52 protein-coding genes and 2 pseudogenes (2 of these 54 cut by a window edge) are annotated in these 56,628 nt (G+C 60.4%); 26 read left to right on the forward strand and 28 right to left on the reverse strand.

The window, feature by feature from the left end; translation table 11 throughout:
- Window positions 1-1,918, forward strand: the 3' portion of a protein-coding gene (locus ACQZ5K_RS19650; protein ID WP_149622437.1) for a glycoside hydrolase family 127 protein. Its footprint begins 38 nt before the window's first position; only the last 1,918 of its 1,956 coding nucleotides appear in the window; the start codon falls outside the window, past its left edge; the stop codon is at window positions 1,916-1,918.
- A gap of 10 nt (window positions 1,919-1,928) precedes the next feature.
- A complete protein-coding gene (locus ACQZ5K_RS19655; protein ID WP_149622438.1) occupies window positions 1,929-3,011 on the forward strand; it encodes an ABC transporter ATP-binding protein in 1,083 nt (360 codons plus the stop codon).
- Window positions 3,012-3,202: 191 nt separating this feature from the next.
- Here ACQZ5K_RS19655 and ACQZ5K_RS19660 read toward each other — a convergent pair whose 3' ends face one another.
- Window positions 3,203-3,781: an FCD domain-containing protein gene (locus ACQZ5K_RS19660; protein WP_149622439.1), complete on the reverse strand. Its 579-nt coding sequence runs from the start codon at window positions 3,779-3,781 to the stop codon at window positions 3,203-3,205.
- A 509-nt stretch (window positions 3,782-4,290) separates the two neighbouring features.
- Between ACQZ5K_RS19660 and uppQ the strand changes: the two genes are divergently transcribed.
- Entirely contained in the window at window positions 4,291-4,926 is a 636-nt protein-coding gene (gene uppQ / locus ACQZ5K_RS19665) for a polysaccharide biosynthesis GNAT family N-acetyltransferase UppQ (RefSeq protein ID WP_080819305.1), read from the forward strand.
- A 54-nt stretch (window positions 4,927-4,980) separates the two neighbouring features.
- On the opposite strand, the gene ACQZ5K_RS19670 is transcribed toward uppQ, so the two are convergent.
- From ACQZ5K_RS19670 to secA, 5 genes are all read right to left on the reverse strand, one after another.
- The gene (locus ACQZ5K_RS19670) at window positions 4,981-6,252 is read right to left on the reverse strand and encodes a GNAT family N-acetyltransferase (RefSeq protein ID WP_080819304.1); all 1,272 of its coding nucleotides are present in this window, start codon (window positions 6,250-6,252) and stop codon (window positions 4,981-4,983) included.
- 8 nt (window positions 6,253-6,260) lie between these two features.
- A complete protein-coding gene (gene uppV / locus ACQZ5K_RS19675; RefSeq protein WP_448741156.1) occupies window positions 6,261-7,676 on the reverse strand; it encodes a Wzx-type polysaccharide biosynthesis protein UppV in 1,416 nt (471 codons plus the stop codon).
- Between the two features lie 57 nt (window positions 7,677-7,733).
- Window positions 7,734-8,936: a glucans biosynthesis protein MdoC gene (gene mdoC / locus ACQZ5K_RS19680; RefSeq protein WP_448741157.1), complete on the reverse strand. Its 1,203-nt coding sequence runs from the start codon at window positions 8,934-8,936 to the stop codon at window positions 7,734-7,736.
- An 81-nt stretch (window positions 8,937-9,017) separates the two neighbouring features.
- Window positions 9,018-9,911, reverse strand: a complete 894-nt coding sequence (locus ACQZ5K_RS19685; protein ID WP_448741158.1) for a DMT family transporter — start codon at window positions 9,909-9,911, stop codon at window positions 9,018-9,020.
- A gap of 135 nt (window positions 9,912-10,046) precedes the next feature.
- The gene (gene secA / locus ACQZ5K_RS19690) at window positions 10,047-12,764 is read right to left on the reverse strand and encodes a preprotein translocase subunit SecA (RefSeq protein WP_448741159.1); all 2,718 of its coding nucleotides are present in this window, start codon (window positions 12,762-12,764) and stop codon (window positions 10,047-10,049) included.
- A gap of 242 nt (window positions 12,765-13,006) precedes the next feature.
- Here secA and ACQZ5K_RS19695 point away from each other — a divergent pair, with 242 nt between their 5' ends.
- From ACQZ5K_RS19695 to ACQZ5K_RS19720, 6 genes are all read left to right on the forward strand, one after another.
- A complete protein-coding gene (locus ACQZ5K_RS19695) occupies window positions 13,007-13,870 on the forward strand; it encodes a peptidylprolyl isomerase (RefSeq protein WP_035237262.1) in 864 nt (287 codons plus the stop codon).
- Between the two features lie 93 nt (window positions 13,871-13,963).
- The gene (argJ, locus tag ACQZ5K_RS19700; RefSeq protein WP_080854884.1) at window positions 13,964-15,205 is read left to right on the forward strand and encodes a bifunctional glutamate N-acetyltransferase/amino-acid acetyltransferase ArgJ; all 1,242 of its coding nucleotides are present in this window, start codon (window positions 13,964-13,966) and stop codon (window positions 15,203-15,205) included.
- 18 nt (window positions 15,206-15,223) lie between these two features.
- The gene (locus ACQZ5K_RS19705; protein WP_448741160.1) at window positions 15,224-16,000 is read left to right on the forward strand and encodes a GNAT family N-acetyltransferase; all 777 of its coding nucleotides are present in this window, start codon (window positions 15,224-15,226) and stop codon (window positions 15,998-16,000) included.
- Window positions 15,997-16,410, forward strand: a complete 414-nt coding sequence (mutT, locus tag ACQZ5K_RS19710; RefSeq protein WP_003522547.1) for an 8-oxo-dGTP diphosphatase MutT — start codon at window positions 15,997-15,999, stop codon at window positions 16,408-16,410. Before ACQZ5K_RS19705 ends, mutT begins: the two co-directional genes overlap by 4 nt.
- A 172-nt stretch (window positions 16,411-16,582) precedes the next feature.
- Window positions 16,583-16,897 carry a hypothetical protein gene (locus ACQZ5K_RS19715; protein WP_137004874.1) on the forward strand — a complete coding sequence of 105 codons (315 nt, stop codon included), beginning with the start codon at window positions 16,583-16,585 and terminating at the stop codon, window positions 16,895-16,897.
- 70 nt (window positions 16,898-16,967) lie between these two features.
- On the forward strand, window positions 16,968-17,180 hold the full coding sequence (locus ACQZ5K_RS19720) for a Flp family type IVb pilin (protein ID WP_078053424.1): 213 nt from the start codon (window positions 16,968-16,970) through the stop codon (window positions 17,178-17,180).
- A gap of 18 nt (window positions 17,181-17,198) precedes the next feature.
- Here the strand turns inward: ACQZ5K_RS19720 and ACQZ5K_RS19725 are convergent, their stop codons facing one another.
- Window positions 17,199-18,080 (reverse strand): methyltransferase domain-containing protein, encoded by an 882-nt coding sequence (locus ACQZ5K_RS19725; protein ID WP_448741161.1) that lies wholly within the window; start codon window positions 18,078-18,080, stop codon window positions 17,199-17,201.
- A gap of 143 nt (window positions 18,081-18,223) precedes the next feature.
- On the opposite strand from ACQZ5K_RS19725, the pseudogene ACQZ5K_RS19730 reads away from it, so the two are divergent.
- The 4 genes and pseudogenes from ACQZ5K_RS19730 to ACQZ5K_RS19745 all read left to right on the forward strand — a co-directional run bounded on the left by ACQZ5K_RS19730 (window position 18,224) and on the right by ACQZ5K_RS19745 (window position 20,648).
- Window positions 18,224-19,014, forward strand: a pseudogene (locus ACQZ5K_RS19730) (ComF family protein).
- Window positions 19,015-19,074: 60 nt separating this feature from the next.
- Window positions 19,075-19,329, forward strand: a complete 255-nt coding sequence (gene grxC, locus ACQZ5K_RS19735; protein WP_003522552.1) for a glutaredoxin 3 — start codon at window positions 19,075-19,077, stop codon at window positions 19,327-19,329.
- Between the two features lie 33 nt (window positions 19,330-19,362).
- A complete protein-coding gene (locus ACQZ5K_RS19740) occupies window positions 19,363-20,223 on the forward strand; it encodes a carbon-nitrogen hydrolase family protein (protein WP_137453801.1) in 861 nt (286 codons plus the stop codon).
- Window positions 20,220-20,648 carry a DUF1178 family protein gene (locus tag ACQZ5K_RS19745; RefSeq protein ID WP_003522554.1) on the forward strand — a complete coding sequence of 143 codons (429 nt, stop codon included), beginning with the start codon at window positions 20,220-20,222 and terminating at the stop codon, window positions 20,646-20,648. The genes ACQZ5K_RS19740 and ACQZ5K_RS19745 overlap by 4 nt, the downstream gene beginning before the upstream one ends.
- Before the next feature lie 38 nt (window positions 20,649-20,686).
- Here the strand turns inward: ACQZ5K_RS19745 and ubiG are convergent, their stop codons facing one another.
- Entirely contained in the window at window positions 20,687-21,439 is a 753-nt protein-coding gene (gene ubiG, locus ACQZ5K_RS19750) for a bifunctional 2-polyprenyl-6-hydroxyphenol methylase/3-demethylubiquinol 3-O-methyltransferase UbiG (protein ID WP_003522555.1), read from the reverse strand.
- 257 nt (window positions 21,440-21,696) lie between these two features.
- Between ubiG and ACQZ5K_RS19755 the strand changes: the two genes are divergently transcribed.
- Window positions 21,697-22,500 (forward strand): SH3 domain-containing protein, encoded by an 804-nt coding sequence (locus tag ACQZ5K_RS19755; RefSeq protein WP_448741162.1) that lies wholly within the window; start codon window positions 21,697-21,699, stop codon window positions 22,498-22,500.
- A 66-nt stretch (window positions 22,501-22,566) separates the two neighbouring features.
- Here the strand turns inward: ACQZ5K_RS19755 and ACQZ5K_RS19760 are convergent, their stop codons facing one another.
- Window positions 22,567-22,824, reverse strand: coding sequence for a DUF2934 domain-containing protein (locus ACQZ5K_RS19760; RefSeq protein WP_020809610.1), 258 nt, complete (start codon window positions 22,822-22,824; stop codon window positions 22,567-22,569).
- 284 nt (window positions 22,825-23,108) lie between these two features.
- On the opposite strand from ACQZ5K_RS19760, the gene ACQZ5K_RS19765 reads away from it, so the two are divergent.
- Entirely contained in the window at window positions 23,109-24,179 is a 1,071-nt protein-coding gene (locus ACQZ5K_RS19765) for an enoyl-CoA hydratase/isomerase family protein (protein ID WP_448741163.1), read from the forward strand.
- Here the strand turns inward: ACQZ5K_RS19765 and ACQZ5K_RS19770 are convergent.
- The gene (locus ACQZ5K_RS19770; RefSeq protein WP_448741164.1) at window positions 24,176-24,328 is read right to left on the reverse strand and encodes a hypothetical protein; all 153 of its coding nucleotides are present in this window, start codon (window positions 24,326-24,328) and stop codon (window positions 24,176-24,178) included. The two genes, ACQZ5K_RS19765 and ACQZ5K_RS19770, sit on opposite strands and share 4 nt — an antisense overlap.
- A gap of 20 nt (window positions 24,329-24,348) precedes the next feature.
- Here ACQZ5K_RS19770 and cysP point away from each other — a divergent pair, with 20 nt between their 5' ends.
- From cysP to ACQZ5K_RS19790, 4 genes are read left to right on the forward strand one after another with little or no spacing between them, the layout of a single operon-like run.
- Window positions 24,349-25,335, forward strand: a complete 987-nt coding sequence (cysP, locus tag ACQZ5K_RS19775) for a thiosulfate ABC transporter substrate-binding protein CysP (protein ID WP_448741165.1) — start codon at window positions 24,349-24,351, stop codon at window positions 25,333-25,335.
- A 57-nt stretch (window positions 25,336-25,392) separates the two neighbouring features.
- Complete coding sequence (cysT, locus tag ACQZ5K_RS19780) at window positions 25,393-26,232, forward strand: sulfate ABC transporter permease subunit CysT (RefSeq protein WP_078053429.1); 840 nt, start codon at window positions 25,393-25,395, stop codon at window positions 26,230-26,232.
- 3 nt (window positions 26,233-26,235) lie between these two features.
- The gene (cysW, locus tag ACQZ5K_RS19785; RefSeq protein ID WP_137453807.1) at window positions 26,236-27,123 is read left to right on the forward strand and encodes a sulfate ABC transporter permease subunit CysW; all 888 of its coding nucleotides are present in this window, start codon (window positions 26,236-26,238) and stop codon (window positions 27,121-27,123) included.
- Window positions 27,124-27,128: 5 nt separating this feature from the next.
- Window positions 27,129-28,154, forward strand: coding sequence for a sulfate/molybdate ABC transporter ATP-binding protein (locus tag ACQZ5K_RS19790; protein ID WP_448741166.1), 1,026 nt, complete (start codon window positions 27,129-27,131; stop codon window positions 28,152-28,154).
- A gap of 7 nt (window positions 28,155-28,161) precedes the next feature.
- Here ACQZ5K_RS19790 and ACQZ5K_RS19795 read toward each other — a convergent pair whose 3' ends face one another.
- Window positions 28,162-29,259 carry a DNA alkylation repair protein gene (locus ACQZ5K_RS19795; protein ID WP_448741167.1) on the reverse strand — a complete coding sequence of 366 codons (1,098 nt, stop codon included), beginning with the start codon at window positions 29,257-29,259 and terminating at the stop codon, window positions 28,162-28,164.
- A gap of 272 nt (window positions 29,260-29,531) precedes the next feature.
- A complete protein-coding gene (locus ACQZ5K_RS19800; protein WP_448741168.1) occupies window positions 29,532-30,968 on the reverse strand; it encodes an NAD-dependent succinate-semialdehyde dehydrogenase in 1,437 nt (478 codons plus the stop codon).
- A gap of 617 nt (window positions 30,969-31,585) precedes the next feature.
- On the opposite strand from ACQZ5K_RS19800, the gene ACQZ5K_RS19805 reads away from it, so the two are divergent.
- From ACQZ5K_RS19805 to ACQZ5K_RS19820, 4 genes are all read left to right on the forward strand, one after another.
- Window positions 31,586-32,092 carry a putative pterin-binding protein gene (locus tag ACQZ5K_RS19805; protein ID WP_003522565.1) on the forward strand — a complete coding sequence of 169 codons (507 nt, stop codon included), beginning with the start codon at window positions 31,586-31,588 and terminating at the stop codon, window positions 32,090-32,092.
- A gap of 9 nt (window positions 32,093-32,101) precedes the next feature.
- Window positions 32,102-34,036 carry a putative bifunctional diguanylate cyclase/phosphodiesterase gene (locus ACQZ5K_RS19810; RefSeq protein WP_137004863.1) on the forward strand — a complete coding sequence of 645 codons (1,935 nt, stop codon included), beginning with the start codon at window positions 32,102-32,104 and terminating at the stop codon, window positions 34,034-34,036.
- 161 nt (window positions 34,037-34,197) lie between these two features.
- The gene (locus ACQZ5K_RS19815) at window positions 34,198-34,893 is read left to right on the forward strand and encodes an FkbM family methyltransferase (RefSeq protein WP_003522567.1); all 696 of its coding nucleotides are present in this window, start codon (window positions 34,198-34,200) and stop codon (window positions 34,891-34,893) included.
- A 246-nt stretch (window positions 34,894-35,139) separates the two neighbouring features.
- Window positions 35,140-35,976 (forward strand): alpha/beta fold hydrolase, encoded by an 837-nt coding sequence (locus tag ACQZ5K_RS19820; protein WP_448741169.1) that lies wholly within the window; start codon window positions 35,140-35,142, stop codon window positions 35,974-35,976.
- A gap of 55 nt (window positions 35,977-36,031) precedes the next feature.
- On the opposite strand, the gene ACQZ5K_RS19825 is transcribed toward ACQZ5K_RS19820, so the two are convergent.
- The 8 genes and pseudogenes from ACQZ5K_RS19825 to ACQZ5K_RS19860 form a co-directional block, all read right to left on the reverse strand.
- Complete coding sequence (locus ACQZ5K_RS19825) at window positions 36,032-37,414, reverse strand: FGGY-family carbohydrate kinase (protein WP_448741170.1); 1,383 nt, start codon at window positions 37,412-37,414, stop codon at window positions 36,032-36,034.
- Window positions 37,411-37,734, reverse strand: coding sequence for an L-rhamnose mutarotase (gene rhaM / locus ACQZ5K_RS19830; protein WP_448741171.1), 324 nt, complete (start codon window positions 37,732-37,734; stop codon window positions 37,411-37,413). Before rhaM ends, ACQZ5K_RS19825 begins: the two co-directional genes overlap by 4 nt.
- Before the next feature lie 3 nt (window positions 37,735-37,737).
- A complete protein-coding gene (locus ACQZ5K_RS19835; protein WP_448741172.1) occupies window positions 37,738-38,742 on the reverse strand; it encodes an ABC transporter permease in 1,005 nt (334 codons plus the stop codon).
- The gene (locus ACQZ5K_RS19840) at window positions 38,739-39,740 is read right to left on the reverse strand and encodes an ABC transporter permease (protein WP_080820961.1); all 1,002 of its coding nucleotides are present in this window, start codon (window positions 39,738-39,740) and stop codon (window positions 38,739-38,741) included. Before ACQZ5K_RS19840 ends, ACQZ5K_RS19835 begins: the two co-directional genes overlap by 4 nt.
- Before the next feature lie 13 nt (window positions 39,741-39,753).
- The gene (locus ACQZ5K_RS19845) at window positions 39,754-41,289 is read right to left on the reverse strand and encodes a sugar ABC transporter ATP-binding protein (protein ID WP_448741173.1); all 1,536 of its coding nucleotides are present in this window, start codon (window positions 41,287-41,289) and stop codon (window positions 39,754-39,756) included.
- 34 nt (window positions 41,290-41,323) lie between these two features.
- A pseudogene (locus ACQZ5K_RS19850) lies at window positions 41,324-41,481 on the reverse strand (bifunctional diaminohydroxyphosphoribosylaminopyrimidine deaminase/5-amino-6-(5-phosphoribosylamino)uracil reductase RibD); the annotation flags it as partial.
- Window positions 41,482-41,499: 18 nt separating this feature from the next.
- Complete coding sequence (gene rhaS, locus ACQZ5K_RS19855; protein ID WP_448741174.1) at window positions 41,500-42,510, reverse strand: rhamnose ABC transporter substrate-binding protein; 1,011 nt, start codon at window positions 42,508-42,510, stop codon at window positions 41,500-41,502.
- 47 nt (window positions 42,511-42,557) lie between these two features.
- Window positions 42,558-43,388: a DeoR/GlpR family DNA-binding transcription regulator gene (locus ACQZ5K_RS19860; RefSeq protein ID WP_137004855.1), complete on the reverse strand. Its 831-nt coding sequence runs from the start codon at window positions 43,386-43,388 to the stop codon at window positions 42,558-42,560.
- Between the two features lie 200 nt (window positions 43,389-43,588).
- Here ACQZ5K_RS19860 and ACQZ5K_RS19865 point away from each other — a divergent pair, with 200 nt between their 5' ends.
- Window positions 43,589-45,685: a bifunctional rhamnulose-1-phosphate aldolase/short-chain dehydrogenase gene (locus ACQZ5K_RS19865; protein WP_448741175.1), complete on the forward strand. Its 2,097-nt coding sequence runs from the start codon at window positions 43,589-43,591 to the stop codon at window positions 45,683-45,685.
- A gap of 189 nt (window positions 45,686-45,874) precedes the next feature.
- A complete protein-coding gene (gene rhaI, locus ACQZ5K_RS19870) occupies window positions 45,875-47,167 on the forward strand; it encodes an L-rhamnose catabolism isomerase (protein ID WP_448741176.1) in 1,293 nt (430 codons plus the stop codon).
- A gap of 155 nt (window positions 47,168-47,322) precedes the next feature.
- Here the strand turns inward: rhaI and panB are convergent, their stop codons facing one another.
- From panB to ACQZ5K_RS19910, 8 genes are all read right to left on the reverse strand, one after another.
- Window positions 47,323-48,162: a 3-methyl-2-oxobutanoate hydroxymethyltransferase gene (gene panB / locus ACQZ5K_RS19875; protein WP_448741177.1), complete on the reverse strand. Its 840-nt coding sequence runs from the start codon at window positions 48,160-48,162 to the stop codon at window positions 47,323-47,325.
- Window positions 48,159-49,037: a pantoate--beta-alanine ligase gene (gene panC / locus ACQZ5K_RS19880; protein ID WP_448741178.1), complete on the reverse strand. Its 879-nt coding sequence runs from the start codon at window positions 49,035-49,037 to the stop codon at window positions 48,159-48,161. Before panC ends, panB begins: the two co-directional genes overlap by 4 nt.
- Before the next feature lie 150 nt (window positions 49,038-49,187).
- On the reverse strand, window positions 49,188-49,958 hold the full coding sequence (locus ACQZ5K_RS19885) for an enoyl-CoA hydratase-related protein (RefSeq protein ID WP_448741179.1): 771 nt from the start codon (window positions 49,956-49,958) through the stop codon (window positions 49,188-49,190).
- Window positions 49,948-50,874 (reverse strand): hydroxymethylglutaryl-CoA lyase, encoded by a 927-nt coding sequence (locus ACQZ5K_RS19890; RefSeq protein ID WP_448741180.1) that lies wholly within the window; start codon window positions 50,872-50,874, stop codon window positions 49,948-49,950. Before ACQZ5K_RS19890 ends, ACQZ5K_RS19885 begins: the two co-directional genes overlap by 11 nt.
- Window position 50,875: 1 nt before the next feature.
- Entirely contained in the window at window positions 50,876-52,867 is a 1,992-nt protein-coding gene (locus tag ACQZ5K_RS19895; protein WP_448741181.1) for an acetyl/propionyl/methylcrotonyl-CoA carboxylase subunit alpha, read from the reverse strand.
- A 7-nt stretch (window positions 52,868-52,874) separates the two neighbouring features.
- Window positions 52,875-54,476, reverse strand: a complete 1,602-nt coding sequence (locus ACQZ5K_RS19900) for a carboxyl transferase domain-containing protein (protein ID WP_448741182.1) — start codon at window positions 54,474-54,476, stop codon at window positions 52,875-52,877.
- A 9-nt stretch (window positions 54,477-54,485) separates the two neighbouring features.
- Window positions 54,486-55,658 (reverse strand): isovaleryl-CoA dehydrogenase, encoded by a 1,173-nt coding sequence (locus ACQZ5K_RS19905; protein WP_448741183.1) that lies wholly within the window; start codon window positions 55,656-55,658, stop codon window positions 54,486-54,488.
- 81 nt (window positions 55,659-55,739) lie between these two features.
- Window positions 55,740-56,213, reverse strand: coding sequence for an Lrp/AsnC family transcriptional regulator (locus ACQZ5K_RS19910; RefSeq protein WP_035221263.1), 474 nt, complete (start codon window positions 56,211-56,213; stop codon window positions 55,740-55,742).
- A gap of 231 nt (window positions 56,214-56,444) precedes the next feature.
- Between ACQZ5K_RS19910 and ACQZ5K_RS19915 the strand changes: the two genes are divergently transcribed.
- Window positions 56,445-56,628 carry the beginning of an acetyl-CoA C-acyltransferase gene (locus ACQZ5K_RS19915; RefSeq protein ID WP_448741186.1) on the forward strand. Its footprint extends 932 nt past the window's final position, so 184 of the gene's 1,116 nt are visible here — the first part of the coding sequence; the start codon lies at window positions 56,445-56,447; the stop codon falls past the right edge of the window.

Raw genomic sequence — 56,628 nt, forward strand, 5'->3', positions numbered from 1 at the left:
CGCCGTCCCGGATGTCGAGGTGGGAGGCCTCTTTGGCCAGAAACAGGACGCAATATGTCAATCCACCGCCGCCACGCTTCTGGATCGCTGCATTGAAGCGGGCATGCTTCGTCAGATCGATATCGACCAGCCGGGCCCCGGTGTCGTCATTCCTTACCATAGCATGAGCCCGACCATGCCGGCCACCGAGAGCAAGGCGCGGGTATCCACACAGATGTTCTGGGACAGCGATTTCGGCAAGTCGATCGAGACCGCCGCCTATTCGCTTTATCGCAAGCCCAATCCCGAGCTTGAGGCGCGGGTCGATGCCATCATCGATCTTTACGAAAAGCTTCAGCGGCCGGACGGCTATCTCAATTCGTGGTATCAGCGTATCGTCCCCGGCCGGGAATGGACGAACCTGCGCGATACGCATGAACTGTATTGCGCGGGTCATCTGATGGAGGGGGCTGTTGCCTACTTCCAGGCGACAGGAAAGCGAAAGCTGCTCGACATCATGTGCCGCTATGCCGACCACATGATCGCTGTGTTCGGGCGCGGCGAGGGCCAGATCGCCGGCTATTGCGGCCACGAGGAAATCGAACTCGCGCTTGTCAAGCTTGCGCGCGTTACGGGAGAAAGGAAATATCTCGGCCTCTCGAAGTTCTTCATCGACGAGCGCGGCACCCAGCCGCATTACTTTGATATCGAGGCGCGCAAAGACGAACGTGATCCGAAGAACTTCATCTTCGGAACCTATGAATACAACCAATCCCATGTGCCGGTGCGCGAGCAGCGGAAAGTCGTTGGGCACGCGGTGCGGGCCATGTATCTCTATTCCGGTATGGCTGACATCGCCACCGAGTATAACGACGATACGCTGAGCACGGCACTCGACGCGCTTTGGGAGGACCTCACCGCCAAGCAGATGTACATCACGGGCGGGATCGGTCCGGCTGCGGCTAACGAAGGTTTCACCGACTACTACGATTTGCCGAATGACACGGCCTATGCGGAGACCTGCGCGTCTGTCGGGCTTGTTTTCTGGGCGAGCCGGATGCTTGGACGCGGCCCGAACCGGCGTTATGCGGATATCATGGAGCAGGCGCTCTACAACGGCGCCATGTCGGGCCTTTCCATTGACGGCAAAACGTTTTTCTACGAGAACCCGCTGGAAACGACGGGCGGGCATCACCGGTGGAAGTGGCATCACTGCCCCTGCTGCCCGCCGAATATCGCCCGCCTCCTGGCCTCGGTCGGTTCCTACATGTACGCGGTAGCCGATGATGAGGTCGCCGTGCATCTTTATGGCGAAAGCACCTTGCGCTGCACGCTCGCCAACAGTGCAGAACTGACGCTGAAGCAGGCCACCAACTATCCCTGGGAGGGCAGCATCGCGTTCAACGCAGCGCTTGCCGCGCCGGCGCATTTTGCGCTTTCGTTGCGCATTCCGGCATGGGCCGAGGGGGCGACACTCAGCATCAACGGGGACATGCTGGATCTGCGTGCCGTCACCGTCGACGGCTATGCCCGTATCGAACGCGAATGGGCCGACGGTGACAGGGTGGCTCTTTTCCTGCCGCTGTCGCTGCGGCCGCAATACGCCAATCCCAAGATCAGACAGGATGCCGGCCGCGTTGCGTTGATGCGCGGGCCGTTAGTCTATTGCGCCGAAGAAGTCGACAATGGCGGCGATCTGAACACCTTCTTCGTGCCGGCCAAACTATCGCAGGAGAAGACCGAGATGCTGGCGGACCTCGACGGCGCGGTCGCCGTCGATCTCGCCGTCGAGCGGGAAGACGCTTCCGGATGGGGCGATGCACTCTATCGCACGGCGCCGGCCGAGCGCAAACCTGTCTCGCTGCGCCTTGTACCCTATCATCTCTGGGACAACCGCGCGCCGGGCAGCATGCTCGTCTGGCTGCGGGCGATGAAATGAGGTGGCCCCAATGACGAACGATGCACGGGCCACGAGCCTGACGCTGACGGCGGTGCGCAAAAGCTACGGCAGTCTCGATGTCATTCACGGTGTCGATCTGACAATCGGCGAGGGCGAGTTTGTCGTCTTCGTCGGGCCTTCCGGATGCGGGAAATCCACGCTGCTTCGCATGATCGCCGGGCTGGAAGAGGTGACCGACGGCGAAATCGCCATCAAGGGGCGGGACGTCACGGATCTCGATCCTTCGGACCGCGGCATCGCCATGGTTTTCCAGTCCTATGCGCTTTATCCACACATGAGCGTGCGGGACAATCTCGCATTTGGCCTTAAGATGTCGCGGACCGATGCGGCGGAAATCCAGGCTCGAGTCGCGCAGGCTTCCGCAATTCTCAAGATCGAGCATCTTCTGGGCCGGCGGCCGGGTCAGCTTTCCGGCGGGCAGCGGCAGCGCGTGGCGATCGGCAGGGCCATCGTGCGCAAGCCTGACGTCTTTCTGTTCGACGAACCCCTGTCGAATCTGGACGCGGAGCTGCGCGTCTCGATGCGGATCGAAATTGCCCGGCTGCACCGAAACCTGAACAATACGATGATCTATGTGACGCATGACCAGACGGAAGCCATGACGCTTGCCGACCGGATCGTCATCCTGCGGGACGGCCGGATCGAGCAGGTTGGCACGCCGCGGCAGGTCTACGAGGACCCGGCCAATACGTTCGTAGCCGGATTCATCGGCTCGCCCCGCATGAACCTGCTGGAAGGGCAGTGTGCGCAAGGCGGCATTCGCATAGGCGAGGCGCTTCTGCCGTTGCCATCACTTCATGTCGGTCTTGCAGAACAGGCCCCTGTGACCCTCGGCATCCGGCCCGAACACATGCTGATCTCGGAAGACGCCGAAAAGAGCATTCCAGCTGTGGTGGAGTTCACTGAGTATCTCGGCGGCACCTACTATATCTACTGCCGCTTGGCGGGAGGGCAGAGCATTACCATCGAAAGCCAAGGCGACCTGCAGCCCACCAACGGGGAGCGAATAAGGATCGCTTATCCCGCCGCGCGTAGCTTCGTCTTCGACGACAAGGGCCGCCGCGTGAGGTAACGGTAAAAACGCGACGATGAGCTGCTCGCCGGGGCAACAACAGCATTCGATTCGACCTCGATGTTGCACGGCGGCGCAGGTTCGCAAAGGCCCGCTCGAAAGCATAGCGCCCGTCGGAGTGTCTCGACAGTTTATTTTCGTCCGTAGGTGCCGGATCTGGCTTTTCAAATGCTCAAAGCAAGTCTGTAAGGTCAACGGGTCAAAAGACGGTGGAGGACGTTCTTCAAATGGCGGTGGAGCGCCTCGATGGCGCGATATACGTCCCGATCTTTCAGCGCCACGACGACGTCCACATGTTCCTCCGTTGACCGTATCGTGTTGACGGTGTTGACGGCGTCGCGGTTGAGGAGTCTGAGAAGATACATCTTCTGACTAAGTCGTTGATAATAGGCGGTAATTTGCTCGTTGTCGAAAGCCGCCACGAAGCTGCCATGAAAGAGTTCCTGGAGTTCGCGAACCGGCGCAACCAAATCCGAGGACTGCCCGAACCCTCTGACAAGCTCGATGATATCGGCATGCGCCTGCGGCATATCGTTGATCCAGGCCGGAGAAAGGCCTTCGGCAAGCCGACGAAGACCTTCCGATTCCAGTAGTTCGCGGAACTGAAATTTGCCGCCAACGAATTTGACATTGGGATAGAATATCGTCGCCCCGAGACGTTTGCGACAAAAGCTCTGACGGCATTCAAGGGAGGCAGGCGACGGGAGGGTCAATAGCGACTTTCTAGGCGGGAAGAGCTTGGCTGATCGTGAAGGGTCGCACCAGTTCAAGTTACGTTGCCGCTTGCCGTCAAATAACGCCGTCTTTTCGCTTCCGTTCCGCTCCTATCCTGTACCTAGCCGCATTTCGCGTTCATCAGGCGACTTTGAGCCTCATTAGTAAGCTACTGAAAATATGACGTAAATTGGCGGATAAATTTCTGTGGATAGGGTAGACAAACCTCTTTTTGAGTGCGGCGCGTCTACCAATTCCGCCATTGGGGCAACGGTGGTAATGCCACGGCGTCTATCATGGTCAAGGCCATGCGTGCAACCCCAAAGCTGACTTATCCTTTTGAATTGCGCGTGTTTGCGCGCGCGGTTTTCCGTCTTTTCCGGGCCGCCGATCAAAAATGTTGCGGAGGGTGGCTGTGCCGGATCGCGACACCTGCAGTTGCGGCATTAGGGTAATATTAGGCACCTCTAATAAATTAGAATATACGCAATTACTAATTGAATTATGATGTCAGGGTGGAGTTTCCACGCGGGGCGGGAATGGCCAAACTCATAGGGAGGAAATTATGAGGGCTTTTTCTCGCAATTTATTACTGTCCGCCTGCCTGATCCTGCCGATCAACGCCCATGCGCTGGATATCGGGATCGGTGGCGAGAATGGGGTTAACGCCAGTGTTGGCGACAATGGCAGCGGCGGGCTCGGGGTCGATGCCTCCGTTGGCGGCAGCAGTGGCGTTAACGCCAGTGCGGATGTCGGCGGCAGGAGCGGCGGCGGGCTGGGTGCGGATGTCAACGCATCGGTCGGCGGCAGCAATGGGGTCAATGCGGATGTCAATGCATCCGTCGGGGGTTCCAGCGGCGTCAATGCCGGTGTGAACGCTTCCGTTGGCGGTTCGGATGGCATCAATGCTAATGTCGGGGCCAATGTGGGCGGCTCGAGTGGTGTCGGTCTCGGCGTCGGTGTGGGTATCGGCGGCTCCGGTTCGACCGGCACGCCGGGAAATCCGGGCGGCAGCACCACCAATCCCGGTGGCTCGGGCACGGTGTCTCCCGGCGCGATGCGCAATGCCCTGCAAGCCTATAACGATATGTCGCGAACCGAGCAGATCAAGCTCGCCCGCCGTTGTGTCGATATTCTGGGCGGCGGATACGATGCGGCGCTGACGCAACTGTGCAAGATGATCCGGACGGCCTCGCGCTGAAGCAGGCTTTGTCCGTGTCGGAAATTTCGAAGGGCGCCGCTGGCGTCCTTCGGATCAATTGCCCTTGCGGCCGAAGGACAGGATCTTCTGCCGCAGGCTGCGGGCGAGATTGCGGGTGTTGCGGTACATGTCCACCTGCGTGGAAACCTGCCGCACGTCCCGGTCGCTGTTCTGGGCAAGCCCGACGACCAGCGTGCCCATTTCCTGACGCTCCTGCCAGAAGCGGCTCATGATCGGATGATCGGGCACGGCGCAGCTGTCGCTGCGCAGAATATTGGCGTCATCCAGATGCCAGTCGGTGAGTTTCTGCACCAGCAGCTTGCCGGGAGAAAATTGCGCATAGCTCTCGTCGAAAGCGGTCTTCCACGTATAGGCCTCGCCCGCCGTGATGAAGACGACCATTGAGGCGATGGCGCTGCCATTGAGATCGATGGTGTGGATACGCACCGCATCCGCTTCGGCCAGATTGGTGATCGCCTCGCGGGCGAAGGCGGCGCGATAACGGTCGTTGACCAGCGCGGTGCGCTTGCGGCCTTTCCAGCCGCTCGCCTCCAGCGCCAGAAACTCCTCCATGCGGTAACGCACGTCGGCTGGCTGCCGGGTAACGGTATAGGAGAGGGGCCCAAGTTTTTCGAGCTGACGCCACTGCCTGTTCATTTCGCGCAAATGGTGCGGCGCAAGGGCGTTTCGCAGATAGGCCTTGCCGTCGAGAAGGCTTTCCAGCATCGGCCGATAATAATTGCCAGTCGTCGTCACCGGCAGGTTGCGGCTGAGCGCGATGGCTTTGAACATGCGGGCAAACGGCCCTTCCAGCCGGACATCCGGCAGAACCAGAACATTCGGCAGACGCATGTTGCTGTCGGAAAGCGCATCGAAAAGATTGTCGAGGGTTTCGGCAGCGCCTTCCGTGTCGACCAGCGGCGTGCCGAGCGGCCCGAATGGATTGGCCCAGACGCGAATGATGGAGGGACCGATGGAAAAGCCCGGCTTTTCCACGGTAAAGGGCATCAGGAAGCGCATGCGGCTTCTGGCGCCATTCTCATCGCGAATGAGGGCGAAGCGCACGGACTTGTCGTCGATGCGCGGCATGGCGGGGGCGAGGAGCCTTCCGGTGAAGAAGACATTCGCCTCCATGACGCGGTTGGACAGAAAGTCGAGTTCTTCCTGCATGTCATAACCGAGCTGACCCGGGTAGATGCAGAATTCCCGGCCATCGCGGCCCACGCGTCGGCTGCTGTCGGCCACGGGGCGGTCACGCTCCGCCGACGCCATCAGTGCCGCGATGCGCGGGTCCTGAAAATCCGGATTCTTTGGATCGCTGGACATGCTTATCGTTACACCGCCTTCCCAGTGTTTTGACCCGCCCGGGGATCGTTGAAGGCAAAAAGGACGATCCCGAGTGTGCGGCGAATGGCAATATGCAATAGCACAGCTTCTATGCCCATGGCTATCGCCACCGCTGCCGCGGCCCCTGCCAGACCATAGACCGGAATGAGCGCCATGTTGAGTGCAATGTTGCAACCGAAGATAATAATATAAAGGACGACGCACAATTTTTGTTTGCCGGCCATGTTCAGCAATGTTTCCCCCGGGCCGATCAGCGCCTTGGCGAGGAAACCGGCGAAAAGGAAGAGCATCAGCTCATAGCCCTGAACGAAGCCGGGGCCGAACAGCGACAGCAGGAACGGACCGGCCAGAAGCACCACGCTGCCGACGGCGAGCGACGGCCAGAAGGCCCAGCGCGCGGCCTGGCTGGCGAAACCGGCGAGCCCCTGCCTGTCATTGGCCGACATCAGGGTGGCCAGGCGCGGGGCGGCCGCCGCCTGCACCGAGAAAAACACGAATTGCATCAGCACGATGGTCTTTGCGGCGGCAAAATAGATGCCCACCTGATCCGGCGGCAGGTAAAGGCCGACAATCACCACGTCGGAATTGGTCATCAAAAAACCGATGCCGTCGATCAGGAACATCGGGAAGGCGAACCTTATCCAGTGGCGGAAATGCACCCTGCGGGCCGTGCTGCGGAAATGCCGGTTGAGCCTGCGGTTCATGAAGGCGAAATGGAAAAGCGTGGTGACATAGGTGGCAAGAAGGGCCGTGAGCATGGCCGTCGTTGCGGTTTTTTCCGCGCCAAGACCGATTGCCACCAGCATGAGCAGCAGGATCAGCACCGGGCGAACGATATAGGTGGGGCTGAGTGCGGAGACCGCCCAGCCATTGGCGCGTGCGGTGCCGTTCAGCACATCGCCCAGCGCCACCATCGGCAGGGTGAAAAGCGCCAGTGAAACGGGAATGAGATAATAGGAGGCGATGCTTTCGCCGAAGAAATACAGGAAAACGAAACCGAAAATCGCAAGCGCGCTGGCGGAAAGCATGGCGAAAACCCGCGCCGTCGAGGTCAGCCCCATGATCTTGTCATGGGCATCCTCCAGACGATAGCCGGGTAAAAAGCGGATGACGGTCGTGTGGAAACCGAGACAGGAAAGATTGCCGAACAGGATCACCAGAACCCAGACGAAGGCGAACAGGCCATATTCGAATTCGCCCATCAGGCGGGCAAGGATGATCTGGGAAATGAAGGCGATACCGGCGCTGACGATGCGCACTGCAAACGCAACCAGGGCCATGCGCTGCGCGCGGGAGACGTCATCTCCGCCGGAAAGAACAACGGCGACTTTCGCTACCAGCGGCGAAAGCTTCGCGCGCAGGCCTGCGGGTAAGGCTTTTTCCGCCGTGTTGAGGATAGCCATGATCCACACGCCATCATTTCCAGTTGAATAGGCAGGTCGATCATACGCGCTTCATCCTTAACGAAGGGTTTGGGACGCGCCGGCCTGTGTGCCAATATCGTCCGCCACGCGTGGCTTGCGAATGCCGTTGAACAGGAAAAGGGCGAGCGGGCTGAGGCGTATCGCCTGATGCAGCATATAGGCCGTCGCCGTGGTAGCTGCGACGATGATGGTGAATTCCACGACCGGCGGCAGCGCAATGAGGATGAACAGCGTTCCGAAGGCGTAGATCAGCGGATGGTGAAACAGGTAGATGGTGAAGGACGCATCCGTCATGCGTCTGGCAAGCCGGTTCGGCCTGTCGAAATAGCGGCAGGCGAGGTCGATCAACAGACGGCTTGCCGTCACCGCTGCAATTGCCGACACCAGCACCAGCAGGGCCGAATTCGAAAAGGGATATTGCAGGCGCAGGGTCACCGCCGTCGCTATGGCGCCCGCCGCGATGACGCCGGTGAGAAGGCCCGCCTGACGAAAGCGGTGAAAGAGGGCGCGGTCACGATGCAGCAGCGCGCCGATGAGGAAGAATGGCAGGTAACGCGCATAGGGATCGGAAGCGCGTTCATAGAGAAGAAAGAGGCCGCTTCCGCTCTTTGCCGCAAGCAGGCCGGATCCGTAGATCATCAATTCCCACACAACAGGTATGAGGCAGAGCATTGCGAAAAACAGGGTGGTATGCCGCTGCCGCAGGCTGCTGAACCAATCTTTCACATAGGCCAGTGGCGGGCGTTCCGCGAGAAACAGCAGGCCGGCAAGCAGGATCGAATAGAAGATAAGGGCCGGCAGGAACCATAGATGCATGATCCACTGTTCGCTCGGGCGCAGCAGGCCGGGCAGGCTCTCAAGCAGTCGGTCGGCCGGGATATCGCCTTTGGCGACGCCGGCCAGTTGCAGCAGGAAAAGCTGCAAAGGCCCGAGCAGAAGAATGGCGACGATGAAGGGCACGCCGAGGCGCAGGAAACGCTGTCTCAGCCAGCGCATCTTGCCTCTCTTGCCGATGACCATGGTGGAAAAATAGCCCGCCACCAGAAAGAATGCCGGCATGCGGAAGGTGACGAGTGCGGCACCCAGCGCGCTCAGAAGCGGGCTGGTGCCGAAATCCTTGATGTCCCATGGCAGGGCATGGCTGTAGAGGAGGGAGGCGTGATAGGGAATGCCAAGCAGCATGAGGAGCGCCCTTAGCGGGTCCCAGTAGTGCTCGTAGTCTGATTTGCCCGGTTGCATTTTTCCCTCGCGCCGCAGGCGCGATCCCGTGTGATCAGCAATGACCAGCACGACTATTGGTGGAAAACGCTAATAAACCCTTCACGCCCCGGAGGGTGTGGGCGGAGCCTTTTTTCTGGGCATGAGATCGAGGACCAGCGCACAGCCCAGAATGATGACGCCGGCGCCGAAAAGCTGGGGAAGCGAAAGCGGCTCATCCAGCACCAGCGCGCCGACGAGGACCGCAACGACGGTCACGGCGAATTCCACGCTGATCGCCCTGGTTGCGCCGATTGAGGAGACAAGCTTGAAATAGGTGATGTAGGTGAGGCCGCTCATGACCACCGCCTGTACGAGAAGATAACCGTAATCGATGAGGCGCGGTGCTCCGGGCAGGGGCACGGCCAGAAGAAGCGGCAATGTCATCAGCCCGCCCGTGAGAAAGGAGCCGATGGTAATTTCCCACGAACCCACGCCCTTGAGATAGCGGCTGGCATAGTTGCTGCCATAGGCGGCGCAGATGCAGGCGGCGAGAGCGGCGGTACAGCCGATGATGAAGCCGGTCGTGACGGGCACAGCGGGGAAGCCAACAAGCAGCAAGATGCCGCTAAAGCCGATGACGAGGCCGGCAAAGCCCTGTTTCGTGAGGCGTTCAAGCCCCCAGACCTGCGATATGAGCATGGAAAAGAGCGGGATGGTGGCCACCAGAATGGCCGCCATGGCGGTGCCGACCAGCGGCGTCGCATAGGAGAGGCCGATCAACTGTCCCGCGACCGTTGTTGCGCCGACGACGGCGAAGGCGCGCCAGCTCGCGGAAAATGCAAGCTTTCGGCGCGCCGCAATCGCGATCAGAAACAGGGTGATGGCGGTGACCAGCGAGCGGAGCGTGACCGCGCCGATCCAGCCGAAGGCCTCGACGACATGTAAAAGCAGCAGGAAGGACATTCCCCACGCGAGTGCGAGAAAAACATAAGCGGCAAAGTCGCGAGGGGCCATGAAAGCTTTTTCCGGAAGACGATCCGGCTCCCATATTGGAAATTGCCGATATCCGTCAACAGCGATCGAGGGGTGCAACGAAAATCGCCCGCAACCGAAGGTGCGGGCGATGTCGTTTGTCTGTCCGGAACTGCCTCAGGCCTGTTCGTAAACGCCGTGGCAGTGCTTGTATTTCTTGCCGGAGCCGCAGGGGCACATTTCGTTGCGGCCGATGCGACCCCAGGTGGCGGGGTTTTCCGGATCGCGATCCTCGGCCGGCACGAAGGCGGCGGGCGCGGCCTGCTGGCCCAGCGCCATTTCGTCTTCGCCCGTATTGGGGTCGAGATGATGCGCCGTCATTTCCGGCAGTTCGGGCTGCTGCGGTTCCTGCTGCACCAGTTCCACGCGCATCAGCTGGGCGGTAACGGCCTCGCGCAGATTGGCGAGCAGCGCCTGGAACAGTTCGAAGGCTTCCGCCTTGTATTCCTGCAGCGGGTCGCGCTGGGCATAACCGCGGAAACCGACGACCGAGCGGAGATGGTCGAGGTTGACGATATGTTCGCGCCACAGATGGTCGATCGTCTGGAGAATGACCGAGCGTTCCACATAGGTCATGATCTCGGGGCCGAAACGTTCCGCGCGCTCGGCGGCGTATTTGTCGGCGGCCTCGGTGACGCGCTGGAGAATATCGTCCTCGGCGATGCCTTCTTCCTTGGCCCATTCCTCCACCGGCAGGTCGAGGTTGAGGAACTGGGCGATGCCGGCCTTCAGGCCTGCAATATCCCACTGTTCGGCATAGGCATTTTCCGGAATATGCTTGGTGACGAGCGTTTCGATCACTTCATGGCGCATATCGGCTGCGGTTTCGCCGATATTGTCGGCTTCCATCAGCTCGAGACGCTGTTCGAAGATCACCTTGCGCTGGTCGTTCAGCACGTCGTCATATTTCAGAAGGTTCTTGCGGGTCTCGAAGTTGCGGGCTTCGACCTTCTTCTGGGCGCGCTCCAGCGCCTTGTTGATCCACGGATGGACGATTGCCTCGCCTTCCTTCAGGCCGAGCTTCTGCAGCATCGAGTCCATGCGCTCGGAACCGAAGATGCGCATCAGGTCATCCTGAAGCGACAGGTAGAATTTCGAACGGCCCGGGTCGCCCTGACGGCCGGAACGGCCGCGCAGCTGGTTGTCGATGCGTCGGCTTTCGTGGCGTTCGGTGGCGATGACGTAAAGACCGCCGGCGGCAAGCGCCTTTTCCTTCAGAACCTTGATCTCGGCGCGGATCGCCTGTTCCTTGGCGTCATGTTCCGGACCCGGTTCGATGCCTTCGAGCTCGCGCTCAAGCCGCATGTCGACATTGCCGCCGAGCTGGATGTCGGTACCGCGGCCAGCCATGTTGGTGGCGATGGTAACCGCACCCGGAACGCCGGCCTGCGAGACGATATAGGCTTCCTGCTCGTGGTAACGCGCGTTCAGAACCTGGAAATCGGAGAAGCCGGACTGACGCAGGAGATGCGCCAGAAGTTCGGATTTTTCGATGGAGGTCGTGCCCACCAGAACCGGCTGGCCGCGTTCATGCGCCGCCTTGATCTCGGTGATGATCGCCTGGAACTTCTCCTCGCCGGTGCGGTAAACCTCGTCGTCCTCGTCGATACGCTGGATCGGCAGGTTGGTCGGCACCTCGATGACGTCGAGGCCGTAAATATTGCCGAATTCTTCCGCTTCCGTCGCAGCAGTACCGGTCATGCCGGCCAGCTTTTCGTACATGCGGAAATAATTCTGGAAGGTAACGGAGGAAAGCGTCTGGTTTTCCGGCTGGATTTGCACCTTTTCCTTGGCTTCGAGAGCCTGATGCTGACCTTCGGAATAACGACGGCCCGGCATCATGCGGCCGGTGAACTCGTCGATGATGACGATTTCGTCGTTACGGACGATATAGTCCTTGTCGCGGGTGAAGAGCTTGTGGGCCTTCAGCGCATTGTTGATGTGGTGAACGATGGCGACGTTTTCGACGTCGTAAAGCGATTCGCCCTTCAGGAGGCCCGCCTGCCGCAGCAGGTTTTCGAGCTTCTCGGTGCCGTCTTCGGAGAAGTTGGCCGAGCGCTGCTTTTCATCGATTTCGTAATCTTCCGGCGTCAGCAGCGGAATGAAGGCGTCGATGGTGTTGTAAAGGTCGGAACGGTCGTCCAGCGGGCCGGAAATGATGAGCGGTGTGCGCGCCTCGTCGACCAGGATCGAGTCGACTTCGTCGACGATCGCGTAGTTGTGGCCGCGCTGAACCATCTGGGCGCGGTCATATTTCATGTTGTCGCGCAGATAATCGAAGCCGAGTTCGTTATTCGTGGCGTAGGTGATGTCGCAGGCATAGGCCTCGCGGCGCTGGTCGTCGTCCAGCCCGTGGACGATGACGCCGGTCGTCAGGCCGAGGAAGCCGTAGAGCCTGCTCATCGTGGCCGCGTCGCGCTTGGCGAGGTAGTCGTTGACGGTGACGACATGCACGCCCTTGCCGGCAAGGGCGTTGAGGTAGACCGCAAGGGTCGCCACCAGCGTCTTGCCTTCACCGGTCTTCATTTCGGCGATGGCGCCTCCATGCAGAATCATGCCGCCGGTCAGCTGCACGTCGAAGGGGCGCATATGCAGAACGCGGCGCGACGCTTCACGGGCAACGGCGAAAGCCGGGATCAGCAGGTCGTCCAGCGTTTTGCCATCGGCAAGCTGCTGGCGGAACTCAGCGGTCTTGGCCGCCAGCGCCTCATTGGAGAGCGCCTTGGTGGCTTCTTCCAGCGCATTGATGGCTGCGATCTTGCTTTTATAGGAGCGGACGCGGCGGTCATTTGCCGAACCGAACAACTTGCGGGCTATTCCGCCGAGACTGACCATCTTACTGGCCCTTTCTGAAATTCCGTTTTGCCGGGCGCTTTTCTCCGTCACGCCGATTTCAGCATAAATGACGGACTTCGCCCTTCAACGTATCTGGACGCGAGGTTGCGTGACAGATAAGAGGGGGGGCAAATGATGTCAACGGTTCTGCCCGTTACAGAATGGCCACAATCCGGTGTTTGGAAGTTTTTTCAGAGCCGGAAACCATGTCTGGAGCCGGCATTGTCCCCGAAAGGTTCAAAATGTTGCGCTATAATAAAATTGCGGCTGCGGTGATTGTGGCCACGCTCGGCCTCCAGCTTCCGGCTTTCGCACAGGAAGACAAGGTTGTCGCCAAGGTCGGCGATCTGGAAATCCACCAGTCCGAACTCGACCTCGCCATGAGCAACCTCGACCCGCAGCTCGCGCAGCTTCCCGATGAGCAGAAGAAGGTTGCAGCCCTTTCCGGCGCGATCGACGTCAAGCTTCTGGTGAAGAACGCCAGCGCCGAAGGTCTGGAAAAGACTGAAGATTTCAAGAAGCGCATGGAATTCATCCAGGACCGTGAGCTGCACAACGCCTATTTCCGCAAGCATGTGGTCGATGCCGTTACCGCTGACGAAGTAAAGGCCCGCTACGACAAGGAAGTCGCAGCCCTGCCGCAGGAAGAGGAAATCAAGGCCGCGCACATTCTCGTCGCCAGCGAGGACGAAGCGAAAGACATCATCAAGCAGCTTGATTCGGGCAAGGATTTTGCCGCCCTCGCCAAGGAAAAGTCGACCGATTCCAACAAGGATGACGGCGGCGATCTCGGCTGGTTCGGCAAGGGCCGCATGGTGCCGGAATTCGAAGAAGCCGCTTTCGGCCTCGAAAAGGGCGCCTACACCAAGGCTCCGGTGAAGACCCAGTTCGGCTTCCACGTCATCAAACTCGAAGACAAGCGCATCGCGCCGCCGCCGGCTTTCGAACAGGTCGAGCCGCAGGTTCGTCAGCTTGTCATGCGTGACAAGTACGTTGCCCTCATCGAGAAGGCCAAGGCTGACCAGAAGATCGAAATCATGGATGAGACGCTGAAGAAGGGCTACGACGAAGCCACGAAGGAGCAGCAGGCTCAGCCGCAGCAGTAAGAATTACCCTTGTTATGGGGCGGCTTTAAAGGCCGCCCCGTTTCATCTCTGGCATTTCCATACTTCCCATTTCCAGAATTTCAGGCGCTTCCCATGTCCGTTGCCGTTTCTCCGCTCGCTCCGAAATCCTATCCCGACATGCCTGCGCTGCGCGGCGTTCGCATGGCGACGGCCGCCGCCGGCATCAAGTACAAGAACCGCACCGACGTTCTGCTGATGGTGTTCGACAAGCCGGCAAGCGTCGCCGGTGTCTTCACCAAATCGAAATGCCCTTCCGCCCCGGTCGATTTCTGCCGCGCCAATCTGGGCGGCGGCGTGGCGCGCGCCGTGGTGGTCAATTCCGGCAATGCCAATGCCTTTACCGGCGTCAAGGGCAAGGCCGCGACCGAACTGACGGCGAAATCCGCCGCTGCCGCCGTTGGCTGCTCCGAAAGCGAGGTGTTTCTGGCATCGACAGGCGTGATCGGTGAGCCGCTGGATGCGACGAAATTTGCCGGCGTTCTCGGCGACATGAATGTCAGGGCGGAAGCCGATTTCTGGCAGGAAGCCGCCAAGGCGATCATGACGACCGACACCTATCCCAAGGTTTCGACCCGCACCGCCGAGATCGGCGGCGTGATCGTGACGATCAACGGCATTTCCAAGGGTGCCGGCATGATTGCGCCCGACATGGCGACGATGCTCTCTTTCGTGGTGACGGATGCGGATATCGAGCCCGCCGCCCTGCAGTCGCTGCTGTCTGCCGGTGTTGGCCCGACATTCAATTCCGTGACGGTCGATAGCGACACTTCCACCTCCGATACGTTGATGCTGTTTGCGACAGGTGCTGCCGCCGAAGACGGCCAGGTGAAGGTAACGAGCGCCGATGACGAGCGCCTTGCCGGCTTCCGCACCGCGCTGAACGATCTACTGAAGGACCTCGCCTTGCAGGTGGTTCGTGACGGCGAAGGCGCGCGCAAGATGGTGGAAGTCACCGTAACAGGCGCGGAAAACGATGCCGCCGCCAAGAAGATTGCCCTCTCCATCGCCAATTCGCCGCTGGTGAAGACCGCGGTTGCGGGCGAAGACGCCAATTGGGGCCGCGTTGTCATGGCTGTCGGCAAGTCGGGCGAAATGGCCGACCGCGACCGCCTCGCCATCTGGTTCGGCGGCGTGCGCGTGGCCGTCAACGGCGAGCGTGACCCGGATTATTCGGAGGCGGAAACCAGCGCGGTGATGCGTCTCGAAGACATTCCGGTGAAGGTGGATATCGGTCTCGGTCAGGGAACGGCCACCGTCTGGACCTGTGACCTGACGAAAGAATATGTTGCGATCAACGGCGACTACCGGAGCTGACCGTTGGAGCCGAAGAGAATGCAGGACAATAAAGCCGTCAATCTGCCGCTGGTTCGCCGTCTGGAAGCCGTCAGCTTCCGGGCATGGCCTGCCTCGTCGGTGATTTATGACGGTAGCTGGCAAATCCGCCTGACGGGTTCGCACCCCTCCAAGCGCATCAACTGCGTGGTGCCGCTCGATCCGTCCGATTACGGGAACAGCGCGGTGCGGCTGGAAAAGGCACGCAAGCGGTTCGAAGATTTCGGCAGACCGCTGGTGGTGCGCGAAACGACGCTGATGCCGCCGCAGCTGAGAGAATTTCTCTCGAATGACGATTGGTCCGTTTTCGAAGAAGTCACGGTCATGACGGCCGATCTCTCCGGAATGGAACTGCCCGAAACGCTGGTCAGTCTGCCGAGCCACGATATCGGCCGTTTTATCGAGGCGAGCATCAAGGTCAGCGATGGCGACCCGGCGCTCCGTCCGGCGATTGCGGAAATCGTCAGCTCCATCAAGCCGGCGCTCGGCCTCTTCATCAATGAGGAAGTGGAAGGCAATCCGCTCGCGACGGTGATCTGCGTGCAGGATAACGATCTCGCCGGCATTCTCTCGCTCGGCGTTATAAAATCGCAGCGTAAAAAGGGCCTCGGCACGCAGATTTTGTCGTCGGCACTGCGCTGGGCGAGAATCAGCGGCGCAAAAACCGCCTGGCTGCAGGTGGTTTCCACCAATGCGCCTGCCATCGCCCTTTATGAGAAGTTCGGCTTCTCTGAGGCCTATCGTTATCGTTACTGGCGCAAGGGAGCCGGCGAATGAGCGAGGCAGGCAAAAAAATCCTGCTGGTCGCGGCCTGCGCCCTTCTCGATCAGGATGGCCGCATTCTTCTGGCGCAGCGCCCGGAAGGCAAGTCGCTTGCGGGCCTGTGGGAATTTCCGGGCGGCAAGGTGGAGCATGGCGAGACTCCGGAGGAAACCCTTGTCCGTGAACTGGACGAGGAGCTGGGCATCAAAACCAAGGTCGCCTGCCTCGCGCCGCTGACATTTGCCAGCCACACCTATGAGACCTTTCACCTCCTGATGCCGCTTTACGTGTGCCGCCGTTATGAGGGCATTGCGCATGGCCGGGAAGGGCAGGCGATTAAATGGGTGAAGCCGCAGGCCCTGCGCGATTACCCCATGCCGCCGGCCGATGAGCCGCTCATACCCTTTCTGCAGGATCTGCTATAAAATCGGGAAGCCCCCCGAGGTCCTCGCATATTATCCCGTCACAGCTTCGTGAAAATGCCCCGTTTGCAGCGCTTTGCCGTTCCAAAACGGGGCTGTGTTAAGAGATCGTTCAGCACCCTCTGGCAGATTGTTAAGCTAAAGAAGCGGTAAACTGCGCGAGACGAGGTTGGTCATGAACGAGGATTTCTGGAAGACGGTGGAAGGTCGTCACTTGTATTCCGACAAATCCCGTCGCACCGGCGTGCTCAATGTGGCGCTGCTTTTCGGCACGGCGGTTATCGCGCTCTCGCTCATCGTCACTCCCATGCTTGCCGGAAAATCCTCCACGCGGGTGGCGCAGTTTCCTGACAATTACGACATGATCAGCACGGGCTCCATCAAGAAGACCGATGTGGGCAAGACCTATTCCATCCGTCGCAGCATCACCCAGCCGATGCCGGAAATGCCCTGCGTGGTCACGGGTTATAGCAACGAGGGCGGTTGCTGATCGTTTACCATCAAAGGTAACGGATTCCTCACATCGCCGACCTAGGATAGAGTTGATTTCAACAGGGCGGATGCCGGTTGTCGCAACGCACCGGATGGCGGATGGGGAATATCCTGTGCTGCATTTTTTTATCAATTTTTGCAAAAGCGAAGACGGTGCGACAGCGGTTGAATACGGCTTGATCGCCGGGCTGATTTCCGCCGCCCTCATCGCTGGCGCAGGCAGCATAAGCAGCAATATCAATGCCGTGTTTCAGTTCATCGTAGACACTTTGGCAAGTTGAAGCCTTTCGGCTGATCGCTCAGGACAGCTTCACCTCGGTTGTCTTTAAGGCATCGGCAAGCCGCACCTTGGCGGAGCCGGGTTTCAGCGGTTTCTGCTGGCTTTCGTGCGGCGCCCAGCCTGATACATAGATGATGGAAAATGTCGCCCTTATCCGCCCGTCAGGATCGGAATATCGCTCGGCGTAAAGCTCCGCCGCGCGCAGGAAAAAGGCGCGGTTGAGCGGTTTTCTGCTGCGGCTTGCCAGCGGATTGGCCATGCCCATGGCGCGCAGGTCGCGCATCAGCGGGAAAATCGAATCGTAACGCACGGTGTAGCTTTCCGCATCGGTCACGGGGAGCGCAAACCCGGCGCGCTGCAAAAGCGCGCCGACATCACGCACATCGGCGAAGGGAATGACGCGCGGGCTGGCGCCTCCGGTCAGCTCCGCCTCGGCGGTGAGCAGCACGTCGCGCAGTTCCTGCAGGGTGCCGCTGCCGGGAATGGCGCCGAGAAACAGGCCGTCCGGTTTCAATGCCCGCCGGATCTGGATCAGCGCGCCGGGCGTATCGTTGGTCAGATGCAGGGCAAGCGGTGAAACGATGAGGTTGGCGGAGGCCTCCTCGAGCGGCAGATGCTCCATGGAAGCCGCCTCGGGAATATTCGCATCCGTCGCAAAAGAGCTCTCGGTTTCGATACGGCGAATGGTATCCACCTTGCCGGTTTCCGTCAGCCGCCGGGCGGTGACGCCGGTGCCGCCGTGAAGTTCGATTGCGGTCTCGAACTGTCGCTCGACGATGGCAAGCCTGTCGGCCAGCTCTTCGGCCGCCATATCGAGAAGAAACAGGGCCTTGTCGTCGCGCCGGTTCCACGCCCGGCGACGGTTTTGTTCGATCAGGGCCTGGTCAAAGAGAATATCCATCGTCTTGCCTGCTCGGCCTCAAACGCCTTCAGGATCGGCGGGCCGTATCGTTGGTCTCATGCCGCTGGGGGCATCGTTTTCCCGGTGTCGGGAGGGAACTATCGCTCCCGCAAAGGCACCCGTTCGGCGGTAAAGTCAACCTCATGGGCGCTGGTGAAAGTCTGTTTTCGGGTTTGCGGTCGAAGTCTGCGGCCGTGCCGGCGGCGGCGGGAGACATGTGGCGTGCGGTCTTTCGTATGGTCTACTCGCCAACCTGCGCGGGCTGCACCCGCATGACCGGCGACGAGGGCGCCTTATGCGCGGATTGCTGGCGCGATGTGGCCTTTATCGATCGCCCTTTTTGCGAGGTTCTGGGCATTCCCTTCGCGCGGGATCACGGAGACGGTTTCGTGAGCGCGCAGGCGATTGCCGAACCACCGCCTTTTGACCGGCTGCGCGCCGTCGCAAGCCATGAGGAACCGCCCGCAAGCTGGTGCACCGGCTGAAATATCAGGACCGGACCGATCTCGCCCGCCTGATGGCGCTGTGGATGCTGAGGGCAAGCGACGGAACGGTGGATGCCTGCGATTGCATCTTGCCCGTTCCATTGCATCGCAACCGTTTCCTGCGCCGCCGCTTCAATCAATCCGCCGAGCTGGCGCGGCATCTGGCCAGGGCCTCCGGCAAGCCCTTGCTTGCCGGCACGCTGCTGCGCGTGAAGCCGACAGAGCGGCAGGTGGGGCTTTCCGCGCTCGCCCGGCGGGACAATGTGCGCGGCGCTTTCGCGCTCGCGCCCGGCCGGGAAACCGATGTTCATGGCAGGCGCGTGGTGCTGGTGGACGACGTCTACACCACCGGCGCGACGGTGGGTGCGGCAAGCCGCGCCCTGCGCAGGGCCGGTGCCACGGATGTGACGGTTTTGACCTTTGCAATGGCCATTTCCGGGCCTATATGAAACCTGAATGACATGAGTTTATCGTGCGTTTTACCGCACGTTTGCGAGGGCTTTGAAAACATGGCACCGGTGACGATCTATACGCGGGATTTTTGTGGTTATTGCGCGCGCGCCAAGGCGCTGCTGGACAGCAAGGGCGTGGATTATGCCGAATATAACGCCACGACGACACCGGAATACCGGCAGGAAATGATCGAAAAATCGGGCGGAACGACGTTCCCGCAGATCTTCATCAACGGCCAGCATGTGGGCGGTTGCGACGATCTGCACGCGCTGGAGCGCGCCGGTAAACTGGACGCTCTGCTGGCCGCCTGATCGGCCGCGATTCTCGCGGGTATGGAGGATGTGATGAGTTTCAAGGCTGCCGCCATTCAGATGCGCTCCGGCGTCGATCCGGCAAGAAACGCCGCCGATATGGAACGGCTGGTGCGTGCGGCTGCGGCCGAGGGCGCCGTTTATGTGCAGACCCCGGAAATGACGGGCGCGATCCAGAAGGACAGGCAGGCGCTGCGCGCGCAACTGCGGGATGACGATGGCGATATCATCGTTGCGACGGCCGCCCGTCTTGCCCGCGAACTCGGAATTCATGTCCATATCGGTTCCACGGCCATTGCCCGCCCGGATGGCAAGATCGCCAATCGCGGTTTTCTCTTCGCGCCGGATGGTTCGCGCATCTGCAGCTATGACAAGATCCACATGTTCGATGTCGATCTCGACAATGGTGAAAGCTGGCGTGAAAGTGCTGCCTATCAACCCGGCGAAGTGGCGCGCATCGCCGAACTTCCGCTGGCGAAATTCGGCTTCGCAATCTGCTACGACGTCCGTTTCCCGCAGCTTTTCCGCGCGGAAGCACTGGCAGGTGCGGAGGTTCTGACCGTTCCGGCGGCTTTCACCCGACAGACGGGGGAGGCGCACTGGGAAATCCTGCTGCGTGCCCGCGCCATCGAAAACGGCGCTTTTGTCATCGCCGCCGCGCAGGCCGGCGTGCATGAGGACGGGCGGGAGACCTTTGGCCATTCCATCATCATCGACCCGTGGGGCAAGGTTCTGGCCGTTGCCGGCGGCGCCGGAGAGGAAATCATCTTCGCCGACATCGACACGTCACTCGTTGCGGCTGCGCGTGGCAAGATTCCCAATCTGCGCAATGCCCGCGAGTTCGGTCTGGACACGGTTATTCCCCTGAAACCTGCCGGAGGTGAAGCGGCGTGATCCGTTATGCGCTGGCCTGTGAAAAGGGCCATGAGTTCGAAGGCTGGTTTGCCGGCAGCGACGATTTCGACGATCAGTTGCAGCGCGGTTTCCTGTCCTGTCCGGTCTGCAATTCCGTGCAGGTCTCCAAGCTGTTGATGGCGCCTTCGGTTTCCACCGCCCGCAAGAAAGACGAACGCCAGACGCTCGCCATGGATACCGCCCGAAAAGAGGCCCTTGCGAAAATCCGCGAGGCCGTTGCCAATATCCGCGCCAATGCGGAAGATGTCGGCGATAAATTTCCCGAAGAAGCCCGCAAGATCCACTACGGCGAAGCGGATGAGCGCGGTATCATCGGCAATGCCTCGGCGCAGGACGCCAAGGCCCTGCTGGACGAGGGTATCGAGATCGCGCCGCTGCCGGTGCTGCCCGACGACGTCAACTGAATTTCTTTAGAACGACATCGCGCAAATAGCGTCCGGGTTTACCCCTGCGCCGGCCGCTTCGCCAGCATCATGTAGTTGACATCCATATCCGGCGAAAGATTCCAGCGATCCTGCAGCACGTTGTAGAAGACGCCGGTGCGGTGGATGATATCCATGCCGCTCGCCACCAGCGGCCGCTCGAGCTCTTCCGGGCGAACGAGCTTTTCATATTGGTGCGTGCCGCGCGGCAGCCAGCGCAACACGTTTTCGGCGGCAAAGATCGCCAGTGCCCGGGCTTTGAGCGTGCGGTTGATGGTGGCGGCGAACATCAGGCCGCCGGGGCGCACCATTTTCGCGCAGGTGGTGACGAAGAGATCGACATTGGCCACATGCTCGACCACTTCCATGTTGAGGATGACGTCGAAGGTTTCGCCGGCTTCCTGCAACTGCTCGGCGGTCACGGCGCGGTAATCGACGCTGACCCCGCTTTCGCGGGCATGGGTGGAGGCGATGCCGATATTCTTTTCCGAGGGATCGGCGCCCACCACATCCGCGCCCATGCGTGCAACGGGTTCGGAGAGAAGGCCGCCGCCGCAGCCGATATCCAGTATGCGCAGCCCTTCCAGCGGGCGGTGCGCCTTCGGGTCGCGGCCGAAATTCTCGCAGATGCGGTTGCGGATATATTCGAGCCGCACGGGATTGAACTTGTGCAGCGGGCGGAACTTGCCGGTCGGGCTCCACCACTCCGCAGCCATCGCGGAGAAGCGATCCACTTCGCTCTGGTCGACGGTCGTCTGTGCGGTTTCGCTCATGGTTCTGCTCCATATTGCTGTTGCATTGAAGTCGGATGATTGCCCCCCGAAGTCAAGACCGGCGGTCCATTCCTGCGGCGATTTATCGGGCGCTGATTGCCGCAGGTGGAACTGATTGGATGCCTCATTTGTTTCATGCTGCGTTCATGCAGAACCGCGTATTTTCCGGTCGTGGCAGTATGCCGAACGCATACTCGTCCATCGAACATGGTGGATGCCGACAAGGGCAAAGCGGGCCTTTGCTTGAGGAGAAAGAAGTGAAGAAAAAACTGTTTGGCGCAATTGCGCTGGTGGCCATGCTCGCCGCGCCGGCACTTGCCGAAGCTGCGACGCGGGGTTTCGCCACCGCGAATGTGAATATGCGCTCCGGCCCGAGCACGGCCTATCCGGCCGTCGTGGTTATCCCGAATGGCGCGCCGCTTACCGTGCACGGCTGCCTTTCCGATACGCCGTGGTGCGATGTTTCCTTCGTGGGCGGTCGCGGCTGGGTGGCCGGGCGTTATATCGCCACGACCTACCGGCAGAACCGGGTTTATGTCGAACCGCGTTATTACCGCGATCTCGGCGTGCCGGTGATCACCTTCGAAGTCGGCCGTTATTGGGACCGCTATTATCGTGACCGCGACTTCTACCGCGAGCGCGACCGCTGGCGCCGTCCGCCGCCGTCCGGCGGGTACTGGAACGCCCCGCCTCCGAGCGCCGGAGGGGATCGTCCGCGTCCGCGTGACGAGTGGCGTGACGGACGCCGGGACGACTGGCGTGATGGTCGCCGCGACGAGTGGCGTGATCCCCGTCAGGGGGGCCCGAATGACGGACGCTGGGAACGTCGCTACGGCGACTGGAACCAGGGTGACAGAAATCAGGACAGGCCGCGTCGCGACGACGACCGCCGCCGCTTCGAAGATGAAAGCCGCGACCGCAATCGCGATGGCCAGCAGAACCAGGATGAAGGCCAGCGTCGCCCAGAGCGTCGCCAGTGGGATGACCCACGCCGTGCGCCTGCTTCGGAAAATTTCCGCGATGGCTGCCGGATCGGCGATCCGGGTTGTGACCCGCGCTAAACAGACAAAGCCCGGCATGATTGTCGGGCTTTTTCATTTATGGCTTCAGCTTGGCTTTACGAGCCGTTATTTCGCGGCGGCAGCCTTGCGGGCACGGGCCTTGGGTTTTGCCGGGGCTTCCGCATCCGGTGCGGCTTCTGCAGCGGCGGCCTTGGGAGCGGCCTTTTTGCGCGTTGCAGGTTTCGTCGCTTCCGATGTCTTCAGCAGCGAAAATTCATGCTTGGCCTGTTCCCAATGGTGCGCGTCGCGCCCATGGGGGTGGCCCTCTTTTTCCCAGAGTGTGTATGCCCGTTTACTGATCCATTCGTGTTCCGAAACCTGCATGCTCGTCTCCCGTTGCTGTTTACAGCGCCTATGAGAAGGCGACATTCCGCTTTGGTCCGGCACACGCTCGACAGGAATCAATGCCGGCATTTCCAGAACCCATTACATGCCATGATTTTCCGGGCGTCAAGCAAACATGCTGCATTGCGAAAACGGATTTCTGGCATTTTCTGCCCGTTAAAGCGGTTTGAGCGAAAGACGTTCCCGCAGAACAAGATCAACGTTGCGTGATCGCGCCAGGGCCGCCAAGATGGCCGGACGAATGGGCAGCAGAGGAGGCGGTCTTGGAACAGAGAACGGAAGCGGATGCGCAGGTCATCGTCGAAAAACGGGGAGGGGCAGGCGTCATTCGCCTCAACCGCCCGAAGGCCATCAACAGCCTGACCTTGCCGATGGTGCGCGACCTGTTTCAGGCGCTTCAGCGTTTCGAAGAGGATGCCGGCGTTTCCTGTGTGGTCCTTACAGGGGAAGGCGACAGGGGGCTTTGCGCCGGTGGCGATGTCCGCATCATTCACGATCTCGGCAAGGCGGGCGACCCGCAGGTGCTTGATTTCTGGCGGGAAGAATTTCCGCTCAACTATCGCATCGCCCGCTTCGGCAAACCCTACATCGCGCTGATGGACGGCATCATCATGGGCGGCGGTGTCGGTATTTCAGCCCATGGCAGCCACCGCATCGTCACGGAACGCACAAAACTCGCCATGCCGGAAACCGGCATCGGTTACTTCCCGGATGTCGGCGGCTCCTGGCTTTTGCCACGGGCGCCGGGCGAATGCGGCACCTGGCTGGGGTTGACGGGCAATGCCGTTACCGCTGCCGATGCCATCTATGCCGGTTTTGCCGACTATCTTGTTCCTTCGGACCGTCTCGACGGGTTGGTCCAAGACCTGTCGCAAGCGGCGGATACGGACAGCATCGAGACGGCAATTGCGGCGCACGCCGTCGAGGCCGGTGAAGGCGTTTTATCCATAAATCGGGATATCATCGACGCGACATTCCGTTTCGACACGGTCGAGGAGATTTTCGAGGCACTTTCGGCGCGCCACGATGCGTTTTCGCGCGAGACCCTCGAGGTCCTGCAAAAACGCTCCCCCACCAGTCTGAAACTGACCCTGAAACTGCTGCGTCTCGGCCGGGAAAGCGCGAGCCTCATCGAATGCCTGGAGCGGGAATTTGCCGCCGGTACGGAAATATTGCGCCAGCATGATTTTTACGAAGGCGTGCGTGCGGCGCTGGTCGACAAGGACCGCAATCCCCGCTGGCAACCGGCACGGCTGGAGGAGGTGAGGGAGGAGGACATTGCGCCTTATCTTGCCGCGCATTCCGGCAATCTGTTTCCAGATCATCGTCTTTAGGTCGGCGCAAAAGAAATCCGGCTTCCTGCCGTATATGAAATCATCGCCTGTGGAGCGGACATTCTTTGGGCGAAATTTCCAATCTGCGCGCCCGGAAAGCATGGCTGTTTCTCGCGGGCGTTGCCGCCGCCCGCTATCTTGAGCACCATTCGAATTGCCGGGGGTATTCATGAAACGTCTTCTCATTATCGGTACTGCCATTGTCGCTCTTTTTGCAGGTGCGGCGCAGGCGCAGTCTCCGACCACCATTCTCAACGCATCCTACGATGTCGCCCGCGAAGTTTTTGCGGCCGAGAACGAGGCGTTCATCAAGCTGCATCCGGGCGTCACCGTCGATCAGTCGCATGCCGGCACCTCCAAGCAGGCGCGCGCCATCGTCGAGGGTCTGGAAGCCGATGTCGTCACCTTCAATCAGGTCACCGATGTCGATTTTCTGGTGAAGCAGGGCTTCGTTTCCGCCGACTGGAAGAAGGATTTTGCGAACGACGCATCGCCCTTCTACTCCTTCCCGTCGTTCCTCGTGCGCGCCGGCAATCCCAAGGGTATCAAGGACTGGGACGATCTTGCCCGCGACGATGTGAAGATCGTTTTCCCCAATCCGAAGACCTCGGGTAACGCCCGTTACACCTATCTCGCCGCCACTGCTTACGCCAAGGAGAAGTTCAACGGCGACGACGCGAAGGTTCAGGCATTCGTCAAGAAAATCTTCGACAATACGCCGGTGTTCGACACGGGAGGCCGCGCCGCCACCACCACCTTCGTTGAGCGTGAAATCGGCGACGTGCTTATCACCTTCGAAGCCGAGACCCGCGGCATCGCCAAGCAATATGGCGCAGACAAGGTGGAAGGCGTCGTGCCCTCCGTCAGCCTGCTGGCCGAATTTCCGGTGGCCGTGGTGGACAAGGTGGTCGACAAGCGCGGCTCGCGCGATCTGGCGAAGAGCTACCTCGATTTCCTCTATACCGAGGAAGGCCAGCGCATCGCCGCCGAATTCGGCCACCGTGTCCACAATGAAAAGGTTGTCGGCGAATTCAAGGACAAGTTCCCGGCGATTCGCCTCGTCAACGTCGATGATGTCTTCGGCGGCTGGGACAAAATCCAGAAAGAGCATTTTGCATCCGGCGCGACGCTTGATACGCTTTACGGCAGCCGTTAATCACAGCGATACGCAACAGGTAAAAGACCCGGCGGGAAACCGCCGGGTCGCTTTTTGATGAATGGGGGGCGGGGTTTGAAGCGGAATGTTCTGCCGGGGCTGAAATTGTCCCTTGGCGTTACCCTGACTTACGTTGCCATCATCGTGCTTCTGCCGCTCTCGGCGCTGGTGTTCAAGGCGGCAAGCCTCGGCCCTGCCGAATATTGGTCGATCATCTCCTCGCCGCGCGCCGTGGCCAGTTATCGTGTTACCGTGCTCTGCGCGCTCGCCGCCACGTTGTTCAACGTCATCTTCGGGCTGGCGCTGGCCTGGGTGCTGACGCGTTACCGCTTTCCCGGCTGGCGCATTGTCGACGCTATTGTCGATCTGCCTTTTGCGCTTCCGACCGCCGTTGCCGGCATTGCGCTGACGACACTGTTCGCAGGTAATGGCTGGTTCGGCTCGGTGCTTTCGCAATTCGGCATCAAGGTGGCCTATACGCCGCTTGGCATCATGGTGGCGATGGCCTTTACCAGCCTGCCCTTCATCGTGCGTACCGTGCAGCCGGTGCTGGAAGACCTCGATCCGGCGCTTGAGGAAGCGGCGCAGTCGCTCGGCGGTTCCGATCTCGAAATTTTCCGCAAGATTATCCTGCCGCTGTTGACGCCGGCGTTGCTCGCCGGTCTGTCGCTCTCCTTCGCCCGCAGCCTCGGCGAATTCGGGGCGATCATCTTCATCGCCGGCAATCAGCCGTTTTCGACGGAAATTACGGCGCTGCTGATCTTCATCCGGCTGGAGGAATATGATTATCAGGCGGCGGCCGCCATCGCCTCCGTGCTGCTCATCACCGCCTTCGTGATGCTGGCGGTGACCAATTATCTGCAGGCGCGCGCGCTTCGTTATACGGTGAGGGGCTGAGAGATGAGCACCGTTTCTTCACATCGCAAACCGCCACGCGTGGGTGACGCGCCTCTCGTTCGCCGCAGCCTGATTTCTTTTGTGCTGGTCATCGGCGCCCTGTTGGTCCTGGCGCCGCTTATCATCATCGGCGTCGAGGCGTTTTCGCAGGGCTGGAAGGCCTATACGGCCACCATCACCCATCCCGATACCCGCCACGCCATCATGCTGACGGTGCTGACGGCGCTGATTGCCGTGCCGGTGAATACGGCCTTCGGTGTTGCGGCCGCCTGGGCGATCACCAAGTTCGATTTCCCCGGCCGGCGCTTCCTGCTGGTGCTGATCGAGATACCCTTTTCCATCTCGCCCATCGTCGCGGGTGTCGCCTATCTCTTCGTTTATGGGCTGCAGGGGCTGTTCGGCCCGTTCCTCGATGCGCATGACATCAAGATACTTTTTGCGCTGCCTGGCATCGTCATCGCCTCGATGTTCGTCACGGCACCTTTTGTGGCGCGGGAACTTATCCCGCTGATGCAGGCGCAGGGCCGCGATCTGGAAGAGGCGGCGACCTCGCTTGGCGCCTCCGGCTGGCGCACTTTCTTTTCGGTCACCTTGCCGAATATCAAATGGGCGCTGCTTTACGGCGTCGTGCTGTGCAACGCCCGCGTGATGGGTGAATTCGGCGCGGTATCGGTCGTATCGGGCAATATTCGCGGCCAGACCAATACGCTACCGCTGCATATCGAGCTGCTTTACCACGATTACCAGACGGCCGGCGCCTTCGCGTCAGCATCCATCCTCGCCTTGCTCGCCGTCGTCACCATCATCGCCAAGGTGGCGCTGGAACGGCGCGGCGCCGGACGCGGGGCCAAGAAGACCAACGGCGATGCCGCCATCGCCACGGAGACCTGATTCCCATGAAAATCCGCCTCGAAAATGTGGTGAAGACCTTCGATACCTTCCGCGCCGTGCGCGATGTTTCGCTGGATATCGAAAGCGGCGAACTTCTGGCGCTGCTCGGTCCCTCAGGTTCTGGCAAGACCACGATTTTGCGCATGGTCGCCGGTCTCGAATATAGCGATGGCGGCCGTATCTTTTTCGGCGACGAGGACGCCACCAATATTCCGGTGCGGGATCGTGGCGTCGGTTTCGTATTCCAGCACTACGCGCTCTTTCCGCATATGACCCTGCATCAAAACATCGCTTTCGGCATGAAGGTTTCGAAGGTGAAGCGGGACAAGGCGGCAATCGATGCCCGCGTCGAAGAGCTTCTGCGGCTGGTGAAGCTCGATGGCCTGGGCGGCCGTTTCCCGGCGCAGATTTCCGGCGGCCAGCGGCAGCGCGTGGCGCTGGCGCGTGCGCTTTCGGTCGATCCGAAGGTGCTTCTGCTCGATGAGCCCTTCGGGGCGCTGGACGCCAATGTGCGCCGCGACCTGCGCCGCTGGCTGCGCGAGATTCACGATTCGCTCGGCATCACCACGATTTTCGTGACGCATGACCAGGAAGAGGCGCTCGATCTTGCCGACCGTGTGGTCATTCTCAATCAGGGCGAGATCGTACAGCAGGGCACGCCGAAGGAGGTCTGCCGCCAGCCGAACAGCGCCTTCGTCATGCGCTTTCTGGGCGATGCCAACCGGGTGTCCGGCGTGGCGCGCGGCGGCAAGGTCTATGTCGGCGATAACGAGCTGCCTTTCTCCTATGCTCAAGGCGATGGCGCGGTGGACATCTATGCCCGCCCCGGCGATCTGGAGTGGGAAGATCTGCATGAGGGCATTCCGGCCTCTGTGGCGCGGGTTCTCGACCGCGCAGGCGAGCGCCGGGTGATCGCCAGCACCGATGGCGGCGACCTTCTGGAATTCGACGTGCCGCCGGAAAACGACGTCGCCGCCGGTGACCGCGGTTCCGTCATCATCCGCCGGGCGAAGATTTTCCCGGCGGTGTGAGGCGCTATCAGCCCAGAAGCTCGAAGGCGCTTTCTGCCACAAGCTTGCCGTTGATCGTCAGGTCGACCCTGTGAAGGCCGGGATAGTGTTTGCGGGTCGTGAAATCTCGTATGGCGCGGCTGATCGACAGCGCGCATGTCTCGCCGGGCTGAAGTTCGATCTCTTTCCACTTGAAGACTTTCGCGGAGGCGTCGCCGCTCTTCTTCACGTAGTGCACGGCGTAGTCGATCACCAGTTTCTGCGGCCATTTCGCCGTCGAGGTGAAAGAGGCTGCAATCCGCACCGGATTGCCGAGAACGACCTTGTTCGGCGTAACCTGAAACGCCGCAAGGGAAATTTCCGCTTCCTCATGCGCGCCGAGATGGGCAAGTGCGGCGGCATCGCCCTTCTTGATCAATGTGCGCAGGGCCTGCCGCGTGATCCAGCGTGTATGCGGATTGTCCTTCGGCCATGTATCGATCAGCGCCAGCACGAAAGCGGGATTGTCCTTGGTAATGTCGTTCAGATGGTTGGCGACGGATTTGCGTACATAAAGCGCCTCGTCCGCTTTCATCGTGTCGAGGATCGCGGCGACCGGCGAGGGATCGTCGATCAGGGGTTTGAGCTGGAACGACCATGGCAGACGCGGCCGGCAGCCTTCGCTCGCCAGCCGCCGCACATGTTCGTTCTCGTGCCGCGACCATGTTTCCATCACGGCGAGGGTTCGGGCCATATCCTTTTGCAAGAAATGCCGGATGGCGAATTCCGAGGAGCCGAAGCGGGTGAAATAATGCAGCGCTTCCATGGAAAGATCGAAATCATCAAGGCCGTAAAGCGCCACATATTCCGGCAGCGAAATGGAGGCGAAACCGTTGCCGATGCCCGGCGCTGCGGCGGTCAGGATTTCGATGTTGCGGGCATAGTCGCCGGGAAGCGTCGCATGCAGGCTCGTCGCCACTTGCCGCATGCGCTGCATGATGCCCAGCGCTTCAAGGTTTTCGGTGGCGAGCGCCATGAAGGCAGAAACGTCAAATGGCGGATGAACGGCCTTGGTTTCATCGGCGATATGCCGCAGTTTCTCGCGGTTGAAGATTTCCTTCAGTGCCGGTGCCGCCGCGTCGCTCATATCGCCCTCAAAGTTCACTTTTTGTTCTTTTAGGGGATGATGCAGACGAAAGCAAGCAGGACCGGAGCAGCGAAAAAACGCTGTGGCCGATTTTGCCTGTTCTCAGATCAATAAGGCCTCTCTTCCGTCATGCCGGACTAGATCCGGCATCCAGCCGACGCGCGTCTGCGCGGCGAATAGAGTCTTTTCAGCCCAAGGACTTGGGCTGGCTGGACCCCGGCTCGAGGCCGGGGTGACGAAGGTGCGGATGCTCCGGGTTCGCCAAAAAAGCGTCAGCTCATCTGGCTGACGAATTTGGTCTCCAGATAGGCCTGAACGGCTTCCGAGCCGCCTTCCGTACCATAACCGGAATCCTTGATGCCGCCGAAGGGGACTTCGGGAAGGGCAAGGCCGTTATGGTTGATGGTCAGCATGCCTGCTTCGACCTGATGGCTAAGGGCATGCGCGGTCTTGACCGAACCGGTGAAGGCGTAGGAGGCAAGGCCGAAGGGGAGACGGTTCGCTTCGGTGACAGCCTCATCGAAGGTCGAGAAGCGGTTGATGATCGCGACCGGGCCGAAAGGCTCGTCGTTCATGATCTTTGCTGCTGTCGGCACGTTGGCGAGGACCGTCGGCTCGAAGAAATTGCCCTTGTTGCCGATGCGGCGGCCGCCGGTCTTCAATTCTGCGCCATGGGAAACGGCGTCGTTGATGAGGCCTTCCAGCGCCGGAATGCGGCGCTCATTGGCGAGCGGCCCCATGATGACGCCGTCTTCCAGCCCGTTGCCGACCTTGATGGCCTTCGTCGCTTCCACGAAACCTTCAAGGAAACGGTCGGCCACGCCATCCTGCACGAGGAAGCGGGTGGGGGCGACACAGACCTGGCCGGCATTGCGGAACTTGGCAAGCGAGGTGACTTCGATTGCCTTGTCGATATCGGCGTCGTCAAAGATCATCACAGGCGCATGGCCGCCAAGCTCCATCGTGGCGCGCTTCATGTGCTTGCCGGCAAGTGCGGCCAGATGCTTGCCGATGGGGGTGGAGCCGGTGAAGGAAATCTTGCGGATGACCGGATGCGGGATCAGATATTCCGAAATCTCGGATGGAACGCCGTAAACGAGGCCGATGACGCCCGCTGGCACGCCCGCATCCACGAAGGCGCGGATCAGTTCGGCCGGCGATGCGGGTGTTTCCTCCGGCGCCTTGACGATGATAGAGCAGCCGGTGGCAAGCGCTGCGGAAAGCTTGCGGACAATCTGGTTGATCGGGAAGTTCCACGGCGTAAACGCCGCGACGGGACCGACCGGCAACTTGATGGCAAGCTGCGAAACGCCGGTTGCGCGCGCCGGAATGACCTGCCCATAGGTGCGGCGGGCTTCTTCGGCGAACCAGTCGATGGTGTCGGCAGCGCCCATGACCTCGGTGCCCGATTGCGCCAGCGGCTTGCCCTGCTCGCGGGTCATGATATAGGCGATCTTGTCCTTGCGCTCGCGCAGGAGATCGGCCGCCCTGCGCATGATCTTCGAGCGCTCGAAGGGCGAGGTGTCGCGCCACACCCTGAAACCGCGCTCGGCGGCGGCAAGCGCCAGATCGAGGTCTTCCTTCTCGGCATGCGCAATCGCGCCGATGATCTCGTCGGTTGCCGGATCAGACACGGCGATCGTCTTGCCGGAAACGGCGTCTCGCCATTCGCCATCAATGAGAAGTTTGATGTCGGGATAGGTGTGCATAGGGGCTACCTTCATGATGCGGCCGATACGGCGAAATGCCGTCCGGCCCGGAGACGTGAACAGAATTTTCCTGGCCGGACGATATCCGGCATCGCGGCTTTCGCTGCGCGGAACATGTGTCTGGATATTTCCGACGGGGGCTTCTGGAATTGTCGGAAACGGAAACGACAGCCTTTATATTAAGGTCCGGGCGGTATGTTTCAACCGTGCGCCCCGGCAATCGCCATGATTTTTCCGTGACGCAGAATTTGCCATTCGTCATTTCAATCCGGCACGCGGCCTGGGCGGTGCGTATCCGGCTGCCCCAGCCGAATCAGATGAAGCTTCGCGACGACGGAAAGGCTGTCGCCACAATTCGGCCTTTGTCGCACCCGACGAATTATCGGTAGGGGTCTCCGGAGCTTGTCGCTTGTGTCATAATGGGACGCGTGACCTGAAAAAATACAATAAGACGGAAAACTTATCCAAACGGTTTACTCAAAACCTAGAGAAAATACGGATAAAATCTCAGTGAGGATATAACATCCATTCCTGATATATATTGCTAGCGTCGGTTCCCTTAACCTTCAAAGGTTGGCGAAAACCCTCGACCTGAACGTTATCGATGGAGAAAAAGTATGAGTTTCGCCCGGGTACTTCTCAGTGCGTTCTTGTCGCTCGCGTGGCTTTCCTGTGCCGAAGCCGGCGAAATTGCCAAACCGCAAGGAAAACCAATATTAACCATATCCGGAAACATCGCCAATACGAATGGTGAGGGCGCCGCGGTTTTTGATCGTGACATGCTGGAAGCGCTCGGCATGGTGACGGTGGAGACGACGACGCCCTGGCATGATGGCCGCGTCCGTTTCGATGGTGTTTCGCTGGCAAAATTGATGGATGTCGTCGGCGCAAAGGGCACCAGCGTCACGGCGGTCGCTCTCAACGATTATGTCAGCACGATACCGATTGAAGATTTTAAGAAATTTAACGTTATTCTGGCGATCAAGCTGGATGGCAATTACATGACAGTTCGCGAAAAAGGCCCGTTGTTCGTCATCTATCCCTATGACAGCGATCCGGAGCTGCAGAAGCAGACGTATTATTCGCGGTCCGCATGGCAAGTTGCCAAACTGATAGTGGAATAAAGGTGCCGTTTGCGAAAACTTGTGGCGGTGATCATCTGTTGCTTCGTCCTGGCAACGGGCTATATCGCTTTCGTCATTGCCGAGCGGCAGACCGCTCTGCAGAAATTTGCCCGCTACAATGATTCCTGGGCCGTCAGCCAGACCGTAGCCGAATATCTGCGCCTCCAGAACAAACTGGCCGTGTTTGCGCTCAATCCCGGCAAGATCGACCGGGATGAGCTGCAACTGCGTCTGGATATCATGCTGAGCCGCCTTGAGCTTTTGAAGCAGGGCAATCTCGGGGCCTTCATCAATGAAAAACAGCAGTGGCGGGATCTCGTAACCCGCCTCGATGCCGTTCTGGCCCGTCTGGAGCAGCAGGTGAACAACCTCAATCCGGCCGAGGTCCCGGATCTGCTGGCGACGATGAGCGCGCTCGATGCGCCGATGACGACGCTCGCCTCCTCTTCCGTCGCTTATGACGTCAATCTGATCGATACGGCCCATGAGGATGTGCGCAAGCTGCATATCGTTTATACTGCGCTGGCGGGCGGCCTCATCCTGTGCGGTATCGCGCTTGTCATATTGCTGCTTCGCCAGAACGATCTTCTGAACCGTGCCCAGAAAAGCATGCGCGGCCTGACCGACGATCTGCGTGCCGCGACGCTGGAATTGCAGGCGAAGAATGTCCGGCTCGAACACGACGCCTATCATGACGCGCTGACGGGACTGCCGAACCGCGCGCTGTTCCGGCAGGAATTGATAGAGAGGTTGCGCCGATCCTTCGGCGGGACGGGAACGACGGCCATCCTCCTGCTCGATCTCGACGGGTTCAAGGACGTCAACGATACGCTCGGCCATGATGCCGGCGATGCGCTGCTTCAGGCCGTGGCGCAGCGCCTGTCGGCCATCGGCGGCGATTATGACATGGTCTGCCGCCTGGGCGGCGACGAATTTGCCGTCGTCTCCGACGATCTGAACGAGGATGCCGCCCGCCGTCTTGCCACGAAGCTCATCGACCAGATCAGCCGCACCTACCAGCTGGGGGAGCAGGAGGTCAAAATCGGCACCTGCATCGGCATCGCCATATCGCATGGTGCAGTGGATGCGGATGAATTGTTCAAGCGCGCGGATCTGGCGCTTTACGAGGCGAAAGCCATCGGCCCCGGTCGGGCGAGCGTTTTCAAGGTCCGCATGCAGAAGCAGCTGACCGAGAAGAAATCCTTCGAGGCCGACCTGCAAACCGCGTTGCAGAACGACGAGATGGAAGTCTATTACCAGCCGCAGGTCGCGACGCAGACCCGCAAGCTCTGCGGCTTCGAGGCGCTGCTGCGCTGGAAACATCCGGTGCGCGGCGATGTGCCGCCCAGCGTGTTCATTCCCGTTGCGGAAAGAACGGGTCTCATCCATTCGCTCGGAAAATGGGTGATGGAGACCGCCTGCCGCGAGGCGATGGGCTGGGACGAGGACATGAAGGTGGCGGTCAATCTGTCGCCGGTTCAGTTCCACAGCACCAGCCTCATCCAGAACGTCATGGGTGCGCTTGAGAAAAGCGGGCTGGAACCCAGCCGGCTCGAGCTTGAAATCACCGAATCGATCCTTCTCAACAAGAGCGACCAGACGATCAACACGCTGTCGCGCCTGAAGGCCGTCGGCATCAAGATCGCCATGGACGATTTCGGGACAGGTTATTCATCGCTCGCCAATCTGCGCGGCGTGCCCTTCGACAAGATCAAGATCGACCGCTCGTTCCTGCGCGATATCACCAGCGACCGCGACGCGCTGGCGATCGTTGAATTCGTGGTCGGCGTCGGCCGCAGTCTGCGGATGACGACGATTGCGGAAGGTATCGAGACGGAAGAGCAATATGAATGCGTCAGGCGTCTGGGCTGCGATCAGGTTCAGGGATATCTGATCAGCAGACCGTTGCCGGCCAAGGAGCTTGTGGCCTGGAGCTCTGTCTGAGACGCGCCTGTTTTGGCGGCGGCCGTATCTTGAATTTTTACCACGTCATAGTGTTGCTTGCGAAAACCGATACCGGTTGCCGCAACGATGCTGTAGAGCATTCCCGGTCGATATGGGATCGTTACGACGAAGCGCCCGGGTTTTGCGAAAAGGCTTGAGACATGGAAATACTGGACGTGCATGGAGTTGCCCTTCCCCTCTCTTCCGATGAGGTGTCACCGGTCATCTGGCAGGCGCTGACCGACGGCAGCTATGAGGCGAAAGAGGCCCGCAGCGTCCTGAAAGCCATCAAGCCCGGCGATCGCGTGCTGGAGCTGGGCTCCGGTATCGGGATCATCACCTCGATCATCGCCGGCATCGAGGATGTTTCCGTCTGGGCCTTTGAGGCCAACCCCTCCACCGCGGCGCTGGCAGAGCGGGTGATCAAGGCCAATTGCCGCGGCAATGTCGTGTTTTCGCAGGGGCTTCTCACCGCCGATGAGCCGAGCTCCTATCCTTTTTACGTCCGCAGGGATCTCTGGATGTCGTCCATGGACGAAAATCAGGGGCCCTATGAAAAACGCATCGAAATTTCTTCCGCCAATATCGATGAATTTATCGCCAGCCGGGGCATCACCGCGCTCGTGATGGATATCGAGGGTGCGGAACGCGATCTGCTCGGCAGGGCCGATCTGACCGGCGTGGAGCGGATATTCGTGGAACTGCACGACCATCTTTACGGTCTCGCCGGGGTTCGCGATATCATGCAGGCACTGACCGCCAAGGGATATGCCTATGATCCGCGCGGTTCACGCGGGCCATGTGTCCTGTTCTCGAAGGACGAGAGCCCGAGGGAATACGATCCCGAGGTGGACTGAGGCCGCGCCGAATTCACGGAACCGTACTCCGCTCATCCCCGTTCTCACATTTGCATGCGGGCGCGGAGCGGGTTGACACGTGTGCCGCAGTGGTATGCGGGTCGAGAAGATAATTTCATAAACAGCAATTCATTGCCAATTATTGTTGCAATTGTTGCAACCGTTATCCTGCGTCATCATCCCTCCATCAAACCGGCGCACACAGGCTGTGCCGCAGATGCCAACGCAACCGAAGGAGTAACGATCATGGGCTTTGTTAAGACGACAGACGGCACCGAAATCTTCTACAAGGACTGGGGCCCGAAGGATGCCCAGCCGATCATGTTCCACCATGGCTGGCCGCTCTCGTCCGATGACTGGGATGCGCAGATGCTGTTCTTCGTTTCCAAGGGGTTTCGCGTCGTCGCCCATGACCGCCGTGGCCATGGCCGTTCCGCCCAGGTCGCCGACGGTCATGACATGGATCACTACGCCGCCGACGCCTTTGCTGTCGTTGAGGCCCTCGATCTGAAGAATGCCGTCCATATCGGCCACTCCACCGGTGGCGGCGAAGTCGCCCGTTATGTCGCAAAACATGGCGAACCCGCCGGCCGTGTCGCCAAGGCGGTTCTCGTTTCCGCCGTGCCGCCGCTGATGCTCAAGACCGAGGCCAATCCGGAAGGTCTGCCGATGGAGGTTTTTGACGGCTTCCGCTCGTCGCTCGCCGCCAACCGCGGCCAGTTCTTCCGCGATGTGCCGGCTGGCCCGTTCTATGGTTTCAACCGCGATGGCGCGACCGTGCATGAAGGCGTTATCCAGAACTGGTGGCGGCAGGGCATGATGGGCGGCGCAAAGGCCCATTATGACGGCATCAAGGCCTTCTCGGAAACCGACCAGACCGAAGACCTGAAGAATATCAGCGTTCCGACGCTGGTGCTGCATGGCGAAGACGACCAGATCGTGCCGATTGCCGACTCCGCGCTGAAATCGGTGAAGCTTTTGAAAAACGGCACGCTGAAGACCTATCCCGGCTTCTCGCACGGTATGCTCACCGTCAATGCCGATGTGCTGAACGCCGATCTTCTGGCCTTCATCAAGGGCTGATCCTTCTGCAAAATCAAAATGCGGCCGAGCGTTCGGCCGCATTTTGCGTTTCGCATCAGGCCATGTGGCCTCGCCAGGCATTGCGGTAAGAAGCGAGACCGGGAATGTCGTGTGGCGTGAAATGGCGCTCGCGACCGGGAAGCGGCTTGATGCCGGTGAGCAGGGCCGCACCGGCGCTGGTGCCCGTGGATCCTTCTACCGCCGTTACTTCGGTCTCTGCAAAGCCGGCCAGTGCCTTCAGATAAAGGGTGTTGCTGGCGAAGGGGCCTTCCACAAGGATCGGACCTTTCCGCCCGATGAGCGAGAGGCTGCAGTCGGTCATCAGGGCAAGATAAAGCGACGTCGCTACGTGCCGTTCCGCCGCCGTGGCATTTTCATCGCCAATCCAGCGCGCCGCCTTGTCCGGAAAGGGGCCGGAGCCGCTGACGACGCTCGGCAACAGCATCGTGCCGTTGGCAACCACGCCGCCGAGGGCCGCGTCTGTCGCTTCGTCTTCCGCTGTCCCGAATTGCTGCGCCAGCATTTCATATTCCCTGCCGCCCATGAAGCGCGACGAGGGAACGGGACGGCCGAAAGCATCGACATTCAGGAGTGTGTCACGGGTGGGATCGAGTGCGCCCGTCGCGCCGCCGATGGCGAAATTCACCACCCAGGTGCCGGTGGAGACCACCGAAAAATCACCGTCCCGGCGCAGAAGATGCGGCAGGAGGGATGCGTTGGAATCGTGGATGCCACAATAGACCGGCATATGCGGTGAAAGACCGGTTTCCAGCGCCAGCGACGGGCGGATTGTTCCCAGCACATCGAAAGCGGAGCGGACCGGCGCCATCAAATGTTCGATATCGAGACGCGCGACGAGCGAGGAGAAACTTTTCCGCCGCGGGTTCCAGAGATCCGTATGGCAGCCGAGCGAGGTCGTTTCCGTGGCCTGAATGCCCGTCAGCCGTCCCGCCCAATATTGCGCATAGGTGACGATGCTGCGCACTCTGGAGAAATCGTCCGGAAAGGCCGTTTTCTGGAAATGGATTTGCGCGCCAAGGTTCAGCCCGGCGGGAAGCTGCGGTGAGCCGGTCTCGGCAAAATCGGGCCTGATGCCGCGATAGGCTGCCTCAATGGCGGCGGGATAGCCGTGTTCGTAGTCGAGCACCGGCATGGCGAGATCGCCATTGCCATCGAGAAGTGCTGCCGAAGCGCCATGGGTGGTAATGGAAATCGCATCGAAACCGGGCTTCTGGCCGAAACGCTGAAGCGCGGAGAGAATGAAACGCCAGAGCATTTCCACATCGTAATGCGGATAAATTCCGTCGCGAAGGACGGGGTTCGCCTGTTTCTCAGCGGCAGTCTCTTCGCCGCTGCCGGTGTCGATGACGACGACCTTGGCGTTGGTCTTGCCGATATCGATGACCGCAACGCGGCCCGGTTTGACGCTCTCGCTCATGGCAGATGGAACACCGTTACCAGATCTTTCGCGACCGGCGAATGATCGGCATTGCTTTCCATGATATCTGCCATATGCGCCCACCACTTCTTCATCACGGGGTGGTCGGGCAGCGCCGCCATGCCGTGGTTCTTGGGGCGCGTCAGCAAGCCGAACAGTATGTTGGTTTCCGGGTCGAGATGGATGGAGTAATCGCTCACGCCCGCCTCGCGCAGCAGCGCCACCAGTTCCGGCCATATCTCGTCATGGCGCTTTTTATATTCGGCCTCTTTTCCGGCAAAGAGTTTCATCTTGAAGGCGTGTTTTTCAAGTTCCGGCATGGCTTAACTTCTCATGGCGCGAAGGCGGCGGACGACGATGGGGATGGCGATGGTGACGATCAAAAGCAGGCCGACGAAGATCGACATGACGATACCAGGCACGTTCAGCAGCCCAAGACCAAAAGTGACAAGGCCCATGACGAAGGCGGCGATGACGACACCGGCAATGGTGCCGGAGCCGCCGAGAATGGAGACACCGCCCAGCACCACCATGGTCACCACCTCAAGCTCCCACCCCTGAGCGATCGACGGGCGGGTGGAGCCGAGACGGGAGGTGAGGCAGACGGCGGCGATGCCGCTCATCAGGCCGGTGAGCAGGAAGAGGATGAACTTCACCCGCTCGACGGGAATGCCGGAGAAGCGGGCCGCGAAGGGATTGGTGCCGATGACATAGACTTGCCGGCCGAAATTGGTGGCGTGCAGCAGAATGGCGAAGAGGACGGCCATGACGATGAACAGCACGAATTCGAAGGATATGACGGAGATCACGTAACCCTGGCCGAAATAGGCGAAGTCGGCCGGATATTTGCCATAGGCCTGATCGCCCAGCACAATGTAGGAGATGCCGCGAAACAGGCTCATCGTGCCGATGGTGACGACGATGGACGGCAGTTTCAGCCCGGCGACCAGAAAGCCGTTGAAAGCCCCGCATAAAAGCCCGGCGCCGATGCCGATGGCGACAAGGCCGGGCGTGCCGACGCCCATCTGCACCGCCGCACCCATGGCGGTGGAGGCAAGCGCAATGATGGCGGCGACGGATAGATCGATTTCACCGGCAATGATCAGCAGTGCCATGGCAAAGGCGATGATCGCCTTTTCGGTGAAGTTGAAGGTTGCGTCGGAGAGGTTCCAGGCATTGAGGAAATAGGGTGAGGCGAGCGAATTGGCGATGAAGATCAGGATCGCAACGCCAAGCAGAAGCACTTCCCAGCTGGCCATGACACGGCGCAGCGGCGTACCGAGCTTGTCGGGGATGATGCGGGGTGTCTGTGTCGGTTGCGAGGTCATGCTGCGGCCTCCTTGGCCTGATCGGCTGCCGCCCGGTCGCGCAGGATGATGCGGCCTTTTCGAGCTTCGGCGCGGGCGTTGAAGACGACGGCAAGCACGATCACCACGCCTGATATCGCCATCTGTGCGAATGGCGAGATGCCGATGACGGGCAGGGCGTTCTTGATGACGCCGAGGAACAGCGCGCCAAGCACGGCGCCGGCCACCGAGCCGATGCCACCGGCAATCGAGATGCCGCCAATCACATTGGCCGCCACGCTGTCCAGTTCGAAACCGGCGGCGATATCGACATAGGCAACCGCATAACGCGATACCCAGAGATAGCTGGCGAGACCGGCCAGAGCGCCTGACAGCACGAAGGCGAAGAAGCGCGTGCGGCCGACATCGATGCCCGCATACACGGCTGCACTCGGATTACCACCCGATGCATAGGCCGAGCGGCCGAAGGAGGTGCGGCTGAGCACCAGCCAGGCCCCGGCGATGATGAGGATCGCCACCCATGAAAGAACCGGCATGCCGAGGATCACGGTGCGCGGTACATTGAGGAAGGTCGGCGAAAGCTGGTGTGCATTCACCCAGCCGCCGCCCGACAGCACGAAGGCCATGCCGCGATAGATGGTGAGCGTGCCGAGCGTGACGACGATGGGCGGAATGCCGAGCCACCAGACCAGAACGCCGTTGAGCGAGCCGAGAAACGCACCGATGCCGACCGCCATGGCGATGAGAAGCGGCAAGGGAATACCCGGAAAGGCGGCATTGGTCATCGCCACGGCCATGCCGGTAAAGGCGAGATTGGCGGCGACGGAGAGATCAATGGATTTGGTGAGAATGACCGCCATCTGGCCAAGCGCCAGAATGATGAGGATGGACGTGTCGTTGAAGATATTGACGAGATTGCCGGGCCGGCTGAAACCGGGCGCGCGCAGCGCAAAACCGGCGATCATGACAATGATGATGCCCGCCAGCAGCCATTCGCGATTTTTGAGTAGACGTTGCATGTGGTTGCCCCTCTCAGGCATTGCCGGTGGCGGCGCGCACCAGCTTTTCCGGAGAAAAATCGGCGCGTTCGAACTGGCCAGCCATCAGGCCTTCGCGCATGACGATGGCACGGTCGGACATGCCGAGGATTTCTGGAAGTTCGGATGAAATCATGATGATGGAAAGCCCTTCCGCCGCAAGCTCGCTGATGAAGCCATGCACGGCGGCCTTGGAGCCGATATCGATGCCCTTGGTCGGCTCGTCGAGGATGATGACCTTGGGCTGGGTGGCGAGCCACTTGCCGATCACCACCTTCTGCTGGTTGCCGCCTGAAAGCGTGCCGACCGGCACGGAGAGTGCGGCGGCGCGAAGGTCCAGCCGCGAGGCATATTTGCGCGCCAGCGCGAATTCATTGGCGGAGGCGAGAAACCCTTTGCGCGAGGTGCGCGTGAGAGAGGGCAGCGACATGTTCTGGTAGATCGGCATGTCCAGCGCCAGCCCGTGGCGGCCGCGCTCCTCCGGTACATAAACGATGCCGGCACGGATCGCGTCTTCCGGCGAACGAATGGTGAGCCACTGGCCGTTCAGTGTCACCTCACCAGAGGCCGGGCGGGTGATGCCGAACAGCGACTGGCAGAGTTCGGAGCGCCCCGCGCCGATCAGCCCGTAAAGGCCGAGAATCTCGCCCTTGCGCAGCTCGAGCGAAATATCGCGGAATTCCGTCTGGTGCGAATAATCGCGAACCAACAACACCGTTGGCCCCAGCGTGACGGCTTGCTTGGGGAAGGCGTTCGTCACGTCGCGACCGACCATCAGGCGCACGATCTCATCCTGTGGCGTGGTGGCGAGTGTGCCGGCTCCGACCATTTTCCCGTCGCGGAACACGGCGTAATTCTCCGCGATTTCATAGACTTCATCGAACTTGTGGCTGATGAAGAGGATCGCCTTGCCCTGCCGCTTCAGGTTCTCGACGATGCGGAAGAGATCATCGATCTCTTTGCGGGAAAGCGCAGCCGTCGGTTCGTCCATAATCACGATGCGCGCCTCGACCGACAACGCACGGGCGATGGCCACCAGATGGCGCTGGGCGATCGAGAGATCTTTCAGCCGGATGGAAGGATCAATGGTGCTTTCCAGTTGCTCCAGCAGAACCCTGGCGCGCTCATTGATGGTCTTCCAGTCGATGAGGCCGAAACGACCTTTGGGCGCATGGCCGAGGAAGATGTTTTCGCCGACCGAAAGTTCGTCGAACAGAACGGTTTCCTGATGAATGGCGGTGACACCGGCATCGATGGCATCTTGCGCACCGTGAAAGGTCACAGCCTTGCCATCCAGCAGGATTTCGCCCTCGTTCGGGCGGTAGATGCCGGTGAGGATTTTGACGAGCGTGGATTTGCCCGCGCCATTCTCGCCGATCAGCGCGGTGACCTTGCCGGGATAAAGCGCGATATCGACGCCATCCAGCGCTTTCACGCCGGGGAAAATCTGGCTGATGCCGCGCATTTCCAGAATGGGCGTGGCGCTGGAAGTCGCTGGGATGTCTATGGTTTGGGTTTCAGCACGCATCATTCCGTCTTACCGGTCAGTTTTGATTGAAGCGGCGAGGGGCACCCCCCTCTGCCCTGCCGGGCATCTCCCCCTCAAGGGGGGAGATCGGCAAGCGGATAGCACCCTGCCTTATGGATCGAGCGGGTGCGGCATATCGATCTCCCCCCTTGAGGGGGAGATGCCCGGCAGGGCAGAGGGGGGTAGCCTCCGCACCGCCGGATATTATCAAGATCAGAAAATCTTCGAGAACTGATCGATATTCTTCGCGTCATAGATGAACGGATCAGCCATGGCCGCTTCGCTGTTTTCGCCAACCTTGATCTTGCCCATGCGGCCGGCTTCGATTTCCGAGCCCGGCTTGCCGTCGGCTTCGCCCTTCACAAGGCGATAGGCGATCTGGGTGGCGGAGTAGCCGAGGTCGATCGGGTTCCAGATGGCGAATTCCTTGGTGGCGCCTGATTTGATGGCGCCGGCCATTTCAGACGGCAGGCCAAGGCCCGTCACATAGACCTGACCGATCTTGCCCGCATCCTTCACCGCCTGCGAGGCGGCGAGAACGCCAACCGTCGTCGGCGCGACGATGACCTTCACATTCGGCTGCGAGGAGAGCAGGCCCTGGGCTTCGCGGTAGCTCTTGTCGGCCAGATCGTCGCCGTAGACCGTGGTGACGAGGTTGAGGCCGGGGAAATCCTTCAGCTGCTTTTTCATCTCGTCGATCCAGATATTCTGGTTCGTGGAGGTGGTGGTAGCCGAAAGAATGGCGAAATCGCCCTTGCCGCCTTCCAGATGCGATGCGGCGAGCTGCAGGCACATCTTGCCGATCAGCGCGTTGGACGAGGGGTTGAGCTGGAGAATGCGGCCTTCCGGCGCAACACCGGAATCCCAGGAGATGACCTTGATGCCGCGCTGGGCCGCCTTTTTCAGCGCCGGAACCACGGCATCCGGGTCATTGGCGGAAATGGCGATGGCATCGACGCCCTGCGCGATCAGCGAATTGATGACTTCGATCTGGCCTTCGGCCGTGGTGCTGGTCGGGCCGGTATAGATGATCTCGACGCCGCTGAGGTCCTTTGCGGCCTCCTGCGCGCCCTTGTTGGCGGCTTCGAAAAAGCCGTTGCCGAGCGATTTGACCACCAGTGCGATCTTTACATCGGCGGCCTGGGCAACGCCGCCCAGCCCTGCGACGGAGAGCGCCGCGCTGAGCGCAAGAGCGCTCGTCAATGTTCTGCGTGTAAGTCTCATGTCCCTTTTCCTCCCGTTTTGAACCTTTTTCCTCCCTCCGGTGCTCCTCAGGCGACCGAAGAAGAATCCTCTTCATCCGGTGGGGCGGTTGTCTTGCCATCCCTCACCGCGCCGACGACCAGTAGTTCGACGCCGGCATCTTCCACCATCCTCGCCGCCTCGTCGGAAATCCCGTCATCGGTAATGATGGTCGAGACATTTTCGAGCGGGCATAAAATGAGGCTGGAACGTTTTCTGAATTTCGAAGAATCGACCATCACGATCAGCTCTTCCGCCTGTCGCATCAGCTTCTGCTCGCTCTGGATAACCAGCGCGTCGGATTCCATGATGCCGAGCGCACCCACGCCCTGCGCACCGAGAAAAATCCGCCGCGCATAAAAATTGCGAATCGCATCATTCTCGAAAGGCGACAGGATAAGGCTCTGGTCGCGATAGATCGCGCCGCCCGGCACGCTGACACTGCATTTGGAATGTTTGACCAGATGCTCTGCAATCGCGAAGGAATTGGTCATCACCTGCAGGCGGCGTGCCGCCATGTAATGCACCATCTGGAATGTCGTCGTGCCGCCATTCAGGATGATTGCGTCGCCATCATTGCAGAGATCGACCGCTTTGCGCGCAATTGCGCGTTTCTTGTCGATATTGACCGATTCGGAAACACGGAAAGGGCGGGCGGCAAGATTGCCGAGCTGCGGCGGATGCACCGCTTCCGCTCCGCCGCGCACGCGCCGCAACTTGCCCTGAACGTGCAAAGACGCGATATCCCGGCGGATCGTCGCTTCCGACGCATCCGTGAGTTCAGCAATATCCTGCACCGTCACGACAGCTTTTTCCTGTGTGGCGCTCAAGATGATGCGATGGCGTTCGCGTTCGTGCATGGGGTCCTCCTGACCGTGATTATTCGCAATCTCTTTACGTTGTCAATCAAGAGCGATCAAATTAATCAATATCGCGCTGCAACATGAAAATTTATGATCGTTTTTGATTGACATTATGCTTTTGGATGCGCGATATCTGCCATCAAAGGAGGCGGGCCGGTATCGGCTCCGCGAATGCAGACAGATATTGGGAGGAAGACATGACGGGAAAATCCCGCCTTCTCGAAAGCCGTTGGGACGATGCCTATGCCAGAACGCTCGATGAGCCGGGCAAGCTGCTTTATCGCTCCAATCTGCTCGGTGCCGACAAGCGCATCACCAATTATGGCGGCGGCAACACATCGGCGAAGGTGCTTGAGACCGATCCGCTGACGGGCGAGAAGGTCCGCGTCATGTGGGTGAAGGGCTCCGGCGGCGATGTCGGCACCATCAAGCTCGATGGTTTTGCAACGCTTTATCTCGAGAAACTGGAAGCGCTGAAGGGCATTTACAAGGGCGTTGCGGATGAAGACCGCATGGTCGGCTTCCTGCCGCATTGCACCTTCAACCTCAATCCGCGCGCGGCTTCCATCGATACGCCACTGCACGGTTTCGTGCCTTACGATCATGTCGACCATATGCATCCCGATGCGATCATCGCCATCGCCGCCTCGAAGAATTCGAAAGAACTGACGCAGCAGATTTTCGGCGATGATATCGGTTGGCTGCCCTGGCGTCGCCCCGGTTTCCAGCTCGGTCTCGATCTCGAAGCTTTCGTCAAGGCCAACCCGAAGGCCAAGGGCGTCGTGCTGGAAAGCCATGGTCTCTTCACATGGGATAATGACGCCAAGGCGTGTTACGAGCTGACGCTTGCCATCATCAACAAGGCGATCGAATGGTTTGCGGCAAAGACCGAAGGCAAGACGATTTTTGGCGGCGCGGTGGCGAAGAGCCTGCCCATTGCCGAACGCCGCGCCATTGCCGCCCGGTTGATGCCGGAAATCCGTGGCCGCATCGGCCGTGAGGAACGCAAGCTCGGCCATTTCGACGATCAGGACGCGGTTCTCGAATTCGTCAACTCGAAAGACCTGAAGCCGCTTGGGAACCTCGGCACATCCTGCCCGGATCACTTCCTGCGCACGAAAATCCGCCCGCTCATCCTTGATCTCGATACGGCGAATCCGGATGTGGACGCGCTGACGGCGGGTCTCGACAAGGCGCTTGAAGCTTACCGCGCCGATTATACCCGCTACTACGAGGCCTGCCGCCACGACAATTCGCCGAAGATGCGCGATCCAAATCCGGTGATTTTCCTGATCCCCGGCGTTGGCATGTTGTCCTTCGCCAAGGACAAGGCGACGGCGCGCATTGCCGGCGAATTTTACGTCAACGCCATCAACGTCATGCGTGGTGCTTCCACCGTGTCCGAATATCAGGGTCTTCCCGAACAGGAAGCCTTCGATATCGAATATTGGCTGCTGGAAGAAGCAAAGCTTCAGCGGATGCCGAAGCCGAAGAGCCTTGCCGGCCGGGTGGCATTTGTCACCGGCGGTGCTGGCGGTATCGGCCGGGCAACGGCGGAAAGGCTGGCGGGCGAGGGCGCCTGCGTTGTGCTGGCCGATATCGACGAGGCGGCCCTGGAAGCCGCCAAGGGCGATCTCGTCAAGCGTTACAGCGCTGACGCGGTGCGCAGCGTGAAGCTGGATGTGACGAAAGAGGATGCCGTCATTGCGGCCTTCGCGGAAGCGAGCGTGGAATTCGGCGGCGTGGATATTCTCGTTTCCAATGCCGGTATTGCCTCTTCCGCACCCGTGGAAGATACGACGCTTGCCATGTGGAACAAGAATATCGACATTCTCGCCACCGGCTATTTCCTCGTTTCGCGGGAAGCGTTCCGGCTGCTGCGGCGTCAGAATCTTGGCGGCAACGTGGTATTCGTTGCATCCAAGAATGGCCTTGCTTCCTCGCCCAATGCGTCCGCCTATTGCACGGCGAAAGCTGCGGAAATTCATCTCGCCCGTTGCCTTGCGCTTGAGGGGGCGGAAGCGGGTATCCGCGTTAACACCGTCAATCCCGATGCCGTGTTGCGTGGTTCGAAAATCTGGAATGGTGAGTGGCGTGAGCAGCGCGCGGCTTCATCCAAGATCGAGGTGACCGATCTGGAGGAGCATTACCGCAAGCGCTCAATGCTGAAGCTCAACGTCTTCCCGGAAGACATCGCCGAGGCGATCTATTTCCTGGCCTCCGACGCTTCCGCCAAGTCGACCGGCAACATCATTAATGTTGATGCCGGTAACGCGCAGAGTTTTACGCGATAAGGCGTTTGGCGCGTTCTTATTTCCGTCATTCCGGCCTTGAGCCGGAATCCAGCCAGCCCAAGTCCTTGGGCCGAAGGAACTTATTCCGCCGCGCAGACGCGCGTCGACTGGATACCGGCTCAAGGCCGGTATGACGGAGATGAGGTCGATAAGCTAAGCATGCACTGGACCGATTCCCGGGAGGAAAAGATGACCGAGACGAAAATCGCCGCCGATGTGATTGCGGCTGAAAACGAGAAGCGCGCCGGCGCACAGAAAGACGACTATCAGGCGCTGGGCAACCAGCTTGCGCGCCGTAACATCGATATCGATTCCGTTACGGCCAAGGTGGCGGAGTTTTTCGTCGCTGTGCCCTCCTGGGGCGTTGGCACCGGCGGCACCCGTTTTGCCCGCTTTCCGGGCACAGGGGAGCCGCGCGGCATTTTCGACAAGCTGGATGATTGCGCCGTCATCAACCAGCTGACGCGCGCTACACCAAACGTCTCCCTGCATATTCCGTGGGACAAGGAAGACCCGAAGCGGCTGAAGGCCCATGCCGATGCGCTGGGTCTCGGCTTCGACGCCATGAATTCCAACACGTTTTCGGATGCGCCGGGCCAGAGCCATTCCTACAAATATGGTTCGCTCAGCCACACGGATGCCGCCACGCGCCGTCAGGCCGTCGAGCACAACATCGAATGTATCGAGATCGGCAATGCCATCGGCTCAAAAGCGCTGACGGTGTGGGTGGGCGATGGTTCGAACTTTCCCGGTCAGAGCAATTTCACCAGAAGTTTCGAGCGTTATCTCGCCGCCATGGCCGATATCTACAAGGCGTTGCCGGATGACTGGCGCATCTTTTCCGAACACAAGATGTATGAGCCGGCCTTTTATTCTACCGTCGTGCAGGACTGGGGCACCAATTACCTCATCGCCAATACGCTCGGCGAAAAGGCCTTCTGCCTCGTCGATCTCGGCCATCATGCGCCCAATACCAATATCGAAATGATCGTCGCCCGGCTCATCCAGTTCGGCAAGCTCGGCGGTTTCCATTTTAACGACAGCAAATATGGCGATGACGATCTGGATGCCGGTTCAATCGAGCCATACCGCCTGTTCCTCGTCTTCAACGAGCTGGTGGATGCCGAACATCGCGGCGTGAAGGGTTTCCATCCCGCTCATATGATCGACCAGTCGCACAATGTGACGGACCCGATAGAAAGCCTGATCTCCAGCGCCAACGAAATCCGCCGCGCCTATGCGCAGGCGCTGCTGGTGGATCGCGCGGCTCTCGACGGTTACCAGCAGGACAATGATGCGCTGATGGCTTCCGATATGCTGAAGCGGGCCTATCGCACCGATGTCGAACCGATTCTTGCGCAGGCCCGGCAATTGGCGGGCGGCGCTATCGATCCGGTGGCGACTTATCGTGCGAGCGGCTATCGCAAGCAGGTGGCGGCGAAGCGCCCGGCTTCGGTTGGCGGCAGCGGCGGCATTGTATAGGGGCGTTGTTTTTTGGGGGGACGTCCCCCACACCCGTCACCCCGGACTTGATCCGGGGTCCAGTGCGATCAAGTCATTGATCGCGCAAGAGTCTTTCACGGCGCAGACGCGCCGTGGCTGGATGCCGGATCGAGTCCGGCATGACGGAAATAGTGTCACTTCCCCGAAGGCGATTGCCGGCGCACTTGAAATGTATGTTCCGGCCCGGGAAACGCCCCCGAGCGAACTTCATCGGCATAGGCTGCCGCTGCTTCGGAGACCGTTGGGCCAAGATCGGCGAACCGCTTGACGAATTTTGGTTTGAAATCGGTGAAGAGGCCGAGCATGTCGTCGGAAACGAGCACCTGCCCGTCGCAGGCCGGCGATGCGCCGATGCCAACCGTGGGCGCGGCGAGTTTTTCGGTCAGTTCGCGGGCGAGCGGCTCGACGGTGCCTTCCACGACAATGGCGAAGGCGCCGGCCTGATCCACCGCAATCGCGTCGCGCCAGATTTTTTGCGTTTCCGCGTCCGAATGTCCGAGCGAGCGGAAGCCGCCGGCGGTGTGAACCAGCTGCGGCATGAGCCCGACATGGCCGAACACCGGAATGCCGCGCGCCACCAGAAAAGCGATAGTCTCCGCCATTTCCTCGCCGCCTTCCAGCTTCACACCGTCGCAGCCGGTTTCCTGCATCAGCCGCACGGCATTGCGGAACGCCTGTTCCTTGGATTCCTGATAGGTTCCGAAGGGAAGATCGATGATGACGCAGGCTCGATTGACGCCGCGCATTACCGCGCGGCCATGGGCGATCATCATATCCAGCGTGACGCCGACCGTGGTATCCATGCCGTAAAGCACCATGCCGAGGGAATCGCCGACCAGGAGCAGATCGCAATGCGGATCGAGCAGGCGGGCAATCGGCGTGGTATAGGCGGTCAGGCAGACGATGCGCGCCTCGCCTTTCATCTGCCGGATGGAGGCCGTCGTCAGCCGCTTGTGTTTTCCATGGGCGCTCATTCGGCCGCCTCCCGTTGATTGATCCTGTCGCGCCCGATGACGCGGTTGTCGAGGAGCCGCGTGCTGCCGAGCCTGACGAACAGCGCCACCAGCACAGGTCCCGCCTGCAATGAAGCAACGGGGGTGAGCGTATCGGGATCGCGCACCGCAACGACTTCCGGTGAGGCCAGCGGCTCGGCGGCGATGAATTTTTCTATCGCGGCTTCGAATGCGGCGGGGTCGTCGAAGCCCTCGCCATAAAGCCGTTCCGCCTCATCAAGTGCCTGCGGCACGATCACGGCGGCGGCACGTTCCGCGTGGCTCAGATAGACATTGCGTGAAGAACAGGCGAGCCCATCCGCCTCACGCACCGTGGCGACGGGAACGACCCTGACCGGCTGGGCGAGGTCCTCGACCATGCGGCGTATCAGCGTCACCTGCTGATAATCCTTCTCTCCGAAATAGGCGGCATCCGGCTGGACGAGGTTAAAAAGCTTGGTCACGACGGTCGCAACACCGGCGAAATGCCTCGGCCGCACCGCGCCTTCCAACTGGCTGCCCAGTTCGGGCACATCCACCACGGTCTGCATCGGGCGCGGATACATCTCGGAGACTTCCGGTGCGAAAAGAATGTCGATGCCCGCCTCTTCCAGCAATGCGCTGTCGCGGGCGAGATCGCGGGGGTAACGGGCCAGATCCTCATTCGCACCGAATTGCAGCGGGTTGACGAAGATCGAAACCACCGTCACGTCGTTTTCCGCCCTGGATTGGGCAACAAGCGTCAGATGGCCGATATGGAGAAAGCCCATGGTCGGCACGAAGCCGATGGTTTTGTCCGCACGGCGAAAGGCGGCGGTGGCATCCCGCAATTCGGCGACGGTTTTTACAAGCTGCATGGGTCTCCTCCGGCTTCCCCAATCGCTGCCCGGCGAAAGGTGCTGGATAGAACTCGATTTGCCGAACGGGGTCAACGGACGCACCGGGATTATATCGATTAACCCTATGACGACTTTCGAGAAAACCGGTGCTCGGACAGATGGCGGCGATCACTCCACCCAGAGCGGTTTCCTTTTTTCGGCAAAGGCCAATCGCCCCTCCCGCGCCTCGTCGCTGCCGCTGATCGTGGCGATGACGTTTTCGGCAAAGGCGAGCCGCTCGCTGGATGGCATATCGCGCATCGTCAGCAACGCCGCTTTTCCGGCCGCGATGGCGCCCGGCGCATTCTGCCGCAACCGTGCTAGAACATCCTCGACCACGCCATCGAGTTCCGCCGACGGGACAACCCGATTGACGAGGCCAAGGCGCTCCGCATCAGCGGCGTTTATCGCAGCGCCGAGATAGGCCATTTCCTGAAGCTGGCTAAGGGGAATCTTTGCCAGAAGCTTCGCCGCCACCATGGCCGGGAAAAGCCCGACGCGGACTTCCGGCAGGCCGAATTCGGCATTGTCGGCGGCATAGGCGAGATCGCAGGCGGCGACGAGGCCAAGCCCGCCGGCCAGAACCCGGCCGTTGATGCGGGCGATGACGGGCCTGTCGCAGCCCTCGATGGCACGCATCACATCGGCGATAGGGTTGGTTCCATCCCGCGAGAGGAACATGCCGCCAGCGCTTTCCTTCAGATCGGCTCCGGAGCAGAAGCTGCGGTCTCCCGCGGCCGTTATCACCACGGCGCGCAGGGCGTGGTTGCCAGATGCCGTGCGGATGGCCGTCGTCAGCGCGTCCGTCATCGCGGCATTCAGGGCATTGTGCACCTCCGGCCGGTTGAGCGTCAGCCAGAGAACGTCCCTGCGCCTTTCGCTCAGCAGTTCATCCGCCATGCGCGTCACCCTCCTGTCTTGCTGCAAGCAGCGCCTTGCCGGCGCGGGCCGCATTCGGTCTGCCGAGATGCCGGCTGATCCAGTCTCCGGTTTTCGCCACCGTCATCAGGTCGATACCGGTTTTAATGCCAAGCCCGTGCAGCAGATAAACGACGTCTTCGGTGGCGACATTGCCGCTGGCGCCCGGCGCAAAGGGGCAGCCGCCCAGCCCGGCCACCGAACTGTCGAAGACGGAGATACCTTCATCCAGCGAGGCCAGCACGTTGGCGACGCCCTGCCCATAGGTATCATGGAAATGCATGGCGAGTTTTTCACGCGGGATGCGGGCAGACACCCGCTTGATGAGATTGCGAATCTGGTCCGCCGTGCCGACGCCGATCGTATCGCCGAGCGAAATTTCGTAACAGCCAAGCGCGATGAGCGCTTCGGCCATCGCCGCCACCTCATCTTGTGCAACCGTACCGTCATAGGGGCAGCCGGCTATGCAGGAGACGTAACCGCGCATGAGGATGTTCCGGCCGGCCGCGGCTGATGCGACATCGCGCAGGCGCTCGAGGCTTTCGGCGCGCGAGCAGCCGATATTGTGCTGGCTGAACCCTTCGGATGCGGAGACGAAAACGGCGATTTCCGTCACGCCGGCTTCAAGGGCGGCCTCGAAACCTTTCATATTGGGAACGAGCGCCGGATAGGCGGTGCCGGGTCGCCTTTCGAGGCCCTGGAACACCTCTTTCGAACCCGCCATTTGCGGCATTTTTTTGGGTGAGACGAAAGCACCCGCTTCCACCGCCGTCAATCCGGCTGCGGCCAGCCGTTCGATCAGCTCGATCTTGATGGCGGCTGGAACCTCGGCGCTTTCGTTCTGCAAGCCATCACGCGCGCCCACTTCGACGATTTTTACCTTTCGCGGCCAACTCATCTCAGCCGCCCTCCGGCTCGAAATCCACCAGCACCGCACCGGCCGCGACCATATCGCCCTCGTTGCAATTGATGGCCGTGACGGTGCCTTTCGCCGGCGCGCGGATCGTGTGCTCCATTTTCATCGCCTCCATCACCACAAGGGCCTCGCCGGCCTCAACCGCGGCACCGTTGCTGCTCAGCAAGGCGCGGATGACGCCGGGCATGGGTGCTTCCAGACCGCCGGTATGGGGAGCGGAATCCGCGACATCGACAGGATCCGGCTGGCTGATGCGATAATGTTCGCCACCCAGAAAAAGCGCGTAACGGCCATCCTCTGCAAAGAAATGGCCCTGTCTTTTCTTATCTTCCACGGTCGCACGGAATTTACCGTCCTCGAAAAGGTTGCCATGGGCGCTGATCGCCCGTCCGTCGATCTCCAGCGAAAAGCCGTCCGCCGCGTGCGTGACGCCGACGCCAAGCGGCTGGTTGTCAAACACGAAATACAGCGTTTCCCTTGCCGGCGCGTTGAGGCGGAAGGCGGCCGTCGTGTTCCATGGGCTATGGGGATCGGCCTGGGAACCCGGCTTTCCGTTTTTTTGCCGCGCAAGCAGCAGGCCAAGCGCGGCCATGGCTATCTCGTTCCTGTCCGTTGCTGCCGGAGCAAACAGCGCCGCTTCATTACGGGCGATGAAGCCGGTATCGAGATCGGCGTTCGCGAAGGCCGCCAGTTCCGCAAGCCGCGTCAGAAAGGCGGCATTGCTGGTGACGCCGCAGATCGCCAGATTTTCGAGCGCCAACCGCAGACGTCGCACCGCCGAGGGGCGATCTCGGTCCCAGACGATCAGCTTGGCGATCATCGGATCGTAATGCACGGTGATGGCGTCGCCGGCGCGGATGCCGCTGTCGATCCTGACGTGAGGGCCCTGATCGGGAAAAACGAGATGGTTGATGGTGCCGATCGACGGCAGGAAATCATGCGCCGGGTCTTCGGCATAAATCCGCGCCTCGATGGCATGGCCGTTTATGCTGAGACCGGTCCAGTCTTCCGGCAGGGCCTCTCCGTTGGCGACGCGTATCTGCCATTCGACCAAGTCGAGACCGGTAATATATTCCGTGACCGGATGTTCGACCTGAAGCCTCGTATTCATTTCCATGAAATAGAAGTCGCCGGAAGGGTCGAGCAGGAATTCCACCGTTCCCGCGCCGCGATAATCGATGGCGCGGGCGGCGGCGACCGCCGCTTCATACATGCGCTGCCGAAGCGCATCGGGCAGGCCGGGGGCAGGGGCTTCCTCTATGACCTTCTGGTGCCGGCGCTGGATCGAGCAGTCGCGCTCGAAAAGCGAAACGCAATTGCCGTGGCCGTCGGCAAAGACCTGCACTTCCACATGGCGCGGGCGTTCAAGGTATTTTTCGATCAGCATGCGGTCGTTGCCGAAGGCGGCCAGCGCTTCGCGTTTTGCGCCCGCAAGCTCCGCCGCAAATTCGCGCTTTTTCCGTACGATGCGCATACCCTTGCCGCCGCCGCCGGCCGAGGCCTTGAGCAGAACGGGATAACCTATGGCGTCCGCTTCGTTGCCCAACCGTTCCTGCGCCTGATCCTTACCGTGATAGCCGGGAACGACCGGAACGCCGGCTTTTGCCATCAGCGCCTTCGCCTCGCTTTTCCCACCCATGGCGCGGATTGCCGCTGCAGGCGGGCCAATGAAAACGAGATCGGCGGCGGCGCAGGCTTCGGCGAAACCGGCATTTTCCGAAAGGAAACCGTAACCCGGATGAATGGCTTGCGCGCCGCGGGCTTTTGCGGCGGCGATGATTTTTTCGCCGTCGAGATAGGAGGCTCGCGCAGGGGCAGGGCCGATGGCGATGGCCTCGTCGGCAAGCGCCACATGCATGGCGTCACGGTCGGCGTGCGAATAAACGGCGACCGTGCGGATACCCATCTTGGCGGCGGTGCGGATGATGCGGCAGGCGATTTCGCCCCTGTTGGCGATCAGTATTTTCGAGAACATGGTCGCCTCACATCCTGAATATGCCGAAACGGGTGGGCTCAATCGGTGCATTGAGCGCGGCGGAGAGGCCAAGCCCAAGCACGAGGCGTGTATCCTTCGGGTCTATGATGCCATCGTCCCACAGCCTTGCACTGGCGTAATAGGGATGGCCTTCTCGTTCGTATTTTTCCCGGATCGGCTGTTTGAACGCCTCTTCGCCTTCCTTCGACCAGTGGCGGCCATCGGCCTCGATGCCGTCGCGGCGGATTTGCGCCAGAACGGACGCCGCCTGTTCGCCGCCCATCACCGAAATGCGGGCATTGGGCCACATCCATAAAAAGCGTGGGGAATAGGCGCGGCCGCACATGCCATAATTGCCGGCGCCGAAGGAGCCACCGATGATGACGGTGAATTTCGGCACTTTTGCCGAGGCGACGGCGGTAACGAGCTTGGCGCCATCCTTGGCGATGCCGCCCGCCTCATAGGCCTTGCCGACCATGAAACCGGTGATGTTTTGCAGGAAAACCAGGGGAATGCCGCGCTGGCAGCAGAGTTCGATGAAATGCGCGCCTTTGAGCGCCGATTCCGAAAACAGAATGCCGTTATTGGCGATGATGCCGACAGGATAACCGTGGATATGGGCAAAACCGCAGACCAAAGTCGTGCCGTAAAGCGCCTTGAACTCATCGAATTCGGAACCGTCCACCAGACGCGCGATGATCTCCCGCACCTCGAAGGGTTTTCGCGTATCGGCGGGAACGATGCCATAGAGCTCTTCAGCCGGATAAAGCGGCTCCGTCGGCTCGCGAATATCCAGCTCCACCTGTTTGCGGCGATTGAGGGTGGATACGATCCGCCGGGTCAGCGCCAGCGCATGGCGGTCGTTATTGGCGTAGTGATCGGTAACGCCGGATTGGCGGGAGTGCACGTCGGCGCCGCCAAGTTCTTCCGCGCTCACCACCTCGCCGGTGGCGGCCTTCACCAGCGGCGGGCCGCCGAGAAAGATCGTGCCCTGATTTTTGACGATGACGGACTGGTCGCTCATCGCGGGCACATAGGCCCCGCCCGCCGTGCAACTGCCCATCACCACGGCAATCTGGGCGATGCCTTCCGCCGACATATTGGCCTGATTATAGAAGATGCGGCCGAAATGATCACGGTCGGGAAACACCTCGTCCTGATTGGGCAGGTTGGCGCCGCCGGAATCCACCAGATAGATGCAGGGCAGGCGGTTCTCCGTGGCGATTTCCTGCGCGCGCAGATGTTTCTTCACCGTCAGCGGATAATAGGTGCCGCCTTTCACCGTCGCATCATTGGCGACGATCACACATTCCCGGCCCGAGACCCGACCGATGCCGGTGACGATGCCGGCGGCGGGAACGGGTTCGTCATAGACCTCGTAAGCCGCGAATTGCGAGAATTCCAGGAATGGACTGCCGGGATCGAGAAGGGCTTCGATCCGGTCGCGCGCCAGCAATTTGCCGCGGGAAAGATGCCGTTCACGGGCCTTGTCGCCGCCGCCTCTGGAGATTTTTTCGACGTGGTGCCGCAGGTCATCCACCAGACCGGACATGAAGTCGACATTGGCAGCGAAGGTGGGGTCGCGGTTCAGACTGGAAGTAAGCTTCATCGCGTGTCCTCACCCGTTGCCCTTGACCAGTTCGCGGCCGATCAGCATCCGGCGGATTTCGCTGGTGCCCGCGCCGATTTCATAGAGCTTGGCGTCGCGCAGCAGCCGTCCGGCCGGGCTTTCATTGACATAACCGGAGCCGCCGAGAAGCTGGATGGCATCCAGCGCCACCTGTGTCGCCCGTTCGGCGGCGAACAGGATTGCGCCCGCTGCATCCTGTCTTGTGATGCGGCCATTGTCGCAGGCCCGCGCCACGGCATAGACATAGGCGCGCGATGCATTCATGGCCGAATAAATATCGGCGAGCTTTCCCTGCACCAGCTGGAATTCGCCGATCGGCTTGCCGAATTGCTTGCGCTCACGCGCATAGGGCAGCACCAGATCGATGGCCGCCTGCATGATGCCAACCGGGCCGGCGGCCAGCACGGCGCGCTCGTAATCCAGCCCGCTCATCAGCACCGTCACGCCGTCATTCAAACGGCCGAGAATGTTCTCTTCCGGCACCTCGCAATCCTCGAAAACCAGTTCAGACGTGGGCGAGCCGCGCATGCCGAGCTTGTCGAGTTTCTGGGCCGGGCGAAAACCCTTGAAGCCCTTTTCGATCAGGAAGGCGGTGATGCCGCGTGGGCCGGCGGACATATCCGTCTTGGCGTAGACCACCAGCGTATCGGCCTCATGGCCATTGGTGATCCACATCTTCGCGCCGTTCAGCACATAGTGGTCACCCTTGCGCTCCGCCTTCAGCCGCATCGACACGACATCCGAACCGGCTTCCGTCTCGCTCATGGCGAGCGAACCGACATGTTCGCCGGAGACGAGTTTCGGCAGATATCTGTGCTTCTGCTCATCCGTTCCCCAGCGGTGAATCTGGTTGATGCAGAGGTTGGAATGGGCGCCGTAGGAAAGGCCGATGGAAGCGGAAGCCCGGCTTATCTCTTCCATCGCCACGCAATGGGCGAGATAGCCCATGTCGGCGCCGCCGAATTCTTCCGAAACAGTGATGCCGTGCAGACCGAGCTGACCCATTTCTGGCCAGAGCTTGCGTGGAAAACGGTCGTCGCGGTCGATCTCCGCCGCCAAAGGGGCGATTTTATCGTCTGCGAATGCGCTTGCGCTGTCGCGCAATGCTGCGATTTCCGGGCCGAGATCGGCATCGAAAATGGCGGCGAGGTTCAAACTCATCGCGTCTCCTCCTCCGGACGGCTTTTGCCGCCGTCCCTTTTGTCAGCGGCCGGCACCTCCTCCGCGCCGGCAGCCCTTGATTTACGGCGCGTCACCCCCGGTGAAGGCGGCGGAACGGCGCACGAATGTCTTGATGGCGAAATTGGACTGGATGCGCGACACGCCGGGAACCGTGGTCAGGAAATCCAGAAGTTCCTGATAATGCGGCAAATCCCGCACCATGGCGTGGATCAGATAATCCGAACTGCCACTGGTCTGATAACCGCCGACCACTTCCGGAATGGATGCGACATGGTGTTCGAAGGTCGTCAGCGCTTCCTTGATCTGCCGTTCCAGAGTGACGGAGATGAAGACGCCCATATTGCCGAGCAGCCGGTTCTCATCGAACACGGCGGTATAGCCGCGAATGATGCCTTCCTCTTCCAGTTTGCGTACACGGCGCAGCGTTGGCGTGAAGGAAAGACCGATGCGGGCCGCCAGATCGCGCCAGCTCACCCGCCCGTCATCGCCGAGCACATGCAGAATCTTGCGGTCGAAACTGTCGAGCTCAATCATGGATCATTTGCTCTATGATATGACTAATTGTTGGATCAAAGATATCGTCAATCAAAAAACTGTCAATCAAAATAGCTTTGAAATGAATTCGAGATAGTGATAGCGTTCACCTCAGTCGCGGTCTGGAGGAGGTTGCGATGACGGTCGTTCTCTCAAGCGGGAGAATGGCCAAGGGAGGTGAATTTGGCTGTGCATGACCCTGTCGTGATCGTCGGGGCCGCCCGTACTGCTATGGGTGGGTTCCAGGGCGAATTCAAATCGGTGGCTGCGCCCGATCTTGGGGCCGCGGCGATCCGTGCGGCCGTCGAACGGGCCGCTGTTCCGGTTTCTGATATTGATGATGTATTGATGGGCTGTGTGCTTACGGCCGGGCAGGGGCAGGCGCCCGCCAGACAGGCAGCCATTGCCGCCGGCA

Source organism: Agrobacterium sp. 22-226-1 (assembly GCF_053522345.1).

Coding starts and splice junctions, on each gene's coding strand:
- ACQZ5K_RS19800 (WP_448741168.1), bottom strand. CDS start 30,968: ATGCACACCTATCCCGACATCAAACTTCTCATTGATGGCGAATGGCGA.
- ACQZ5K_RS19720 (WP_078053424.1), top strand. CDS start 16,968: ATGCCGGTTGTCGCAACGCACCGGATGGCGGATGGGGAATATCCTGTG.
- ACQZ5K_RS19695 (WP_035237262.1), top strand. CDS start 13,007: ATGTTGCGCTATAATAAAATTGCGGCTGCGGTGATTGTGGCCACGCTC.
- uppV (WP_448741156.1), bottom strand. CDS start 7,676: ATGGCTATCCTCAACACGGCGGAAAAAGCCTTACCCGCAGGCCTGCGC.
- ACQZ5K_RS19790 (WP_448741166.1), top strand. CDS start 27,129: ATGAAAATCCGCCTCGAAAATGTGGTGAAGACCTTCGATACCTTCCGC.
- secA (WP_448741159.1), bottom strand. CDS start 12,764: ATGGTCAGTCTCGGCGGAATAGCCCGCAAGTTGTTCGGTTCGGCAAAT.
- rhaM (WP_448741171.1), bottom strand. CDS start 37,734: ATGCCGGAACTTGAAAAACACGCCTTCAAGATGAAACTCTTTGCCGGA.
- ACQZ5K_RS19860 (WP_137004855.1), bottom strand. CDS start 43,388: ATGCACGAACGCGAACGCCATCGCATCATCTTGAGCGCCACACAGGAA.
- ACQZ5K_RS19885 (WP_448741179.1), bottom strand. CDS start 49,958: ATGGCGGATGAACTGCTGAGCGAAAGGCGCAGGGACGTTCTCTGGCTG.
- ACQZ5K_RS19905 (WP_448741183.1), bottom strand. CDS start 55,658: ATGAGTTTGAACCTCGCCGCCATTTTCGATGCCGATCTCGGCCCGGAA.
- mdoC (WP_448741157.1), bottom strand. CDS start 8,936: ATGCAACCGGGCAAATCAGACTACGAGCACTACTGGGACCCGCTAAGG.
- ACQZ5K_RS19670 (WP_080819304.1), bottom strand. CDS start 6,252: ATGTCCAGCGATCCAAAGAATCCGGATTTTCAGGACCCGCGCATCGCG.
- ACQZ5K_RS19655 (WP_149622438.1), top strand. CDS start 1,929: ATGACGAACGATGCACGGGCCACGAGCCTGACGCTGACGGCGGTGCGC.
- ACQZ5K_RS19840 (WP_080820961.1), bottom strand. CDS start 39,740: ATGCAACGTCTACTCAAAAATCGCGAATGGCTGCTGGCGGGCATCATC.
- ACQZ5K_RS19865 (WP_448741175.1), top strand. CDS start 43,589: ATGACGGGAAAATCCCGCCTTCTCGAAAGCCGTTGGGACGATGCCTAT.
- ACQZ5K_RS19760 (WP_020809610.1), bottom strand. CDS start 22,824: ATGCAGGTTTCGGAACACGAATGGATCAGTAAACGGGCATACACACTC.
- ACQZ5K_RS19770 (WP_448741164.1), bottom strand. CDS start 24,328: ATGGTGCTCAAGATAGCGGGCGGCGGCAACGCCCGCGAGAAACAGCCA.
- ACQZ5K_RS19715 (WP_137004874.1), top strand. CDS start 16,583: ATGAACGAGGATTTCTGGAAGACGGTGGAAGGTCGTCACTTGTATTCC.
- ACQZ5K_RS19835 (WP_448741172.1), bottom strand. CDS start 38,742: ATGACCTCGCAACCGACACAGACACCCCGCATCATCCCCGACAAGCTC.
- cysW (WP_137453807.1), top strand. CDS start 26,236: ATGAGCACCGTTTCTTCACATCGCAAACCGCCACGCGTGGGTGACGCG.
- ACQZ5K_RS19900 (WP_448741182.1), bottom strand. CDS start 54,476: ATGAAGCTTACTTCCAGTCTGAACCGCGACCCCACCTTCGCTGCCAAT.
- mutT (WP_003522547.1), top strand. CDS start 15,997: ATGAGCGAGGCAGGCAAAAAAATCCTGCTGGTCGCGGCCTGCGCCCTT.
- ACQZ5K_RS19815 (WP_003522567.1), top strand. CDS start 34,198: ATGGAAATACTGGACGTGCATGGAGTTGCCCTTCCCCTCTCTTCCGAT.
- rhaS (WP_448741174.1), bottom strand. CDS start 42,510: ATGAGACTTACACGCAGAACATTGACGAGCGCTCTTGCGCTCAGCGCG.
- ACQZ5K_RS19705 (WP_448741160.1), top strand. CDS start 15,224: ATGCAGGACAATAAAGCCGTCAATCTGCCGCTGGTTCGCCGTCTGGAA.
- ACQZ5K_RS19805 (WP_003522565.1), top strand. CDS start 31,586: ATGAGTTTCGCCCGGGTACTTCTCAGTGCGTTCTTGTCGCTCGCGTGG.
- ACQZ5K_RS19795 (WP_448741167.1), bottom strand. CDS start 29,259: ATGAGCGACGCGGCGGCACCGGCACTGAAGGAAATCTTCAACCGCGAG.
- argJ (WP_080854884.1), top strand. CDS start 13,964: ATGTCCGTTGCCGTTTCTCCGCTCGCTCCGAAATCCTATCCCGACATG.
- ubiG (WP_003522555.1), bottom strand. CDS start 21,439: ATGAGCGAAACCGCACAGACGACCGTCGACCAGAGCGAAGTGGATCGC.
- ACQZ5K_RS19825 (WP_448741170.1), bottom strand. CDS start 37,414: ATGAGCGAGAGCGTCAAACCGGGCCGCGTTGCGGTCATCGATATCGGC.
- uppQ (WP_080819305.1), top strand. CDS start 4,291: ATGAGGGCTTTTTCTCGCAATTTATTACTGTCCGCCTGCCTGATCCTG.
- panB (WP_448741177.1), bottom strand. CDS start 48,162: ATGAGCGCCCATGGAAAACACAAGCGGCTGACGACGGCCTCCATCCGG.
- ACQZ5K_RS19820 (WP_448741169.1), top strand. CDS start 35,140: ATGGGCTTTGTTAAGACGACAGACGGCACCGAAATCTTCTACAAGGAC.
- panC (WP_448741178.1), bottom strand. CDS start 49,037: ATGCAGCTTGTAAAAACCGTCGCCGAATTGCGGGATGCCACCGCCGCC.
- cysT (WP_078053429.1), top strand. CDS start 25,393: ATGAATGGGGGGCGGGGTTTGAAGCGGAATGTTCTGCCGGGGCTGAAA.
- ACQZ5K_RS19890 (WP_448741180.1), bottom strand. CDS start 50,874: ATGAGTTGGCCGCGAAAGGTAAAAATCGTCGAAGTGGGCGCGCGTGAT.
- ACQZ5K_RS19845 (WP_448741173.1), bottom strand. CDS start 41,289: ATGATGCGTGCTGAAACCCAAACCATAGACATCCCAGCGACTTCCAGC.
- ACQZ5K_RS19685 (WP_448741158.1), bottom strand. CDS start 9,911: ATGGCCCCTCGCGACTTTGCCGCTTATGTTTTTCTCGCACTCGCGTGG.
- grxC (WP_003522552.1), top strand. CDS start 19,075: ATGGCACCGGTGACGATCTATACGCGGGATTTTTGTGGTTATTGCGCG.
- ACQZ5K_RS19725 (WP_448741161.1), bottom strand. CDS start 18,080: ATGGATATTCTCTTTGACCAGGCCCTGATCGAACAAAACCGTCGCCGG.
- ACQZ5K_RS19740 (WP_137453801.1), top strand. CDS start 19,363: ATGAGTTTCAAGGCTGCCGCCATTCAGATGCGCTCCGGCGTCGATCCG.
- rhaI (WP_448741176.1), top strand. CDS start 45,875: ATGACCGAGACGAAAATCGCCGCCGATGTGATTGCGGCTGAAAACGAG.
- cysP (WP_448741165.1), top strand. CDS start 24,349: ATGAAACGTCTTCTCATTATCGGTACTGCCATTGTCGCTCTTTTTGCA.
- ACQZ5K_RS19895 (WP_448741181.1), bottom strand. CDS start 52,867: ATGTTCTCGAAAATACTGATCGCCAACAGGGGCGAAATCGCCTGCCGC.
- ACQZ5K_RS19910 (WP_035221263.1), bottom strand. CDS start 56,213: ATGATTGAGCTCGACAGTTTCGACCGCAAGATTCTGCATGTGCTCGGC.